General features: G+C 65.6%; 56 protein-coding genes and 2 pseudogenes (2 of these 58 running past the window's edge). 10 read left to right on the top strand and 48 right to left on the bottom strand.

Features of this window, described 5'->3' with window-relative positions:
* The 11 genes from U5768_RS08630 to U5768_RS08680 form a co-directional block, all read right to left on the bottom strand.
* On the bottom strand, positions 1-1,071 hold the 5' portion of the coding sequence (locus U5768_RS08630) for a CoA transferase (RefSeq protein WP_322029947.1). Its footprint begins 126 nt before the window's first position; the window shows 1,071 of its 1,197 coding nt (coding positions 1-1,071); its start codon is at positions 1,069-1,071; the stop codon falls past the left edge of the window.
* 508 nt (positions 1,072-1,579) lie between these two features.
* Positions 1,580-2,566 (bottom strand): D-erythronate dehydrogenase, encoded by a 987-nt coding sequence (gene denD / locus U5768_RS08635; RefSeq protein ID WP_322029948.1) that lies wholly within the window; start codon positions 2,564-2,566, stop codon positions 1,580-1,582.
* 34 nt (positions 2,567-2,600) lie between these two features.
* Positions 2,601-3,389, bottom strand: coding sequence for a 2-oxo-tetronate isomerase (gene otnI, locus U5768_RS08640; protein WP_322029949.1), 789 nt, complete (start codon positions 3,387-3,389; stop codon positions 2,601-2,603).
* Between the two features lie 26 nt (positions 3,390-3,415).
* On the bottom strand, positions 3,416-4,753 hold the full coding sequence (locus U5768_RS08645) for an MFS transporter (protein WP_322029950.1): 1,338 nt from the start codon (positions 4,751-4,753) through the stop codon (positions 3,416-3,418).
* An 86-nt stretch (positions 4,754-4,839) separates the two neighbouring features.
* Positions 4,840-5,505, bottom strand: a complete 666-nt coding sequence (locus tag U5768_RS08650) for an aldolase (RefSeq protein WP_322029951.1) — start codon at positions 5,503-5,505, stop codon at positions 4,840-4,842.
* Positions 5,502-6,818 carry a 3-oxo-tetronate kinase gene (gene otnK / locus U5768_RS08655; RefSeq protein ID WP_322029952.1) on the bottom strand — a complete coding sequence of 439 codons (1,317 nt, stop codon included), beginning with the start codon at positions 6,816-6,818 and terminating at the stop codon, positions 5,502-5,504. The genes U5768_RS08650 and otnK overlap by 4 nt, the downstream gene beginning before the upstream one ends.
* A gap of 18 nt (positions 6,819-6,836) precedes the next feature.
* Entirely contained in the window at positions 6,837-7,727 is an 891-nt protein-coding gene (gene ltnD, locus U5768_RS08660) for an L-threonate dehydrogenase (RefSeq protein ID WP_322029953.1), read from the bottom strand.
* Positions 7,728-7,744: 17 nt separating this feature from the next.
* Positions 7,745-8,449: a FadR/GntR family transcriptional regulator gene (locus U5768_RS08665; protein ID WP_322029954.1), complete on the bottom strand. Its 705-nt coding sequence runs from the start codon at positions 8,447-8,449 to the stop codon at positions 7,745-7,747.
* A 204-nt stretch (positions 8,450-8,653) separates the two neighbouring features.
* The gene (locus U5768_RS08670) at positions 8,654-9,442 is read right to left on the bottom strand and encodes an N-acetylmuramoyl-L-alanine amidase (protein WP_322029955.1); all 789 of its coding nucleotides are present in this window, start codon (positions 9,440-9,442) and stop codon (positions 8,654-8,656) included.
* Entirely contained in the window at positions 9,433-9,822 is a 390-nt protein-coding gene (locus U5768_RS08675) for a lysozyme inhibitor LprI family protein (protein ID WP_322029956.1), read from the bottom strand. Before U5768_RS08675 ends, U5768_RS08670 begins: the two co-directional genes overlap by 10 nt.
* Positions 9,823-10,331: 509 nt before the next feature.
* Positions 10,332-10,556 (bottom strand): hypothetical protein, encoded by a 225-nt coding sequence (locus U5768_RS08680; protein WP_322029957.1) that lies wholly within the window; start codon positions 10,554-10,556, stop codon positions 10,332-10,334.
* Positions 10,557-10,760: 204 nt separating this feature from the next.
* On the opposite strand from U5768_RS08680, the pseudogene U5768_RS08685 reads away from it, so the two are divergent.
* A pseudogene (locus U5768_RS08685) lies at positions 10,761-11,839 on the top strand (MBL fold metallo-hydrolase).
* A gap of 125 nt (positions 11,840-11,964) precedes the next feature.
* Here U5768_RS08685 and U5768_RS08690 read toward each other — a convergent pair.
* The 13 genes from U5768_RS08690 to U5768_RS08750 all read right to left on the bottom strand — a co-directional run bounded on the left by U5768_RS08690 (position 11,965) and on the right by U5768_RS08750 (position 25,927).
* Positions 11,965-12,909: an electron transfer flavoprotein subunit alpha/FixB family protein gene (locus U5768_RS08690; RefSeq protein WP_322029958.1), complete on the bottom strand. Its 945-nt coding sequence runs from the start codon at positions 12,907-12,909 to the stop codon at positions 11,965-11,967.
* 10 nt (positions 12,910-12,919) lie between these two features.
* Positions 12,920-13,669, bottom strand: a complete 750-nt coding sequence (locus U5768_RS08695) for an electron transfer flavoprotein subunit beta/FixA family protein (RefSeq protein WP_322029959.1) — start codon at positions 13,667-13,669, stop codon at positions 12,920-12,922.
* A 51-nt stretch (positions 13,670-13,720) separates the two neighbouring features.
* Positions 13,721-14,875, bottom strand: a complete 1,155-nt coding sequence (locus tag U5768_RS08700; RefSeq protein WP_322029960.1) for a CaiB/BaiF CoA-transferase family protein — start codon at positions 14,873-14,875, stop codon at positions 13,721-13,723.
* A 134-nt stretch (positions 14,876-15,009) separates the two neighbouring features.
* The gene (locus U5768_RS08705) at positions 15,010-16,683 is read right to left on the bottom strand and encodes an electron transfer flavoprotein-ubiquinone oxidoreductase (protein ID WP_322029961.1); all 1,674 of its coding nucleotides are present in this window, start codon (positions 16,681-16,683) and stop codon (positions 15,010-15,012) included.
* 44 nt (positions 16,684-16,727) lie between these two features.
* The gene (locus U5768_RS08710; RefSeq protein ID WP_322029962.1) at positions 16,728-18,518 is read right to left on the bottom strand and encodes an acyl-CoA dehydrogenase; all 1,791 of its coding nucleotides are present in this window, start codon (positions 18,516-18,518) and stop codon (positions 16,728-16,730) included.
* A gap of 240 nt (positions 18,519-18,758) precedes the next feature.
* Entirely contained in the window at positions 18,759-19,763 is a 1,005-nt protein-coding gene (locus U5768_RS08715) for an AraC family transcriptional regulator (protein WP_322029963.1), read from the bottom strand.
* A gap of 96 nt (positions 19,764-19,859) precedes the next feature.
* Positions 19,860-21,854: an acetoacetate--CoA ligase gene (locus U5768_RS08720; RefSeq protein WP_322029964.1), complete on the bottom strand. Its 1,995-nt coding sequence runs from the start codon at positions 21,852-21,854 to the stop codon at positions 19,860-19,862.
* 160 nt (positions 21,855-22,014) lie between these two features.
* Positions 22,015-22,269, bottom strand: a complete 255-nt coding sequence (locus tag U5768_RS08725) for an RNA-binding protein (RefSeq protein WP_322029965.1) — start codon at positions 22,267-22,269, stop codon at positions 22,015-22,017.
* A 112-nt stretch (positions 22,270-22,381) separates the two neighbouring features.
* The gene (gene ppk2, locus U5768_RS08730; protein ID WP_322029966.1) at positions 22,382-23,206 is read right to left on the bottom strand and encodes a polyphosphate kinase 2; all 825 of its coding nucleotides are present in this window, start codon (positions 23,204-23,206) and stop codon (positions 22,382-22,384) included.
* A gap of 135 nt (positions 23,207-23,341) precedes the next feature.
* Positions 23,342-23,935 (bottom strand): PRC-barrel domain-containing protein, encoded by a 594-nt coding sequence (locus U5768_RS08735; protein ID WP_322029967.1) that lies wholly within the window; start codon positions 23,933-23,935, stop codon positions 23,342-23,344.
* Positions 23,932-24,504 carry a cupin domain-containing protein gene (locus U5768_RS08740; RefSeq protein WP_322029968.1) on the bottom strand — a complete coding sequence of 191 codons (573 nt, stop codon included), beginning with the start codon at positions 24,502-24,504 and terminating at the stop codon, positions 23,932-23,934. Before U5768_RS08740 ends, U5768_RS08735 begins: the two co-directional genes overlap by 4 nt.
* A gap of 4 nt (positions 24,505-24,508) precedes the next feature.
* Entirely contained in the window at positions 24,509-24,832 is a 324-nt protein-coding gene (locus U5768_RS08745; RefSeq protein ID WP_322029969.1) for a hypothetical protein, read from the bottom strand.
* Positions 24,833-25,294: 462 nt separating this feature from the next.
* A complete protein-coding gene (locus U5768_RS08750) occupies positions 25,295-25,927 on the bottom strand; it encodes a GNAT family protein (protein WP_322029970.1) in 633 nt (210 codons plus the stop codon).
* A gap of 291 nt (positions 25,928-26,218) precedes the next feature.
* On the opposite strand from U5768_RS08750, the gene U5768_RS08755 reads away from it, so the two are divergent.
* Entirely contained in the window at positions 26,219-26,662 is a 444-nt protein-coding gene (locus U5768_RS08755; protein WP_322029971.1) for a thioesterase family protein, read from the top strand.
* A 12-nt stretch (positions 26,663-26,674) separates the two neighbouring features.
* Here U5768_RS08755 and U5768_RS08760 read toward each other — a convergent pair whose 3' ends face one another.
* The 3 genes from U5768_RS08760 to U5768_RS08770 all read right to left on the bottom strand — a co-directional run bounded on the left by U5768_RS08760 (position 26,675) and on the right by U5768_RS08770 (position 29,107).
* Complete coding sequence (locus U5768_RS08760) at positions 26,675-26,992, bottom strand: YnfA family protein (RefSeq protein ID WP_322029972.1); 318 nt, start codon at positions 26,990-26,992, stop codon at positions 26,675-26,677.
* Between the two features lie 97 nt (positions 26,993-27,089).
* A complete protein-coding gene (gene phnX, locus U5768_RS08765; protein ID WP_322029973.1) occupies positions 27,090-27,893 on the bottom strand; it encodes a phosphonoacetaldehyde hydrolase in 804 nt (267 codons plus the stop codon).
* A 53-nt stretch (positions 27,894-27,946) separates the two neighbouring features.
* Positions 27,947-29,107 (bottom strand): 2-aminoethylphosphonate--pyruvate transaminase, encoded by a 1,161-nt coding sequence (locus U5768_RS08770; RefSeq protein WP_322029974.1) that lies wholly within the window; start codon positions 29,105-29,107, stop codon positions 27,947-27,949.
* A gap of 126 nt (positions 29,108-29,233) precedes the next feature.
* On the opposite strand from U5768_RS08770, the gene U5768_RS08775 reads away from it, so the two are divergent.
* On the top strand, positions 29,234-30,091 hold the full coding sequence (locus U5768_RS08775) for a LysR substrate-binding domain-containing protein (protein WP_322029975.1): 858 nt from the start codon (positions 29,234-29,236) through the stop codon (positions 30,089-30,091).
* Between the two features lie 35 nt (positions 30,092-30,126).
* On the opposite strand, the gene U5768_RS08780 is transcribed toward U5768_RS08775, so the two are convergent.
* Positions 30,127-30,348, bottom strand: coding sequence for a hypothetical protein (locus tag U5768_RS08780; RefSeq protein ID WP_133186069.1), 222 nt, complete (start codon positions 30,346-30,348; stop codon positions 30,127-30,129).
* 228 nt (positions 30,349-30,576) lie between these two features.
* Here U5768_RS08780 and U5768_RS08785 point away from each other — a divergent pair, with 228 nt between their 5' ends.
* A complete protein-coding gene (locus U5768_RS08785; RefSeq protein WP_322029976.1) occupies positions 30,577-31,248 on the top strand; it encodes a phosphoribosyltransferase in 672 nt (223 codons plus the stop codon).
* 38 nt (positions 31,249-31,286) lie between these two features.
* Here U5768_RS08785 and U5768_RS08790 read toward each other — a convergent pair whose 3' ends face one another.
* Positions 31,287-31,583 (bottom strand): YciI-like protein, encoded by a 297-nt coding sequence (locus U5768_RS08790; RefSeq protein WP_322029977.1) that lies wholly within the window; start codon positions 31,581-31,583, stop codon positions 31,287-31,289.
* 206 nt (positions 31,584-31,789) lie between these two features.
* On the opposite strand from U5768_RS08790, the gene U5768_RS08795 reads away from it, so the two are divergent.
* From U5768_RS08795 to U5768_RS08805, 3 genes are all read left to right on the top strand, one after another.
* Complete coding sequence (locus U5768_RS08795; protein WP_322029978.1) at positions 31,790-32,098, top strand: PsiF family protein; 309 nt, start codon at positions 31,790-31,792, stop codon at positions 32,096-32,098.
* Positions 32,099-32,423: 325 nt separating this feature from the next.
* Positions 32,424-32,867, top strand: coding sequence for a hypothetical protein (locus U5768_RS08800; RefSeq protein ID WP_322029979.1), 444 nt, complete (start codon positions 32,424-32,426; stop codon positions 32,865-32,867).
* Between the two features lie 124 nt (positions 32,868-32,991).
* Positions 32,992-33,579, top strand: coding sequence for a YSC84-related protein (locus U5768_RS08805; protein ID WP_322029980.1), 588 nt, complete (start codon positions 32,992-32,994; stop codon positions 33,577-33,579).
* 22 nt (positions 33,580-33,601) lie between these two features.
* Here the strand turns inward: U5768_RS08805 and U5768_RS08810 are convergent, their stop codons facing one another.
* From U5768_RS08810 to mltG, 10 genes are all read right to left on the bottom strand, one after another.
* Positions 33,602-34,669 (bottom strand): glycosyltransferase family 4 protein, encoded by a 1,068-nt coding sequence (locus tag U5768_RS08810; RefSeq protein ID WP_322029981.1) that lies wholly within the window; start codon positions 34,667-34,669, stop codon positions 33,602-33,604.
* Between the two features lie 226 nt (positions 34,670-34,895).
* Complete coding sequence (locus U5768_RS08815; protein ID WP_322029982.1) at positions 34,896-36,062, bottom strand: AAA family ATPase; 1,167 nt, start codon at positions 36,060-36,062, stop codon at positions 34,896-34,898.
* A 54-nt stretch (positions 36,063-36,116) separates the two neighbouring features.
* Positions 36,117-37,523, bottom strand: a complete 1,407-nt coding sequence (gene otsA / locus U5768_RS08820; RefSeq protein ID WP_322029983.1) for an alpha,alpha-trehalose-phosphate synthase (UDP-forming) — start codon at positions 37,521-37,523, stop codon at positions 36,117-36,119.
* Between the two features lie 49 nt (positions 37,524-37,572).
* The gene (locus U5768_RS08825) at positions 37,573-38,895 is read right to left on the bottom strand and encodes a mechanosensitive ion channel family protein (protein ID WP_322029984.1); all 1,323 of its coding nucleotides are present in this window, start codon (positions 38,893-38,895) and stop codon (positions 37,573-37,575) included.
* Between the two features lie 180 nt (positions 38,896-39,075).
* Positions 39,076-39,438, bottom strand: coding sequence for a Rap1a/Tai family immunity protein (locus tag U5768_RS08830; protein ID WP_322029985.1), 363 nt, complete (start codon positions 39,436-39,438; stop codon positions 39,076-39,078).
* A gap of 94 nt (positions 39,439-39,532) precedes the next feature.
* Positions 39,533-40,258, bottom strand: coding sequence for an ankyrin repeat domain-containing protein (locus U5768_RS08835; RefSeq protein ID WP_322029986.1), 726 nt, complete (start codon positions 40,256-40,258; stop codon positions 39,533-39,535).
* A gap of 66 nt (positions 40,259-40,324) precedes the next feature.
* Complete coding sequence (locus tag U5768_RS08840) at positions 40,325-41,110, bottom strand: TatD family hydrolase (RefSeq protein WP_322029987.1); 786 nt, start codon at positions 41,108-41,110, stop codon at positions 40,325-40,327.
* 47 nt (positions 41,111-41,157) lie between these two features.
* The gene (locus U5768_RS08845) at positions 41,158-42,201 is read right to left on the bottom strand and encodes a DNA polymerase III subunit delta' (protein WP_322030072.1); all 1,044 of its coding nucleotides are present in this window, start codon (positions 42,199-42,201) and stop codon (positions 41,158-41,160) included.
* 87 nt (positions 42,202-42,288) lie between these two features.
* Positions 42,289-42,909 carry a dTMP kinase gene (tmk, locus tag U5768_RS08850; protein WP_322029988.1) on the bottom strand — a complete coding sequence of 207 codons (621 nt, stop codon included), beginning with the start codon at positions 42,907-42,909 and terminating at the stop codon, positions 42,289-42,291.
* Positions 42,910-43,920 carry an endolytic transglycosylase MltG gene (gene mltG / locus U5768_RS08855; protein WP_322029989.1) on the bottom strand — a complete coding sequence of 337 codons (1,011 nt, stop codon included), beginning with the start codon at positions 43,918-43,920 and terminating at the stop codon, positions 42,910-42,912.
* Positions 43,921-43,997: 77 nt separating this feature from the next.
* Here mltG and U5768_RS08860 point away from each other — a divergent pair, with 77 nt between their 5' ends.
* Positions 43,998-45,017, top strand: coding sequence for a folate-binding protein (locus tag U5768_RS08860; protein WP_322029990.1), 1,020 nt, complete (start codon positions 43,998-44,000; stop codon positions 45,015-45,017).
* 91 nt (positions 45,018-45,108) lie between these two features.
* A complete protein-coding gene (locus U5768_RS08865; protein ID WP_322029991.1) occupies positions 45,109-45,963 on the top strand; it encodes an NRDE family protein in 855 nt (284 codons plus the stop codon).
* A gap of 146 nt (positions 45,964-46,109) precedes the next feature.
* Here the strand turns inward: U5768_RS08865 and U5768_RS08870 are convergent.
* The 9 genes and pseudogenes from U5768_RS08870 to U5768_RS08910 all read right to left on the bottom strand — a co-directional run.
* Positions 46,110-46,374 (bottom strand): annotated as a pseudogene (locus tag U5768_RS08870) (alpha/beta hydrolase); the annotation flags it as partial.
* Positions 46,375-46,397: 23 nt separating this feature from the next.
* The gene (locus U5768_RS08875) at positions 46,398-47,279 is read right to left on the bottom strand and encodes an SDR family oxidoreductase (protein ID WP_322029992.1); all 882 of its coding nucleotides are present in this window, start codon (positions 47,277-47,279) and stop codon (positions 46,398-46,400) included.
* 100 nt (positions 47,280-47,379) lie between these two features.
* Positions 47,380-48,378: an NADP-dependent oxidoreductase gene (locus U5768_RS08880; RefSeq protein WP_322029993.1), complete on the bottom strand. Its 999-nt coding sequence runs from the start codon at positions 48,376-48,378 to the stop codon at positions 47,380-47,382.
* Between the two features lie 111 nt (positions 48,379-48,489).
* Positions 48,490-49,017, bottom strand: a complete 528-nt coding sequence (locus tag U5768_RS08885) for a PaaI family thioesterase (RefSeq protein WP_322029994.1) — start codon at positions 49,015-49,017, stop codon at positions 48,490-48,492.
* Positions 49,018-49,024: 7 nt separating this feature from the next.
* Positions 49,025-49,327 (bottom strand): Dabb family protein, encoded by a 303-nt coding sequence (locus U5768_RS08890; protein WP_322030073.1) that lies wholly within the window; start codon positions 49,325-49,327, stop codon positions 49,025-49,027.
* 176 nt (positions 49,328-49,503) lie between these two features.
* Positions 49,504-50,682: an acetyl-CoA C-acyltransferase gene (locus U5768_RS08895; protein WP_322029995.1), complete on the bottom strand. Its 1,179-nt coding sequence runs from the start codon at positions 50,680-50,682 to the stop codon at positions 49,504-49,506.
* A gap of 53 nt (positions 50,683-50,735) precedes the next feature.
* Entirely contained in the window at positions 50,736-51,371 is a 636-nt protein-coding gene (gene pncA, locus U5768_RS08900) for a bifunctional nicotinamidase/pyrazinamidase (RefSeq protein WP_322029996.1), read from the bottom strand.
* Between the two features lie 33 nt (positions 51,372-51,404).
* Positions 51,405-53,486: a 3-hydroxyacyl-CoA dehydrogenase NAD-binding domain-containing protein gene (locus tag U5768_RS08905; RefSeq protein ID WP_322030074.1), complete on the bottom strand. Its 2,082-nt coding sequence runs from the start codon at positions 53,484-53,486 to the stop codon at positions 51,405-51,407.
* 246 nt (positions 53,487-53,732) lie between these two features.
* Positions 53,733-55,421, bottom strand: coding sequence for a 3-(methylthio)propionyl-CoA ligase (locus U5768_RS08910; RefSeq protein ID WP_322029997.1), 1,689 nt, complete (start codon positions 55,419-55,421; stop codon positions 53,733-53,735).
* Positions 55,422-55,573: 152 nt separating this feature from the next.
* On the opposite strand from U5768_RS08910, the gene U5768_RS08915 reads away from it, so the two are divergent.
* A protein-coding gene (locus U5768_RS08915) for a protein adenylyltransferase SelO (protein WP_322029998.1) crosses the window boundary here: on the top strand, positions 55,574-55,736 show its beginning. 1,436 nt of this gene lie beyond the right edge of the window; the window shows 163 of its 1,599 coding nt (coding positions 1-163); the start codon lies at positions 55,574-55,576; its stop codon lies beyond the right edge, outside the window.

The following is a 55,736-nucleotide window of genomic DNA, read 5'->3' on the forward strand; positions in this document are numbered from 1 at the left end:
CAGGCGCAGGCCCGCGCGCGTCACGCGTTGCGGCGCTTCGCCTTGAGCCGCCTCGAACTCGCGGACAAAGCGCCGCTCGGCCAGATGCGGATGCGCGAGGATTTCCGGCACCGAGAGCACGCGGCCCACGGGCACGCCGCGCTCGAGCAGACGCGTCTCCCAGTTCGCGGCGCTGTCCGCCGCGAGCGCGGTCTCGATCTCGGCCTTGAGCGCTTCGCGATGCTGTTTGCGGGTGTGGCGCGCGGCAAAGCGCGTGTCGCGCGGCAGGTCGGGGCGCCCGATTACCTCGCACAGACTTTCGAACTGGCGCGTTTCGTTCGCCGCGATGTTGAGGAGGCCGGCGCCGGTGCGGAACGTGCCCGAGGGCGCGGCCGTGAAATTCTCGTTGCCCATGGGGGCCGGCTCGATGCCCGCGTTCAGGTAGTTCGACACGACCCAGCCCATGGTCGCGAGGGTGGCTTCGAGCAACGAAACGTCGAGGCGCCGCCCGCGACCGCTCGCGCGCGCATCGACGAGCGCCGCGCAGATGCCGAACGCAGCGGTGAGGCCGCCCACCGTATCGGAAACGGGATAGCCCACGCGCAGCGGTGCGCTGTGCGCATCCCCCGTCACGCTCATCACGCCGGACATGCCCTGGATGATCTGGTCGTAAGCGGGGCGGCTCGACAGTTCGCCTTCGTTGCCGAAGCCGGAAATCGAGCAGTAGACCAGCGCCGGATTCACTTCGGATAACTGAGCATAGCCGAGTTCCAGGCGATCCATCACGCCGGGCCGGAAGTTTTCGACGAGGACGTCGGCGTTGCGCACGAGATCGAACAGGATGGCCTTGCCGCGCGGGTCTTTCAGGTTCAGCGTGATCGAGCGCTTGCCCGCATTCACGGCCACGAACGACGCGCCCATATTGCGCGCCGCGGCGTCCTTGTCCGCGCCGAGCCGGCGCGCGAGGTCGCCGCCTTCAGGATGCTCGACTTTGGTGACTTCGGCGCCGAGGAGCGCGAGTTGATAGGCGCAGAACGGACCGGCGAGCACATTCGACAGATCCAGGACGCGCACGCCGGCTAGCGGAAGCATGGTTACGACCACCTTTTGTTTGTTCGTTCCGGCTGGTAGAACGACATTCTAGAAGATGTGATCCGATGTTACTGCGGTGCGACAGGTCGACCGACCAGGGATTTTACTGACTGGGACCGCGTATTGAGCAATGGCGAGAAGCGTCAGCGCGGCATAAGTACTGGGCGTGGAAAAGGTCGCACGCGCCGGTGCGGACAGGACGCCTTTTGGCAGCGGCAGCGGATGGGAAAGGACAGCGGCGGCTGGCGTGACGTCCGGTAGTCGGAGACATGATGCGGCCTCGGAGGCCGCGTCATGAGCTGTGGGAGCCGTTCGCGGGCGGCTCTTTATTATTTAACATAAGATAAATTATCGCACTTTTGCGTGTTGCGGCTTTTTTGAAATGTCCGGTTGCGAGGTGCGGCGAACATCTGAAAATAGCTTTGACACTAGATGTAGCAGCCACCCGATAACGTCCGCTTGGGGGGACGCCTTCCCATACCCAAAACGCCCCCAATCACCGCAATCGCTAAACCAAAACCTTCCCGCCAAGCTCATCGTCAACAAACGCACGGATGATATCCCCAAACGACGCATCGCCTTGCAGTCCAAGCCCGGTCGCGCGCGCGATATCCCACTGCGCGGGCCAACTGCCGACAATTTTCTCCACACGCTCGTCCGCCTTCCACTCGACCCGCGCCGCGACCGCATCGCCCGCCACTTCGCGCAGCGCGGCGATCATCTCGTCGACCGTTACCGACACGCCCGGCAGATTCACCGTGCGCCGATTGCCGAGCGCCGCGCCATCGGTCTCGCATCCGGCAACGAGACATTCGATCGCCTTGCGCGGCGACAGCAGCCACAACCGCGTCGAACCGCTCACCGGGCACACGGCGGGCTGGCCGTTCAGCGGCTCGCGAATGATGCCACTCGCAAACGATGATGCCGCCGCATTCGGTTTGCCGGGCCGCACGCTAATGGTCGGCAGGCGCAGCACGCGCCCATCGACGAAACCGCGCCGCGAAAAATCATTGAGCAGCAATTCGGCGATGGCTTTTTGCGCGCCATACGACGACTGCGGATTCAACGCGGTTTCATCGCGCACGGTGTCGGGCAGATCGCCGCCATAGACGGCCACGGAACTCGTGAATACGACGCGCGGCCGATGCCCGCGCTCGCGGCACACGTCGAGCAGCAAGCGCGACGCGTCGAGATTGATCCGCATGCCGAGGTCGAAATCCGCTTCCGCCTGGCCGCTGACGATCGCCGCGAGATGGAATATCGCCGCCGTCTTCTCGTCGATCAAACGTTCGAGCACGCCGCGCTCGGCAATATCGCCGACTTCGATGCGTACGCGCTCATCGTGCGGCCCCGGCGCCGCGACGACGTCGAGCAACACCAGTTCGGTGATCGGCTCGCGCAGTCCATTCGCGCCCTTCAGCTCGCCGCGCGCGAGCAGTTCGCGCGCGAGACGCTGGCCAAGAAATCCCGCGCCGCCCGTGATCAGTACTTTCATGTTTCGGTTTCCTCAGTATGTCTGTTCAATGCGCTCAGGCGCGTGCCTTCACGTACGGCCTGATCCATTCAAGCCCTTCGGACGTGCCCGCGCGCGGCCGGTATTCGCAACCAATCCAGCCGTCGTAGCCGAGCTTGTCGATCAACGAGAACAGATACGGATAATTCACTTCGCCGATATCCGGCTCGTGCCGCTCTGGCACGCCTGCGATCTGAATGTGTCCGATGCCCTTCATGTCGCGCTCGAGCTTGACAGCGAGATCGCCTTCGACGATCTGGCAATGGTAAAGATCGAACTGCACTTTGAGGTTCGGCGCGCCGACTTCCGCGCAGATCGCCTGCGCGTCGTCTTGCCGGTTCAGAAAGAAGCCGGGAATGTCGCGCGTGTTGATCGGCTCGATCACGATGGTGATGCCGTCCGCCTCGGCCGCTTTCGCCGCGTACGCGAGGTTCTTCAGATACACGTCGCGGTGGGCGGCGCGCGATTGCTCCGGCCTGATCAACCCGGCCATTACGTGCAACTTGTCGTTGCCCAGTTCGCGTGCGTATTCGAGCGCCGTCTCCACGCTCCGGCGAAATTCGTCTTCGCGGCCCGGCAACGACGCGATGCCGCGCTCCCCTGCCCCCCAGTCGCCCGGCGGCGCGTTGAACAGCGCTTGCGTGAGGCCGTTTTCAGTCAGCCGCGCCTTGATGTCGGCGCCCGGAAACTCATAGGGGAACAGAAACTCCACGGCCTCGAAACCGTCGCGCGCGGCGGCGGCGAAACGATCTAGAAACGCGTGTTCGTTGTACATCATCGTCAGGTTGGCGGCGAAGCGTGGCATCGAAGCAACTCCTTGAATACAAGTGTTTAGCGGTTCACGAGCCGCGCGGGCGTCAGCCAGACGGCAAGCGCGCCGATCACGAGCATCGCGGCAAGCACGTACATGCCGGACTCCGTGCTGTGCGTGAGATCCTTAAGATAGCCGATCATGTACGGGCTTGCGAAGCCCGCCAGATTGCCCATCGAATTGATGATCGCGATGCCGGCAGCCGCCGTCGCGCCGGACATGAACGCCGTGGGCAACGACCAGAAGAGCGGCGCGCAGGTCAGCACGCCCGCTGCCGCAATCGAGAGAAACGCAATCGACACGGCCGTATTGTTCGCGAACGAAGCCGCGACCGTAAAGCCAACTGCGCCCGCGAGCGCCGGTCCGATCAGATGCCAGCGACGCTCGCGGCGCTTGTCGGCGCTGTGCCCCATTATGTTCATCACGACGATTGCAACGAGAAACGGAATCGCGCTCAGCAGGCCGATTTCGAATGCGCCCGTCACGCCCGTCGACTTCACGAGCGTCGGCATCCAGAACGTCAGTCCGTATTGGCCCGTGACGAATGCGAAATAGATTAGCGACATCCACCACGTGCGCGGATCGCGAAACACGGCGCGCACCGATTGCGACTTCGCGTTTTCCTGCGGTTGCGCGGCGATTTCGTCGGCGAGTAGTTTCTTTTCGCGCGGCGTCAGCCATTTCGCGCTTGCGATGCCGTTGTCGAGATACAGGATCGTCGCGATACCGATAGCGATGGCCGGCACCGCTTCGATCACGAACATCCATTGCCAGCCTGCGAAGCCGTGATGCGAGTCGAACGTCTGCATGATCCAGCCCGACAGCGGGTTGCCGAACATGCCCGAAACCGGAATCGCCGACATGAACACCGCAATGATCTTCGCGCGACGATGCGAAGGGAACCAGTACGTGAGGTACAGAATGACGCCCGGATAGAACCCGGCTTCGGCGAGGCCGAGCAGAAAGCGCAACGCATAGAACTGCATCGGAGTCCGTACGAATACGAACACGGCGGAAAGCAGACCCCACGTGATCATGATCCGCGCAATCCAGATGCGCGCGCCGAGCCGGTGCATCAGGATGTTGCTGGGCAGTTCGAAGAGAAAGTAGCCGACGAAGAACACACCCGCGCCGAGACCGAATACGGTTTCGCTGAACGCGAGATCCTGCGACATCTGGAGCTTTGCAAAGCCCACGTTGACGCGATCCAGATACGCGACCACATAGCACAGCATGAGAAACGGCACGATGCGCCAGAACACTTTCCCGTAAGTGCGTTCGATCTCGGCCGCGCCGGGTTGCCCGGCCGCGGCGGCGGTGGATGCCGGGCGAACGGATGCCGCCTGAAAGCTTGTCATGCGTTGTCTCCTTCTGGCTTCTGTCTAATGTTAGTGATACTAATAATTTGCGTTGGCGAACGAAATGCCCACTTCGCTCGAACGCGTTACCAGCGTGCGCCGAACACCGTGCGCAACTCCTCTACCGCGGCGGCGCCGAGCGGCGCGGGACGCGGGTTCGTCATCAGCCACAAGCGTGCCGTCTCCTCCAGTTCTTCGATTACGTACGAAGCCTGCGAAACGGAACGCTCCCATACGACCGGGCCGAGCCGTTCGAGCAGCACGCCGCGCACGCTGTCCGCGAGCGTTGCGATCTCCTGCGCGACTTGCGGATCGCCGGGACGCCGGTAGCGAATCAGCGGAATGTGACCGACCTTCATCACGTAGTACGGCGTGATGGGCGGCAGCACGTCGGCGTCGCTCCAGACACCTGCGAGCGTGAGCGCAACGAGATGAGTCGAATGCGTGTGGACAATGCCGCGCGTTTCGCGATTGCGCTCGTACACGCCGCGATGCAGCGCCAGTGTTTTCGAAGGTTTGCCGCCCGAAACCGCGTTGCCATCGAGATCGACCTTCGCGATCTGCGCGGGATCGAGACGGCCCAGGCACGCATCGGTTGGCGTGATGAGCCAGCCGTCGTCAAGTCGCGCGCTGATGTTTCCCGCGCTGCCAACGGTGTATCCGCGCGCGTAAAGGCTAGCGCCCGTCACGCAGATTTCTTCGCGGATTTTCGCTTCGCCGCTCGTGCTGCTCGTATGAATCGCGGCGGTCATTGCGCATCCCCGTCGAGCCGGCGCAGCGCCTTCGCGAAGAAGTCGACCGCGCCGAAGTTGCCGGACTTGAGCGCGAGCGCGAGCGGCTGGGCGCCCATAGTGGCGGTGGCGGGCACGCCCGGATCGATCTGCTTGCCGATGCGCAGCATGTTCACGCCAAGCGCCTGCACGACGGCGCCCGAGGTCTCGCCGCCCGCGACGACGAACTTGCGCACGCCGAGATCGCACAGACCGCGCGCGAGCGTTGCGAGCGTGCGTTCGACCAGTTCGCCCGCTTGCGTCACGCCAAGTTCGCGCTGTGCCGCCTTCACTTCGTCGGGCGATGCCGTCGCGTAGATCAGCACCGGCTGCGGCTCGGCGGCGTTCATGTGCTCGCGCGCGAAGGTCAACGCGCGCTCCACGACAGGCTCGCCTCGCGCCGCCGCGAGCGGATCGATGCGAAACGCCGGACGTGTTTCGCGCCACGCGGCAACCTGGGCATTCGTGGCTTTCGACGCGCTACCCGCAAGCACCGCCGATGCGCCGTCGATACGCGGCAACTCCCCCGCATCGGCGGCATCGGTGAGCAAACCGGCGCGGCGGAAGTTAGCGGGCAGGCCGAGCGCGACACCCGAGCCGCCCGTGATCAGCGGCAAGTCGGCGCACGCTTCGCCGAGCGTGTAGAGATCGGCGTCCGAAACGGCATCGGCAATCGCCATGCGCGTGCCGTCGGCCCGCAACGCGTCGATCGTTGCGCGCACGGCTTGCGCGCCTTGCGCCACGGCGTCGTAGCGCACGAGGCCGACTTTCGAGCGCGTCTGCTGTTGCAGCACGCGCACGAGGTTCGCGTCCGTCATCGGCGTGAGCGGATGATGTTCCATGCCCGATTCGTTCAGCAGCACGTCGCCGACGAAAAGATGCCCGCGATAAATCGTGCGGCCGTTCTCCGGAAACGCGGGACATGCGATCGTAAACGGCGTGTCGCCGCCGTTGGACGACAGCGCGTCGAGCAACGCGTCGGCAACGGGGCCGATGTTGCCTCGATCGGTCGAATCGAAGGTCGAGCAGTACTTGAAGAAGAACTGGCGGCACCCTTGCGCGCGCAACCATTCGAGTGCGGCAAGCGACTGCGCCACCGCGTCGGCGGCGTCGATCGTGCGCGACTTCAGCGCGACCACGAGCGCGTCGGCTTCGATACGCATCTCGGCGCCCGGCACGCCGATCGTCTGAACGGTGCGCATGCCGCCGCGCACCAGCATGTTCGCGAGATCAGTCGCGCCCGTGAAGTCGTCGGCGATGCAGCCGAGCAGCGGCTTGCTGAAAGAGATCGTCATGTCGTGCGCCCTTCCCGCTTAGCGCTTCGCGGGCACGTCGATGCCCGGGAAAATCTTGATGACGGCGGAATCGTCTTCGCCGCCGTGGCCTGCCGTCGAAGCCATCATGAACATCTGATGCGCAGCCGCCGACAACGGCAGCGGAAACTTCGAGCGTCGCGCGGTATCGAGCACCAGGCCGAGATCCTTGACGAAGATATCGACTGCCGATAGCGGGGTGTAGTCGCCGTTGAGGATGTGCGGCACGCGGTTCTCAAACATCCACGAGTTGCCGGCGCTGTGCGTGATCACGTCGTAGAGCGCGTCGGGATCGACGCCTTCGCGAAGGCCGAGCGCCATGGCCTCGGCGGCGGCCGCGATGTGTACGCCCGCGAGCAACTGGTTGATGATCTTCACCTTCGAGCCCGCGCCGTGCTGCTCGCCCATGCGGTACACCTTGCCCGCCATAGCGGCAAGCACGTCTTCGCACGCGGCATAGGCGGCGGCGGGCCCGGACGTCATCATGGTCATTTCGCCCGCTGCCGCGCGCGCCGCGCCGCCCGACACGGGTGCGTCGAGCATGTGCAGGCCAGCCGCTTCCACGCGACGGCCCAGATCGATCGCAAAGTCGGGCGCGACCGTTGCGCACGCAACCACGACGCTGCCGGGCTTCATCGACTTGACTGCGCCCTGCTCGCCGAACAGCACCGTTTCCGTTTGCGCTGCGTTAACGACGAGCGTGACGACTACCTCGCACCGCGCGCCAAGCTCGGCGGGATTCGCGCAGGCGGTGCCCCCATCGGCTACGAACTGGTCGAGCACGTCGCGGCGCACGTCGCATGCGTGTACGTTGAAACCGCCGCGCAGCAGCGAACGCGCGACACCCATGCCCATCGCGCCCAGACCGATCACTCCGACATTCCTCGACATACCCTTTCCTCTACGAATCAGCAGATACCGGCTTCGGCCAGACGGCGCGCCGCGTTGTACATGTGCGTTTGCGCGGCGTTGCGCGCGGCCATCGGGTCGCCCGCACGAATCGCCGCGGCAATCGCTGCGTGCTCGTCGCGCACCTGACGCGAGAAGTCTTCGCGCAGCGCCTCGTTGCGGCGCGTGACGACCGTGCCCGCTTCGAGGTATTGATTGAGAAACGTGAGCGTCTTCAGAAAGTATGGGTTGCCCGTCACAGCGGCAATCGCGCGATGAAACGCGACGTCTTCGGCAACGCCGTCGCGGCCTTCGGCCACCGCTTCGTCGATCTTTCCGAGCGCGGCGTCGATGGTCATCATGTCGGCGTCGGTACGGCGCATGGCGGCTTCCGCCGCGACTTCGGCTTCGATCGCACGGCGCACCGCGAGTATCTGGAGCACCGAGCCGCCTTCCATCGCTTCCGCATAGTCGATGCGCAGCGGCCGGATCGCGCCATGCGCCGCCACATACACGCCGCTGCCCTGGCGCGGTTCGACCACGCCTTCGTTCTTCAAACGCGAAATGGCTTCGCGAATCACCGTGCGGCTCACGCCGAACTCCTGCGCGAGCACGGCTTCGGTCGGCAGCTTGCCGCCGCGCGCGAAGGTGCCCTTGTCGATCTGCGCGAGGAGTTGCTGAGCGACGGTGTCGCTTAACGCCTTCGCGGGAATTTTCTCGAACATATCAGCCGATTTGCCATGTCATCGGGTCATCATACAAATTTACGCGTGGAGATGAGCATTGGGGTGAACCCTGGGCGTAGGCGTGGGAGACCGCGGCGAGCCACGGCCTCTTCCCTGTTCGGGCTTCCCTATGATGAGACGTCTGGCGGCGGATCGTCGATGTTGTCGACTATCTCTTTCCCGTTGAACCGGTATGCCGGCTCCTCAGGGTCGGGAATATTCATCGGCATAACGCCGCACTGCCGACACGATTCCCGCAACGATACGCGTCTGGTTTGCTTCCTGGCTGACATACGCTTCATCGGCCGGATCCGTTATCACGCCGACCTCGAGAAGAACGGCAGGCACATCGTTCTTTTTCAGCACAACGAGGTCGTCAAAACGATAGATGCCTAGAGTCTCGTCCAGCAATTCACGATTCTCGCCGGCAATCGGTTCCGCATGATGCAGGGACGGGGTACGGCCAATCTGTCGCATCTCATTGCCCAGCAACGTGGCAAACCGGAAACTCTTCGAAAACTGCGGATTAACCTGGGATACGAATAACGAGTAGCCTTGCAGGGGCTTTATCGTTCGATACGCATCGTGGCCATTCACCGAAATTTTTTCGAGGTAGCGTAGCTGAGCCGAGTCGTGATGAAGGGATAGAAATAGATCTGCGTGCTGGTCCGCTGCGAGCCGGGCACGCTCTTCGAGCGTCATCTCTTTGCCGGGTGCGCGAGTGAGGATGGGCGTAAAACCAGCCGACCTTAGCGCTTCACAGACTTTTTCCGCCAATGCGTCGTTGTACTGGACCTCGTAAATTCCGCGCACGCCGAGGGCCCCTCCTCGCGAAGGGGTATGTCCCGGATCAATCACAATCCGCAGTGGCCGCGATACCGCCGGTTCGCTGCCCTGCCGATTGTTCGCCCGCGCAGCCGGCAGCCAAATCACGCACAGCGCTTTCAGTACAGCGCGCCGGCCCACGCCGGCGCTGCGACGGATCACTTCCACGATGGCTTCACAATTTCGCCATTGCGGCAGGTGCCGGTCTTGCATTCCCTCAGGCGGTCGCGAAGATATTCCGTGCGCTCGCGATTCACCCGATAGTTACAGTCCACGTCGATCGTGCCACCCGACGAGCACGAGCCGTCGCGGTATTGAATCCATGACGCTTCCGTCTCCTTCAGTTCCTGTTTCACAGCGGGCTTGATGAGTTTGTTCAGGTCATCGTAAACCTGATTCAATTCTGCGTCTGACTGAAGAAACAGTTTTGAAAAGCAATAGGTTTTGTCGTATTCCGAGCGGTAGCGATCGCACTCTCCGGCCGCATGTGCGGAAAATGCTGCAAGACCAAGCATCGAGAAAAGCAGTGCAGAAATGGTGGTTTTCATTATCTGGATTTTCAAAATAAGAAATATCTAAAAATCGTTGACTGGAGGTATCGAATGCGTGCAAATATTTAATTTGCTAAAGCCTGAATTCGACGCCAGGATCATAGCATCGGATTAATTTGAGACTCAGTCGCCACTGATTTGCAGTGAGTATTAGTTTCGATATTATTGTTAATGGTCGTAAAATATGAGAAGTCACCTTGCGTACGTGCGCGGCATATGCTGATATTTCAGACCGGCGCGAAGTTCCCGCCTATGCGGTCTACAAGATTTGTCTCACGCTGAATCCGGCCGCGGAACCTGTCGCCATCCGCCTTTTTTTTCGCGATCAACGCTATTGCGATAACTATTCTTATCACAACACACGCATATCAATAAAAAACTCGCCACTGCGAAAACGAGCTTGGCCCGTAATCGGGCAGGATGAGACATCACGCGAATTGAACGGCCCGTACAGGCTCAGGAAAACCGGGAAGCGTATGTGGGTGTGGGAGCGCCGTGCGGCGCGCTCAGGGTGCGAACGCGAGCACGGCGTCTTCTGGAAGATTTTCAAGCGCGCGGCTGCCGTCGCGCAGCGCTTCGCTCTCGCCGTTGAAGGTCGTTTCGCTGTACGCGATGAGCTTGAAGCCGCTCCCCGCGCTGCGAGGAATGGTAATGCCCCAATGCCACCCGCCTTCCTGTTCGAAGACGTGCAGCTTCGGAGAGGCATGCAATGTAGTAGATCGATTCGTCATGTCACGCCCTCCTTGTGAAAGCGTCATGCAGCCGGCAGACCAGTTCAGTGTAGGCATCATTTTGTTGCGGCGCAATAAATATCGACCGGGAGGGCGTCCCCCGCTCTGCCGCCAGGCGGACATAGGCGGCGCCACTTCGTTCGCGGTATCCTGCCCGCGATTGCGCGAAATTTGCGCGCCCCATTTCCCTATGTGCCACGACGCATGACTGAACGCATCGACGATATCCCTCCGAGCACGCCCTCCGCGCTGCGCTACCCTTTCACGGCACCGCCTGCGCCCGGTTCGACTCTTGAGATCGCGCCCGGCGTGCGCTGGCTGCGCATGCCGCTGCCCTGGGCGCTCGATCACATCAACGTGTGGCTCATCGACGAGGCCGAAGGCTGCGCCGTTGTCGATACGGGCGCCCGCACGGATGCCGCCACGGCCGTGTGGCGCGCGACTTTCGCGCCAGGAGGCGAGGCGCAAACGCCGCCCCGCGTGACGCGCGTACTGGTCACGCACATGCATCCCGATCATGTGGGCATGGCCGGCTGGCTCACGCGCGCGTTCGACTGCCGGCTGTGGATGACGCGCGCCGAGTACTTCAATTGCCGCGTGGCCGCTGCCGACACGGGCCGCGAAGCGCCGCCGACGCGCTCGACTTCTATCGCCGCGCCGGCTGGAGCGAGTCGGCCATCGACGTCTATCGCGCGCGTTTCGGCCGCTTTGGCCAGCATATCCACGCGCTGCCGGAAAGCTTCCGGCGTCTGGAGGATGGCGAAGTCGTGCGCATTGGCGCGCATGACTGGCGCGTGATCGTCGGCATGGGGCATTCGCCGGAACACGCCTGTCTCTACTGCCCGGCGCTGAAACTGTTCATTTCCGGCGACCAGGTGCTGCCCCGCATTTCCTCGAACGTGTCGGTTTATCCGATCGAACCCGACGCGGATCCGATGGCGCAGTGGTACGCCTCATTCGACAAACTGCAACGCGAAGTGCCTGATGACGTACTCGTACTGCCCTCGCACAACGACTGCTTTTACGGGCTGCATGCGCGCATCGAGCGTCTGCGCCAGGGACAGGACAAGAGCTTCGCGCGCCTGCGGGCCACGCTCGCCGAACCGCGCCGCGCCGTCGATGTATTCGGCGCACTGTTCGCGCGGCGCATCGGCGAAGACGATCTCGGACAGATGAGCCTCGCAACCGGCGAGAGCCTGGCGTGCCTGAACTACCTGATGTACCGCGGCGAAGTGAAACGCGAGCTGCGCGACGACGGCATGTACTGGTATTCGCGCGCGTAAAAATCGCGGACGTAAAAAATGGCAGGCAAGGCGCATCGCACCCTGCCTGCCACAAGCCGCATCGACGGCACGCACCGGAAACTCGGAGTGCGGCCAGTACGCTTGCGCTGGCCGCGCAGCGTCGCCTACAGCGCCGCGACCAGCTCGGGCACGGCGTCGAACAGGTCCGCTTCGAGGCCGAAGTCGGCCACGCTGAAGATCGGTGCTTCGGCATCCTTATTGATCGCCACGATCACCTTCGAGTCCTTCATACCCGCGAGATGCTGGATCGCGCCGGAGATGCCGCACGCGAAATACACCTGGGGCGCGACGATCTTGCCGGTCTGCCCGACTTGCCAGTCGTTTGGCGCGAAGCCCGCATCCACGGCGGCGCGGCTCGCGCCAAGCGCCGCGCCGAGCTTGTCGGCGAGCGGCGTGAGCACGGCATTGAACTTTTCGCTGCTGCCAAGCGCCCGGCCGCCACTCACGACGATGCGCGCATCGGCAAGTTCCGGCCGCTCGCTCTTCGTCACGACGCGCTCGACGAACGCGCTCAGCCCGCTATCCGCCACGGCATCGATACTTTCGACCCGCGCCGCGCCGCCTTGCGCCGCCGCCGCATCGAAGCCCGTCATGCGCACCGTGAGGACCTTCACTGCTTCGGCGCTTTGCACCGTCTGAATCGCGTTGCCCGCGTAGACCGGGCGCTCGAACGTGTCCGCGCTCACTACGCGCGTGATCTCCGAGATCTGCGCCACGTCCAGCATCGCCGCCACGCGGGGCGCCACGTTCTTGCCGGCGCTCGTGGCCGCAAAGAGGATGTGCCCGTAATCCGCCGCCACGGCCAGCACCTGCGCCGCGAGGTTTTCGGCCAGCGCGTCGGCGAGCGCCGCGCCATCGGCGTGCAGCACCTTCGCTACGCCCGCGATGTGCGCCGCAGCCTGGGCCGCGCCCGCCGCGTTGTGACCGGCCACCATCACGTGCACGTCGGGGCCGCATTGGAGGGCGGCCGTTACCGTGCTGAGGGTAGCCGACTTGATCGAGACATGATCGTGCTCGGCGACGACCAGAACAGGTTTACCAGCAGTCATTTGCATTCCCTCAGATAACTTTCGCTTCGTTCTTCAGCTTCGCGACCAGCGTCGCGACGTCGGGCACCTTGACGCCTGCCGCGCGGCCCGCGGGCTCCGCGGTCTTGAGCGTCGTGAGGCGCGGCGCGACGTCCACGCCGAGTTGCGCGGGCGTGGTGGTGTCGAGCGGCTTTTTCTTGGCCTTCATGATGTTGGGGAGCGTCGCGTAGCGCGGCTCGTTCAGGCGCAGGTCGGTCGTCACGATGGCCGGCAGCGTGAGCTGCACGGTTTCGAGGCCGCCGTCGATCTCGCGTGTCACGCGCGCCTTGCCGTCTGCGATTTCGACCTTGCTCGCGAACGTCGCCTGCGCTCGCGCGGTGAGCGCGGCCAGCATCTGGCCAGTCTGGTTGCAATCGTCGTCGATAGCCTGCTTGCCGAGTATCACGAGCTGCGGCGCTTCCTTGTCGATCAGCGACTTGAGCAGCTTGGCGACGGCGAGCGGCTCGAGTGCGACGTCCGTCTCGATCAGCACGCCGCGATCCGCGCCGATCGCCATCGCGGTGCGCAGCGTCTCCTGGCAGGCGGCGGGACCGCACGACACGGCGACCACTTCGCTCGCCACGCCCTGCTCCTTCAGGCGCACGGCCTCCTCCACGGCGATCTCGTCGAACGGATTGATGCTCATCTTGACGTTCGCGAGATCCACACCCGAGCCGTCGGCCTTGACGCGAACTTTCACGTTCGCGTCCACCACGCGTTTGATTGCTACCAACACCTTCATGTCTTCCTCCAGATTGATGCTTTCAATGCCGCCACGCTGCACAGCGGGCACTTACTCCTGATAACCGAGCCCATGCTCGCGCATGCGCGCGATGGTCCCTTCGTCGAAGCCCCAGTCGAGCAGCGCGGCCTGGCCGTGCTCGCCTCTCGCGGGCGCCTTGCGGCCGATGGCCGAAGGCGTGGCCGAGAAGCGCGGCGCGGGCGCCGGCTGCACGACGCCGTGCGCCTCGACGAAGCTTGCGCGCGCAACGTTATGCGGATGCCTGGGCGCTTCGGAAAAGCCCAGCACAGGCGCGACGCAGGCATCGCTGCCTTCGAACACGGCGCACCATTCGTCGCGGGTACGTGCGAGGAACGCCGCCTCGAAACGCTGGCGCAGCACGGGCCAGCCCTTGCGGTCGTGCTGCTTCGGCAGGTCGGCATCGGCGAGCCCGAGTTTGTCGAGCAATTGCGCATAGAAACGCGATTCCACCGCGCCCACCGCCATGTAATGGCCGTCTTTCGTGAGGTAGCTGTCGTACCAGGGCGTGCCGCCGTCGAGCAGATTGCTCTCGCGCGTTTCGCGCCAGTGGCCCGACGCCATCAGCCCCCACACGACCGAGCCGAGCTGCGCCGCGCCCTCGACCATCGCGGCGTCCACCACCTGTCCCGCGCCGCCACGCTGCACGTTGCACAGCGCCGCCACGACGCCGAGCGCGAGCAGCATGCCGCCGCCGCCATAGTCGCCCACGAGGTTCAGCGGCGGAACCGGCGCCTCTCCGGCGCGGCCGATGCCGGAAAGCACGCCCGAGAGGGCGATGTAGTTGAGGTCGTGCCCGGCGCGCTGCGCGAGCGGCCCGTTCTGCCCCCAGCCGGTCATGCGGCCGTAGACGAGCTTCGGGTTGCGCGCGAGCGCCGTTTCGGGCCCGAGGCCCAGCCGCTCCATCGCGCCGGGGCGAAAGCCTTCGATGAGGACGTCGGCCTCGGCGATCAGATCCAGCGCGACCTGCGCCGCTTCGGGGCGCTTGAGGTCGAGCGTGATCGAGCGGCGTCCGCGGCCCGTGACATCGAACAGCGCGCCCTCGCGCTTCGGCCCGAGATCCTCGGGCGCGACAGGCCGGTTCACGCGGATGATGTCCGCTCCCATGTCGGCCAGCAGCATCGTGCCGAAGGGAGCCGGACCGATTGCCTCGAACTCCAGTACGCGGAAACCGCTCAATACGCCCATCTCTTATGTCTCCGTTTCGTTATCGCAGTAACGATGAACATACCGGAAACCGTCGCGATTGAACCCACCCGGTAGCGGTGGGTCTGGGCAGTAAGCGAAAGGGCTCGAAGAGGGACGCGAACGCGGCCCCGTGCTTACATGTTCGGATAATTCGGACCGCCGCCGCCTTCGGGCGTGACCCACACGATGTTCTGCGTCGGGTCCTTGATGTCGCAGGTCTTGCAGTGCACGCAGTTCTGCGCGTTGATCTGCAGGCGGTCGTCTTCTTGCTCGTCCTTCACGAACTCATAGACGCCCGCGGGGCAAAAGCGTGCCTCCGGACCGGCGTAAGTCGTCAGATTGATGCCCACGGGCACGCTCGCGTCCTTCAGCGTAAGGTGCGCCGGCTGATTCTCCTCATGGTTCGTGTTCGAGATGAACACCGAGGAGAGCCGGTCGAACGTGAGCTTGCCGTCAGGTTTCGGATACTCGATCGGTTTGCACTGCGAAGCCAGCTTGAGCATCTCGTGGTCGCGATGCTGGTGATGCAGCGTCCACGGCACGTTGCCGCCCAGCAGCTTCTGCTCGATGCCCACCATCAGCGTGCCCAGATACAGGCCCTTGCTCATCCACTGCTTGAAGTTGCGCGCCTTGTACAGCTCCGTGTAAAGCCACGACCGCCTGAACGCTTCGGGGTACGCAGCAAGTTCGTCGCCCGTGCGCCCGGCCTGCACGGCTTCGAACGCCGCATCGGCCGCGAGCATGCCGGTCTTGATCGCCGCGTGGCTGCCCTTGATGCGCGAGGCGTTCAGAAAGCCCGCATCGTCGCCCACGAGCGCGCCGCCCGGGAACACGAGTTTGGGCAGCGACATCAGGCCGCCCGCCGTGATCGCACGCGCGCCGTACGACACGCGCTTGCCGCCTTCGAGGTACTTGCGGATTTCCGGATGCGTCTTGTAGCGCTGGAATTCCTCGAACGGCGAGAGATACGGGTTCTGGTACGCAAGGCCGACGACAAAACCCACCATCACCTGGTTGTTGTCGATGTGGTACAGGAACGAGCCGCCGTAGGTGTCCGATTCGAGCGGCCAGCCGGCCGTGTGGATCACGAGGCCCGGCTGGTGCTTCGCCGGATCGATCTCCCACAGTTCCTTGATGCCGATGCCGTAGACCTGCGGGTCCGCGTCCTTGCCGAGCTTGAACTTCTCGTTCAGTTGACGGCCCAGATGCCCGCGGCAGCCCTCGCAGAACAGCGTGTACTTCGCGTGCAGCTCCATGCCGAGCTGGAAGTTTTCGGTGGGCTCGCCGTCCTTGCCCACGCCCATGTTGCCGGTGGCGACGCCCTTCACGGAACCATCGTCGTTGTAGAGCACTTCGGCAGCCGGGAAGCCGGGGAAGATTTCGACGCCCAGCGCCTCGGCCTGCTGGCCCAGCCAGCGGGTGACATTGGCGAGGCTGATGACGTAGTTGCCGTGGTTCTTGAAGTTGTCGGGCAGTGCCCAGTTCGGCACGGATTTAGCCCCCGTTTCGGAAAGAAAAAGGAACTTGTCCTCGGTCACGGGCACGTTCAGCGGTGCGCCTTGCTCTTTCCAGTCCGGCATCAGCTCGTTCAGGGCACGCGGATCCATGACCGCGCCCGAGAGGATATGCGCCCCGATTTCCGAGCCTTTCTCCAGCACGCAGACGCCGATTTCAGCGCCCTTTTCCGCGGCCAGCTGCTTCAGGCGGATCGCGGCGGACAGCCCGGCGGGGCCGCCGCCGACGATCACCACGTCGTATTCCATCGACTCGCGTGGGCCGTATTGCGCAATCAGATCACTCGACGACATATCCTCTTTCCTTGCTTGCTAACCGGGCGGCCCGCGCCGCCCTATCAAAACTGCACTTCGTTCAGCGCGAGCACGCCCGAGTCGCCCTTCGCGGCCAGGATCGACGTTTCGAGGCCGCCTGCCTGCGCGAGAATGTGCTCGGCGTAGAACTGCGCGATGGCGATCTTCGCGCCGTGGAACCCGACGTCGTTTGCGAGTTCGCGTTGCGAGACGAGCAGCGCGCGCGCCATTTGCCAGCCGCACAGCACGATGCCCGCGAGCTTGAGATACGGCACGCTCCCCGCGAACACCGCATTCGGGTCGCGCTTGACGTTCGCAATCACGAAGTCGACGACATTGGCCAGCGCGCTCGCGCCCTTTTCCAGTTGCGCGCGCATCGAAGCCGCCGCAGCGCCTTCTGCGCCGCCGAGTTCCTCAGCAGTCCGAGCGATTTCGCCAAGCAGCGCCTTCGCAACCGCGCCGCCGTCGCGCACCGTCTTGCGGCCGACCAGGTCGTTTGCCTGGATTGCCGTCGTGCCTTCGTAGATGGCGAGAATGCGCGCGTCGCGGTAGTACTGGGCCGCGCCCGTTTCCTCGATGAAGCCCATGCCGCCATGCACCTGGACGCCAAGGCTCGTCACCTCGTTGACCATTTCGGTGCTCCATCCCTTCACGATCGGCACGAGGAATTCGTAGACCGCGAGATTGCGCGCGCGCACTTCCGGGTCGGCGTGATAGTGCGCATTGTCGCTATAGGCGGCGGCCACGTAAGCGAGTGCGCGGGCGCCCTCGGTCATTGCGCGCATCGTGCCGAGCATGCGGCGCACGTCCGGGTGATGGATGATGGTGGCCGACTGCTTGAGCGAGCCGTCCACGGGGCGGCTCTGCACACGCTCCTTCGCGTACGCCACGGCCTTCTGGTATGCACGCTCCGCCACGCCCACGCCCTGCATGCCCACGCCGAAGCGGGCCGCGTTCATCATGATGAACATGTATTCGAGGCCGCGATTCTCCTCGCCCACGAGGTAGCCGGTCGCGCCGCCGTTGTCGCCGTATTGCAGCACCGCCGTCGGGCTCGCCTTGATGCCGAGCTTGTGTTCGATCGACACGCAATGCACGTCGTTGCGCGCGCCGAGCGAGCCGTCGCCGTTCACGAGGAACTTCGGCACGACGAAGAGCGAGATGCCCTTCACGCCTTCGGGCGCGTTCGGCGTGCGCGCGAGCACGAGGTGAACGATGTTCTCCGCCATGTCGTGCTCGCCCCACGTGATGAAGATCTTCGTGCCGAAGACCTTGTACGCGCCGTCGCCCTGCGGTTCGGCGCGCGAGCGCACGAGCGCGAGATCGGAGCCGGCCTGCGGCTCCGTGAGGTTCATCGTGCCGGTCCACTCGCCCGAGATGAGCTTCGGCACGTAGCGCGCCTTCAGCTCGTTGCTGCCCGCGGTGAGAAGGGCTTCGATGGCGCCGTCGGTCAGCAGCGGGCACAGCGCGAACGAGAGGTTCGCCGCGTTGAGCATTTCGATGCACGGCGTGGCGATCAGCTTGGGCAGCGCCTGGCCGCCGAATTCGGACGGATGCTGCAGACCCTGCCAGCCGCCCTCGACATACTGGCGGAACGCGCCAGCGAAGCCCGGCGTCGCCGCGACTTCGCCGTCGCGCCAGGTGCTGGGCGCGCGGTCGCCCTCCACGTTCAACGGCGCGATGACTTCGCCGGAAAGCTTTGCGCATTCGTCGAGCACGGCCTGCGCCGTGTCGAAACCGGCGTCCTCGAAACCCGGCAGGGTTGCGACGGCGTCGATGCCGGCCAGCTCTTTCAGCACGAACAGCATGTCCTTGACGGGGGCGTTGTAGCTCATGATCGGTCCTTCCAGTCACTCAGGGTCAAATGGATGCGCCGCCCGGCCACGAGATATCGGAGATGCCAGCGTGGCCGCTTCGCGGCAGTACAGGACGGATCGTAGCGTCAACGGGTCGCCATGCCACTGTCCAAACCGGACCACATGGTGACAATTCTGGCCACGCTGTCGGCTGCTGGGCCCACCCATCATGGGTGGGCGACCTCTTTTTGTGCGGGGCTGCCCAAAGCCGGGCGACGCTCAGCCGCGGCGGCGGTAGGTGCCGGGCGTGCTGCCCGTCCAATGGCGAAAGGCGCGGTGGAAGGCGCTCGGATCATCGAAACCCAGATCGCCGCCAATGGCCGCGATCGTGTCCTGGGTGTCGGTGAGGCGCTGGATCGCCACGTCGCGGCGCAATTCGTCCTTGAGCGCCTGGAACGTGGTCTCCTCGGTGGCGAGGCGCCGGCAGAGCGTACGCACCGAGCAGTGCAGATGGCCGGCCGCCTCTTCGATGGTCGGCAGATCGGGCAGTTGCGCGGCCAGATACTGACGCACGTGATGGCTCACGAGCTGTTCGCTGAAGGTCTCGAAGATCCAGTCGCCGGGCGAGCGCGCGAGAAACGCGCGCAGATTGCGCTTGCTCTGGCGGATCGGCATGTCGAGATAGGCCGCGCTAAAGCGCATGAGCGTGGCCTCGCAGCCAAAGCGCACGGGTCCATGGAAGAAGTAGCGGTGATCGAGTGCGTGCGGCGGCTGCGCACAGGCGAAATCGACCTCCAAAAGCGGAATGCGCTGGCCGATCAGCCAGGACGATACGCCGTGCGCGAGCTTGAGCGTCAGTTCCTGGCCGAGCGGGCCGATGTCGCCGCACGCCGGATTGGCGCGTAACGTCACCTGCGCCACGAGCCCCTGGCGGCGCGATTCGAGCCGGAAATCGTCGAGCACGATATGGAAGAACTGGTCGAAGCGATGCAGCGCCGTTTCGAGGTTGCGCGCATCGAGCAGGCTCAGGCAGAGAAACTTGAGCGTGCCGCTGCGCAGCGGCCGGGTGAAGATGCCGGGCATCTCGTCGTCGAGTTCGATGGCGAGCGTCTGGTAAAGCGTGGAAAACTGCTCTTCCGTTACGCGCCCGCCCGGCTTGGCGAGCAGTTCGAGCGCGATGCCCGCCTCGTTGAGATAGCGGCGGATCACGGCGGGCTCGGCGCCGGCGCCGGCGAGAAAGCCGTTGACGAGCGAGATGGGAACGGTGGCGCTAGGCGATGGCATGCGTTGACGATGGGAGGCCGCAAAAACGGGCAGAACCGGGTCTGCCCGCGCGCCATTCTAAATCGGCGCGGCTAAATCGGCGCTGGGAAGCCCCGCCTACCGCGCACAGCTCCTCGCTCGCGCAAACGCCGCAAACCACGCGAGACTTTCCGGGTTGGCCATGGTGTCCGGATTGGCCACTTTCTCCAGCGGCTGCCCGAGCAGGAGCCGCTTGATCGGCACCTCCATCTTCTTGCCCGAGAGCGTGCGCGGAACGGCCTGGACCTGATGGATCTCGTCGGGCACGTGGCGCGCCGAGAGCGATTCGCGCACGCGTGCACGAATGCGCTGCGCGAGCGCCTCGTCCAGCTCGACGCCCGGGCGCAGCACGACGAAGAGCGGCATCGACGAAGCGCGCCCCAGGTACTCCAGATCGACCACGAGGCTGTCCAGCACCTCGGGCACCGACTCCACCGCGCGATACAGCTCGCTCGTGCCCATGCGAATGCCGTGGCGGTTGATGGTCGCGTCCGAGCGGCCGTAGATGATCGCGCCGCCTCTACGCGTGATGCGCAGCCAGTCGCCGTGGCGCCAGATGCCCGGAAACATGTCGAAGTAGCTTTCGCGATAGCGCCGGTTCGCTTCGTCGCGCCAGAAGTAAAGCGGCATCGAAGGCATGGGCGCCGTGCAGACCAGTTCGCCGACTTCGTCGATGCGCGCCTGCCCGGCTTCATCGAATGCCTCGACTCGCGCGCCCAGGCATCGGCACTGCATCTCGCCGGAGTAGACCGGCATGGTCGGCACGCCGGCGAGGAAACAGCCCGCGAAGTCGGTGCCGCCCGAAATCGCGTCGATCCACACCGGGCCGACGTGCTCAAGTATCCACGCGTACGCTTCGGGCGGAAGCGGCGAGCCGGTCGAGCCGACTGCGCGCAGGCGCGAGAGGTCCGCCGCGGCACGCGGCTCGACGCCGGACTTCAGGCATCCCTGGAAATATGCGGCTCCCGCGCCGAAGAACGTGACGCCCGTCTCGCCCACGAAGCGCCACAGCGCCTGCGCATCGGGGTACGTGGGGTTGCCGTCGAAGAGGCAAAGTGTTGCGCCAGCGAGCAGGCCGCTCACCTGGCAGTTCCACATGATCCAGTTGGTGCTCGCGTACCAGTGGAAGCGGTCGCCAGGGCTCAGGTCGAGATGCAGCGCGGTGAGCTTCACGTGCTCCACCACGATGCCGCCGTGCGAATGCACGATGGCCTTCGGCATGCCTGTCGTGCCCGACGAATAGACGATCCACAGCGGATGGTCGAACGGCACGCTCTCGATTTGCAGCGGCACGTTTCCAGCGATTGCATCGCGCCACGCCGTGGCCTGCGGATATTCCTTCGCGCTCGCTTCCGGGTCGAGATGCGGGACGAACACGAAGTGCGTCACGCCCGGCAATTCGCGCAGCAGATGGTGAATCAGCTCGCGCCGGTCGTGCGGCTTGCCGCCGTAGCGATAGCCGTCCACCGCGAACAGCACCTTGGGCGCGATCTGGCGGAAGCGGTCGAGTACCACGAGCGGCCCCATGTCGGGCGAGCACACCGACCAGATCGCGCCGACGCTCGCCGTGGCGAGAAATGCCACGATGGTCTCGGGCGTGTTCGGCATGAAAGCCGCCACCCGGTCGCCGCGTGCGACGCCCATGCGCCGCAGCGTGGCCGCGCAAGCCGCGACCTGGCGGCGCAATTCCTCCCAGCTTAGTTCGCGCGTGCGCCCGGCCATGGGGCCGCTCTCGCTGCGCGCCACGATCGCGGGCATTGCGTCGCTCGCTAGCTGAAACGCCCGCTCGACGTAGTTCAGTTCGACGCCCGGAAACCAGCGTGCGCCCGGCATCGCGGCGTCGGCGAGCGCCGCGCCGCGCGGCTCGCGCGAGGGAATCTGCGCCCAGTCCCACAGCGCGCACCAGAAGGCATCGACGTCGTCGACGGACCAGCGCCATAGCGCGTCGTAGTCGTCGAACGCAAGGCCGCGCGTTTCGCCGAGCCAATTCATGAACTCGGTCATGCGGGCCGATTCGACTTGCTGCGGCGTGGGCGTCCAGGCGGGAACGGAAGCGGGAACAGTTTCACTCATTTCGTTGCAGGGGCCCTTGCAGGTTCGTGTGACCTGATGGTGCCGGAGCCGATGCGCATCGAACAATTCAGGGAAACCAGTGTGAGTGGCGAACCCGGCGCCGCATGGACCTCGAACCGGCGCCTGAAAAATGCAGCGCGCACACCGCGCCTGCGTGCGCCTATTCCTCGCGAGCCGGCGGCATGACCTGGGCGCTGATGGTGTGTTCGCGCCAGAACAGGTTGTTAATGCGGCTCTGCAAGCGGCGCAATCCCTCTTCGCTCGCGGCGTGGAAAGTGAGCAGCGCGCCGGGGCGCCCCGCCCCTTCGATGCGCTGGATCGCGTCGTATGGCGGGAAACCGTAGCGCTCCAGAAACTCGTTGATTTCGGCGTCGGTGACGTGTTCGTCGATATTTCCCAGCAACAGATCGGCCATGGCTTAACCCTCGTGAGCGTGCAATCGTGATGATAGTGCGGTTCCAGCCGGCGCGACGACAAGGCGCGCCGGTGCGTGCATCGGTGCGTGGGGTGATGGTGCGCGCCGCCGCTCAGTACTTTTCTTCGACGTACTGGTAGGAGTAGTCCGGGTCGCGGTAGCCTTGCGGTTTCTGGCGCTCGGGCAGCGTGACCTTCTCGCGCGGCAGCGCCTTGTAGGGAATGGTGTTCAGGATATGGTTGATGACGTTCAGACGCGCGCGCTTCTTGTCATCGGATCGGACAACGAACCATGGAGATTCTCGCGTATCCGTCATGTCGAACATCTCGTCGCGCGCGCGTGAATAGTCGTACCAGCGGCTATACGAGAGGAGGTCCATGGGCGAAAGCTTCCAGACCTTGCGCGGATCGTTGATGCGGCCTTCGAGCCGCCGGGTTTGTTCTTTCGGGCTCACTTCGAGCCAGAACTTGATGAGGATCGTGCCCGACTCGATGATGGCGCGCTCGATGAGCGGCACGCCGCGCAAAAATTCCGTCGCCTGTTCATGGGTGCAAAAGCCCATCACGCGCTCGACGCCCGCGCGGTTGTACCAGCTACGGTCGAACACCACGATCTCGCCCGCGGCGGGAAGCAGCGGCAGATAACGCTGGAAATACATTTGCGACTTCTCGCGCTCCGTGGGCGCGGGCAGCGCGAAGACGCGAAACACGCGCGGGCTCACGCGCTCGGTGAGCGCCTTGATCGTGCCGCCCTTGCCGGCGCCGTCGCGGCCCTCGAACAGGATGCACACGCGCAGCCGCTTCTGGACCACCCACTCCTGCAAGCGAACGAGTTCGCCATGCAAGTGCTTCAGTTCCTTCTGATAAGCTTTTTCGCTGAGTTTTTCCAGCGGCTGCGCCCCGCGCGCGGCGGCGTTGACTGCCTCTTTCTTCGCCATTGAATCGCTCCCCGTGAGATGCCTCCCGCGAGGCATCTGTCCACTATGGTGTGCGGACGGGGGGCGCGCAATAGGACTTTCGGCTAAGGCGCCGGGCGGCTTGACTTCAGGCAAGGACGCTTGCGCACGCGAGCGTCAATCGTGCGCGTAATTGAACTCGGGCAAAGCCTTCAGTTGCGCCTTGTCTGTCTGCAGTACGATCTGTTTTCTGTCGATGCGCAGATCGTTGAACGGCACGGCTACGAGATGTTTGCCCATGCCGAGAAAGCCGCCCACCGAGAGAATCGCGAAGGCGCCTTCGTTGGGCGATTCGAGCACGATGTCGTCGATGGCGCCGATCTTGTTGCCGCTATTGTCGTAGACATCGGAGCCCACGAGCTTCGACGCGCGAAAGCCCGTGCCGGACTGTACCGTCGCCATGCGCTGAACGGCGATCGATTGCGGAGCGCCCTGGGCCATCGCCGCCGACGGCAGGCCCAGCGCGCCACCGAAAGCGCATCCAAGCGCGACAACAAGCGCAGATGCCCCGCGGCGAGCCGGGCGACGCGAATTCAGCGGGCGATTCGATTGTGTCGTCATGGTATCCCCTCCCTTGTGTGAATAGACGGTGAATACCGCGCCGCTGCAAGCGCTGTGCCCGACCCTCCCCGCGTTCATCCCCGCGTTCATCCCCGCGTTCATCCCCGCGTTCATCCCCGCTTTTAACCCCGCTTTTAACCCCGCTTTCAAGCCTGTGCTAGCCAGTGCTCGATCAGCGGTCCTTGTTTGCCATAAAGAGGATCGCTCGCGGGATACGGCAGCGACTGCATGGCGCGCAACTCGGCCGGCGTCAGCGCGGCGCGGCGAATGTCCCACTGCTGCCCACGCGGATAGCCGCCCGCCACCCGAAAGCCGCCGGCGAGCGAAAGCAGACAATGCCCGGTGCCGGCGGGCAGCAGTAGCGCGTCCCCCGCATGCACGCGCACCACGCGTCCGCCCGGACCACCGAGAATCAATTCGGCCGTGCCGGCGAAGACGCCCAGCACCTCGTGCGCCGTGGAGTGGAAATGGTGGTAATCGAACACGCCGTCGTGCCATTGCACGGGCCAGCCGTTGGCCTCGAAACGATCGTTGAACGCCTGTGCGAGGTCCTGGGCGCCCGGCGTAAGCACGCGTCGATAGACGATGACCGGAAGCCGGGCGTTGTTCGGCACCCATCCGTGCTCGGGCAAAAGGAATGTTTCGACGCCGCTTTCGCGTTGAGCCGGACGGCTTTCGCGCAAATTGCGCGGAAAATGAAAGGCGCGATTTTCGTGCATCGTTTTACTCCTTCGCATCGCCGCCGCTTGCCGCGGCCGGCGCGTTAGCCGCGCCGGCCACCGGCTTGCTTGCGCGATGCGGTTTAGGGTTCGAGGAATGCGTCGTTCGCGTGGTCTGCGCGGCCTGGCTGGCGGCCGCGCCTCGTTCGACGCCCTGGGCCGGCGGCGGATAAACGCCGTTGGCCTTCGCTCCGCTCGACTCGGTCGTGGGCGCTGTGGTCGGGCGGTCCGCGCCGGTGTTGTCCTGCGCGCGTGCCGCGGCCCCTTCCAGAACGAGCGAGAGAGCAAGCGCGCCGCCCGCGATAGCCTTCGTCGGCGGGGTGTGCATGGCTGATGATCCTCCCCCAGTAAGAAAGGGACTGCGCAGGCCTCTGGTTAGGAGGCGCGCCACGGTCCGATATCAGGTTGATGGCTAAGCTCCTGCCTTGCAGGACAGCAACCCGCGTACCGGCGCATGGGCGTGCGGCGCACTCGCAGCACGGCACGGCGTTTGCGACCCCGCCAGTTACATGAATTCACAGGGATTTGCGCCACCGGGGCCCGCAATGGCCGCGCCGGGCGCGCGTCCCCAATCCTGGAGAGCCTATGCGTTCGAACAACCTTCTCGCCGCTCAATGCCAAAGCGCGCTGGAGGCTCATCTGCCAACCGAGGAGCCTGACAACCCCCGTCGTCCGCCCGCGCCCACCGTGCCGGACCCCGAACCGCCGCCGATTCCCCAAGGCGACCCGCCGCCCGAAGCGCCCCCTGAACGGCTGCGCTAGCGCGCCCGGGCGGTCGGCGCTCAGGCGCTCAACCGGCCGGGTGCAGACGGCGCCAAAGGGCCGCCTTCACGTCGGGCCACTCGTCCTCGATGATGCTAAAGCGTACGGAGTCGCGCTTGCGACCATCCGGCATGATGCGCTCGCGGCGCACCACGCCCTCTTCTTTCGCGCCGAGGCGCTGGATCGCGGCGCGCGACTTCTCATTGAGCACATCGGTCGTGAATTGCACGCGCACGCAGCCGAGCGTTTCGAAGGCATAGCGCAACATCAGGAATTTCGCCTCCGTATTGACGAGGGTGCGCTGCGCCGAGGCCGCGAGCCATGTCGAGCCGATTTCCAGCTTGCGGTTCTCGCGGTCGACCTTCCAGAAACGCGTGCTCCCCACTACGCGATCGCTTTCGCGCTGCCGGATCGTGAACGGAATGACGGTGCCCGCGCGCACGCCATCGAGCGCCCGGGCGATCCACGCATCGACGGTGGCGGGACCGGGCACTACGGTCACCTTGAGGTTCCAGAGTTCGCCGTCCGCTGCCGCGGCGAGAAGGCGCGGCGCATCCTGCTCCTCAAGCGGGTGCAGTGCGACCGTATGGCCGCTCAGGATGGGAAGGCCGTTCGGCGCAGCGGCGGGGTCGGCGACGATTTGCGATGCAGGGTCGGGCATATGGGTGAAGGCGGGAATCGATGGGATATGGCGAGAAGCGGCGGAAGCGGCGGCCAATTGCCGGAAAGCTTCTGCGGCAGGCTCACGCATTCTAGCGCCGGGCTGGCGCGGCAGGCGGCGCGCCAGCCGTTACAATCGCGCCTGCTATCGGGGCTGAAACCACGGGGCTGAAACCACGGTGCTGAAACCAGGGGCCTGCACCCGAGGTCCGGCAATCGCAGCCAGCACGCCCCTCGCCCACGCCGCTCAACCCCGGCGACGCCGCCCATCCACCACCTTTCGCATCGCATCATGGCCCGCATCGAGCTTCATTTTCCCGAAGATCAGTTCTATTACTCGACGCACCTCACGGTGCGCGTGACCGACATCAACTCGGCCAATCACCTCGCCAACGATTCGATGATCTCGATGATTTCCGAGGCGCGCGCGCGTTTTCTGTTCGACGCGGGCATCGAGGGCATGAAGGACGCGCACACGAGCATCATCGTGACCGATCTGGCCACGACGTATCGCGCCGAAGCCTACGCGCGCGACGCGCTGTGCTTCGAGGTGGGCATCATGGATTTCAACAAGTACGGCGGCGACATCATTTTCCGAATCACGCGGGCCGCCGATGGCGCGCTCATCGCCATGGCGAAATCCGGCTTCGTGTTCTTCGACTACGAGGCGAAAAAGGTCGTGCCGATGCCGCTGGCCTTCCGCGACAAGTTTCCGCAAGTCAATACGCTCGGCTGAACGGGAGTTCGCTCAACGCGGCTGGAACATGATGAGCGCCATGCCGGCCAGCGTGAAGGCAATGCCGACCCAGTCCCACGGGCTTGGCCGGATCGCCTCGACGATCCAGAGCCACAGAATCGCCACGCAGACATACACGCCGCCGTAGGCCGCATAGGTGCGTCCGGCGGCCGTGGGATGCAGCGTGAGCAGCCACGCGAACAGCGCGAGCGAGGCGGCGGCTGGCACGAGCAGCCACGCGCTCGCGCCCTCGCGCAACCAGCGGTAAGGCAGATAGCAGCCGACGATCTCGGCAAGCGCGGTCACGACGAAAAGCGCAAACGTCTTCATGGGCGGCGGTCAGGCGGCAGGGGCGCCCATGGTAACGCAAGCGGCCACGCCGCTCGCAGGAGCCGCGCGAATTATGCCTACGCCGGCGCACGCTGGCTTACGGCCGCTCGCCGCGCGCAAGCCGCGATTCGATCTCGCTTACCACGGGCAGCAGGTCCGCGACGCTGTCGATCACATAGTGCGCTCCCGCCGCGCGCAGGCGCTCCACAGCCCCGACTCGGCGGCGCGCGAATTCGTCGGGCGCGAGCGCGTGGACTTCGTCCTCCGTCAGCCCGAAGGCGTTGCCGCTCACCGCCACGCCCACGGCCCACGTCCCGCCGTTGATGCCCTCCTCGATGCCGACTTCGGTGTCGTCCACCTTGATGGCGTCTCGCGCGAGCCACACGCCGAGTTGCGGCAGCGTGCGATAGATCATGTACGGCGACGGCCGGCCCTCGGGCGTGTCGCCCGTGCAAACGATGCTGTCCGGCGCGAAGCCCTGCGCCTTTGCGCCCGGCACGATCCGGTCGATGATCTCGCGCGTGTAGCCCGTGGTCGAGCCGATGCGCACGCCGTCGGCGCGCAGCGCGGCGGTGACGGCGGCGACGCCCGGAATCACGTCGCTGTACTGCGCGGCCACGGCGACGTTCTTCGGCACGAAGACGTCGTACACGGCGTCGATGTCGGCCTCGCCCGGCGCGTGGCCGTAGCGCGCTTCCCATGCCGCCGCAACGCGCGGCAGCGCCATCAGCGCCGCGATGTGCGGGCGCTTGGCCATGCCCATCGGCCCGCGCGCCTCGTCGATCGTGACCGGCACGCCGAATTGCTCGAAGGTCTCGACAAAGGCGCCCATGGGCGCGCGCGAGCCGTAATCGACCACGGTGCCGGCCCAGTCGAAAATCACTGCCTTGACGTGTTTCATTGCATGCGTCCTGGTGAACATCGATGGTTTGGAGTCTTGAAGATATGCGCGCATCAGGCTGCGAGCGCTTCGCGGGTGACGGGATCGACCGGCGCGGGCGCGGCGCTCGCCACGCCGAGCACGCGCAGCGCTTCGCCGCATGCGACCACGACGCGGCGCATGACGGTTTCGTCGAGCGCGCCGATACAGCCGATGCGAAAGCTCTCCACGCTCGTCAGCTTGCCCGGGTAGATGATGAAACCGCGCGCCTTCATCAGTTCGTAAAAGCGCGTGAAATCGAATGCGGGATCGGCCGGCGAAAAGAACGTGACGATGATGGGCGAACGCCAGGCCTCGGTCAGCAGCGGCTCGAAACCGAGCCCGCACATGCCTTCGACGAGCACGTCGCGGTTGCGCGTGTAGCGCGCGAGCCGCCCGGGCTGACCGCCTTCCAGCACGTGCAGACGCAACGCTTCGATGAATGCGGCCACCGCGTGCGTGGGCGGCGTGAAGCGCCATTGACCGGTGCGGTTCATCACGTCCCACTGATCGTGGACGTCCAGCGCGAGCGAGTGGCTCTCGCCCACGGCATTGTTCAGGATTACTTTCTTTGCGATCACGAAGCCGAAGCCCGGCACACCCTCGATGCACTTGTTCGCCGACGAAACGAATGCGTCGCAAGGCAGCGTGCGCACGTCGAGCGGCAGCGCGCCGAATGCGCTCATCGAGTCGATCAGGAGACGCCGCCCCTGGCGCGCCGTCACAGCCGCGATCTCCTCGATCGGATTCAGGATGCCCGAGCTGGTCTCGCAATGCACGACGACGACATGCGTGATGTCCGGGTTCGCGATCAGCAGAAGCTCGACGTCCCCAGCGAGCGGCGGCAGGTAGTCGCCGGTGTCGTGCACGGTGTAACGGCGCCCCAGATAGCGCAGCGTCGTGGCGATGCGCTTGCCGTACGCGCCGTTGGCGAGCACGAGCGCGTGACCGTCGCGCGGCACGAAGCTGCCGAGCATCGCCTCGACGCAATAGCTGCCGCTGCCCTGCAGCGGCACACAGTCGTATTCGCCGTGCACATCGCCCGCGATCTGGAGCAGCGCGGCGCGCAACTGCGCGGTCATCGCGCGAAAGTCAGCGTCCCACGAGCCCCAGTCGCGCTGCATCGCGGCCTTGGTCGAAGCCGCCGTGGTAAGCGGTCCGGGCGTAAGAAGATAGGGGGCGGCGGGGGCGGTCATGCGGGCTCCAGGGGGCATCGGGACAGTCGATGGCGCCACCTTAGCGCAGCGTTTCCCATCGGTAAAATCGATATAATCGATGCCGATATAAACTGAACTTATCTCACCTCGAGGGAGCGCCTGGACATGCAATACGCGCAGTTGCGGGCTTTTCACGCGGTCGCCGAGCACGGCGGGTTTTCTCGCGCGGCGCAGGCGCTCTCGCTCACGCAGCCGGCCGTCTCCGACCATGTGAGGCGGCTGGAACAGGATTTCGGGGTCAAACTTTTCGAGCGCGGGCCGCGCGGCGTGGAACTCACCGAACTCGGGCGGCGGCTCTTTACGGTCACGCGTCAAATGGTGGGCTGCGAGCGCGACGCGCGGCGGTTGCTGGAAGCGGCAGGCGCGCTCGAATCGGGCGAGCTTGCCCTCGTCGCCGACGCGCCCGATCTCGCCATCAAGCTGATCGGCGCATTCAGGCGGCGCTACCCTGGCGTCGTGATCAAGCTTTCGATTGCGAATGCGACCGAATGCATGCGCCGCGTCCTTGCGAGCGAAGCCGACGCCGCGATCACGGCCGCGCGCCAGGTGCATAGCCGCCTGCACGCGCGCGTGCTGCGCGAGGAACCGCTAGTCGCGGTGGTGCCCGCCGAAAGCCACGCCGCGAAAAAGCGCCGCATGACTTACGAGGACCTCGTACGCGAGCCGATGGTGTTTCGTGAACCGCATTCGGTCACGCAGCAATTGCTCGAAGCCGAGCTGGTGCGCAAAGGCTTGCAGGTCCAGCCGGTGCTCTACGTGGATGGCCGCGAGGCGCTGCAAACGGCCATCGCGCAGGGCGTAGGCGCAGGCGTGATCGCGCACGCGGAATTCGGCGAATCGCGGCGCATTCGCATGCTGCCGCTCGTGGATTGCCAGGTGCGCATGATCGAATCGCTTACGCGCCTCGCCGACACGTCGTCGTCGAACCTGCTCGACGCGCTCTTTGCCACGCCGCTCGATTGAGCGCTGCAACAGGATCAGCAGGACCGACAGGGCCGTCAGGAAACCACGATGGCCGTGCCGACCGCATGGAGCAGATCGCGCAGCGTCTCGGCCTGCTCCATGCGCGCGCCGTGACGCAGATGAATGCGCAGCGCCCTGCCCGCGATGCCGTCTACCGGGCGCGCGAGCCATAATTCGACGGCGAGCCCGAGGCCGTCAGGTGCATCGGGCACAACCGGTTCGACGACGCGCGGATTGAAGGAGGCGGATTCGGACATGGCAAGACCTCGACGGTGGCGGGATCGACTTCATCGTAGCGAGGCGCCGCGCGCGCGCCAAACGAGAAATCCGCGTATGCAAATGAGCGCCGCCCGGCTTTGGATCGCGCTGGCGGTGGCATGCATGCCGCGGCCGCCTCTTTTGCCAGCAGCGTGTGGCCGCGAGTGGCAAACTGAACGCATCGTTGCGCGGCAGGCCGCCATGCAACGAGACGGGAGGACCTTCTCATGGAACGCCCCTTTACCGATCGCCGCGACGCGGGCCGTTTGCTCGCCGGTCCGCTATCGCCCTACGCGGCCCGACGCGACGTGATCGTGCTTGCGCTTCCGCGCGGCGGCGTGCCGGTCGGCTACGAGGTCGCGAAGGCGCTGCGCGTGCCGCTCGATGTCTTGCCCGTGTGCAAGCTCGGCCTGCCCTGGCAGGCTGAACTCGCCATGGGCGCGCTGTCTTCGAACGGCGCGCAGTATGTGGACAGCTCGCTCGTGCGCAGCGCCGGCGTGAGCGAAGCGCAGTTGCAGAGCGCCATGGCGCTCGCACGTATCGAGCTTGGCCGCCGCGAGGCGCGCTATCGCGGCGAGCGCGCCCCGCTTGCGGTGGCGGGCCGTGTGGCGATTGTCGTCGACGACGGCATGGCCACGGGCGCGTCGCTGAAGGCCGCGGCGCTAGCGCTCGCCACGCTCGGCCCCGCGCGCATCGTCGCGGCGCTTCCGGTCGCGCCCGCGGGCTCGCAGGAGAGGCTCGGCGGCGCGGTGGACGAATTCGTTTGCGCGCGCATGCCCGAGGCGTTTTACAGCGTCGGCCAGTTCTATCTCGACTTCGATCAGGTCAGCGACGACACCGTGCGCGACCTGCTGACCCAGGCGGCGGCCGACAACGCCAATGGCGAGGCGCCGCTCTGAGCCTCGCCCGCCGTGCCGCCGTCGATTGCCCTGGCGCCTTATCGCACTGGATTCGAAGCCGCTTCGCCCACCACCGTTTGCCAGGGCCGCACGCGCCAGCGCTTCACGAGCCCCGCGCGCACGTAAGGGTCGGCGCGTGCGAACGCTTCGGCGGCGGCCGGGCTGTCGCCCTGGAAAAGCAGCAGCGCGCTGTCCACCGGGTCGGCAACCGCCCCGGCGAGCAGCAACTCGCCGCGTTCGGCGGCGGCCCACGCGAGCGTCAGATGCTCGCTGCGGTGTTCGGGGCGGCGATCGAGGTAATCGTCGGCGAGTTCGTACATCAGGAGGTAATGCATGCGCGTTCTCCGTGCTGTTGAGGCCGCGTCGGACTGGGCTGGCGGCCGATAGTGGACATTGTGCAGCAGTGCGCGCGTCAACCGAATACGCTGCCGCGTCGTTTTAATGGCGGCTTTGCCATAATGGCGGCGCGCGCAAGGCGCACCGGCCATGCACGGCCTGGCCGCACGGCGACTCAGAACGTCCAAATTCAAGGGAGTGAACGATGAAGATGCAATCCGTCATTGCTGCAATCGTGCTGGGCGGCGTGCTGGCCGCGCCGGCGTTCGCACAAACCGCCGCGCCCGCGGCAAACAGCCAGCAGAACAAGATGAATGTCTGTAACACCCAGGCCGGCGACAAGAAAGGCGACGACCGCAAGGCGTTCATGAAGCAATGCCTCTCCGCCGCGGGCGCCCCGGCTCCGACGATGACCCAGCAGGAGCGCATGAAGGCGTGCAACGCCCAGGCCGGCGACAAAAAGGGCGACGACCGCAAGGCATTCATGAAGACGTGCCTCTCGACGAAGAGCTAAGCGAAGCGCGTTCGGGCCACCGCCGCCCGCATGCGTCTGCAACGAGACGATCCGCGCGCCGCAGCGTTTGCTGCGGCGCGCTTTTTTATGCGCCGGTTTTGTGCGTTGCAGCGTTTCCTCGATGCGAGCGTGCGCATGTGTTCGGTTGTGCGAATCATCGTCGAAGGCGCGCGCGAAACCGTGTGGATTCGCCGATCGTCCCCATTCGGCCGCGCCGTTTTTCTCCTATGATGGCTGGAGCGGCGGCCCTCCCTGCAAAATCACCCAATCAGCCGTCGGACTGCCGCGTTGACGTTGATGCCAAAGGCATCGAACGGAGGCGCAGATGGCATGGAGACACAAGAACCGCTGGTTTCGCCGCTGGCTCATGGTGATCACTTTCTGGCTCGTGCCGGTGATGATCGTCGCGGTGCGCGAGGCTCAGGACGAGATGGCGTACAACCGCGCGGACTTGCAACGCGCGCTGACCACCTGGACCTTCACCGACGCCGAGCGTGACGCCGGCGTCGCGCTGCGCTGCCACGGCACGCCCGATACGGCGCGTGCGGCCGGTTGCCCCGCCACTGTGCTCGCGGCGAACGCGCAGCGTCAGCAGGAAGCACGCAACGAATACGCCGTGCGACGCATGACCCTCGCCGGCTACCTGTGGCACGCGTTCGTCGGTTACTGGGTGGTTCCCGCCATGGTGCTGCTGGCGACCGGCTTGCTGATCGGCGGGGTGAAGCGCGCCCTGCGGCGGCCTGCCGGCAAGCCAGTGCCGGAACATTAGTTTTTTGAGCATAGGCGGCGACACAGCATGTGTGCTGCGCAGCATCAAAGTGCGGACCAAACCGTTCGGGTATAACAGATGGGCGCCATGACATTACGGCGCGCAAACCAGAACGGAGAACAAGATGACCGCATCTCGCATCTTTTTGAAGGCTTCTGTCGCGATCGCGCTCGGCGTCGCGGCGCTCTCGGGCTGCACCACCACCGGCAGCCAGGCACCCAGCGCGGCAAGCAACGCGTCGCGCGCCCAGGCGATCAACTCCGATGTCGACGCGACGCTCTCGCGCCTCTATCAGTCCGTGCCGGGTTCGCGCGAACTGGTCGGCAAGGCTCGCGGCATTCTCGTGTTTCCGCGCGTGATCCAGGCCGGCATCGGCGTGGGCGGCGAGCACGGCGACGGCGCGCTGCGCGTGGGCGGCAGCACGGTTGGCTTCTACAGCACGTCGTCGGCTTCGGTCGGCGCAACGCTTGGCGTGCAGTCGAAATCCGTCATTTATCTCTTCATGACGGGAGACTCGCTCGCGAAATTCCGCAATTCGAGCGGCTGGTCGGCGGGCGGCGACGCCTCGGTCGCGCTCGTGAAAGTCGGCGCGAACGGCTCGATCGACACCACCACGGCCACCCGGCCCGTGCAGGTCTTCGTGCTCACCAACAGCGGGCTGATCGGCGACCTCTCGCTCGGCGGCACGAAGATCACGAGACTCAACCTCTAACGCCGCCCAGGCGTTGGCGGGCTCAGCTAGCGGACGTATCGATCACCTTGAAGCGCGAGCGCTTGTTCGCGCGTATCACCGCCTCATAAGCCTGCACGTATTCCTGCGCCATGCGGTGCGAGGTGAAACGCTCTTCGAAGCGGCGCCGCACGCCCGCACGCGAAACGCGCGGGAGGCGATTCACGGCCGCCACGGCACCGATCTCGTCCTCGACGATAAAGCCCGTCACGCCCTCTTCCACCACCTCCGGCACCGCGCCGCGGTTGAACGCGACCACCGGCGTACCGCATGCCATCGCCTCGATCATCACGAGGCCGAACGGCTCCGGCCAGTCGATCGGGAACAGCAGCGCATGCGCGCCGGAGAGGAATTCGGCCTTCTGGCTATCGTTGATTTCGCCCACATACTCGACGTGCGGCAGCGCGAGCAACGGCCTGATGTCGCGCTCGAAATACTCGCGGTCGGCTTCGTCGACCTTCGCGGCGATGCGGATGGGCAGTCCGCAGCGCCCCGCAATGCGTATTGCCGTGTCGACACGCTTTTCCGGTGAAATGCGGCCGAGAAACGCCAGATAGCGCTGCTCCACGGGCTGCGGCGTGTAAAGCATCTCGGGCAGGCCGTGATAGACCGTACGCAGCCAGCGCGCCTGCGGCATCGGCTGGCGCTGCGCGTTCGAGATCGAAATGACGGGCGCGGTATTGAACGTGTCGAACACCGGCTGCTGCTCGGGCAGATCGAGCCTGCCGTGCAGCGTGGTCACAAACGGCGTTTCCTGGCGCTTGAACACCGAAAACGAGTAGTAGTCCATATGGAAATGCAGCACGTCGAACTGGTCGGCCTGGCGGCGCACCATTTCCATGAGCAACATGTGCGGCGCGATGCGGTCGCGAATGCCGGGGTCGAGCCGCAGCGCGCGCGGCCATACCGGTTCGAGCTTCGCGCTCGTGAGCGAGTCGCCGCTCGCGAACAGCGTGACGTCGTGCCCGAGGTCGACCAGCGCTTCGGTGATGTACGACACGACGCGCTCGGTGCCGCCATAAAGCTTCGGCGGAACCGATTCGGTCAGCGGGGCGATCTGCGCAATTCTCATCGAGTATCTCCAGGAAGCCAGGAAGTGGAGCCGCGTTGCCCATTCTTGCGGTGCTGGTCATTCTAAGCGAGCCGGAAGGCGATTCCGGTGGATCGGGTGGCCTCCGGTGCCATTTCGTACCGCCATTATTCGGCAAGCCGGGCGCGCACGCTCCCGGTCTTTCAATTGCTATACGGTTTTACACGCCGAAACAACCCTGCATTTGCCCAGGCACACGGCGGGGAAACTAGCGGGCGGGCCACTTCCAGGCCGGCACATCGAGCGCGTCCGGATCGGCGAATCCGGTTGCGCCGAGGCGCCGTTCCAGCACGACCGACTGGCTGCCCGCCTCGCGCTCCAGCGCCGCCACGAGCCGAGCCGCGTGCGAGACCACGATGACCTGCGAGTGCCGCGACGCCCGCGCGATGAGCCGGGCGAGCGACGGCAGCAGGTCCGGGTGCAGGCTCGTCTCGGGCTCGTCGAGCACCAGCAAGCCGGGCGGCCGCGGGCTCAGGAGCGCCGCCGCGAGCAGCAGGTAGCGCAATGTCCCGTCCGAGAGCTCCGCACCGCGCAGCGGCCGCAAGAGCCCTTCCTGGCGCAAAGCCACCTCGAAGCGGCCTTCGTGATTCACGATCTCCACGCGCGCGCCGGGAAAAGCGTCGCCGATAGCGGTGTCGAGCGCCTCGCCGTCGCCGATCTCGCGAATCGTCTGCAGCGCGGCGGCGAGATTGGCGCCGTCGTCGGCGAGCACCGGCGAATGCGTGCCGATCTGCACCTGGCGCGCGCTCGCGCGCTCATCGGTGCGGAAGTGGTCATAGAAGCGCCACGAGCGGATCTGCTCGCGAACAGCGATCATTTCGGGCGCGCTGCGCGGGTCGGCGTACTCGGTCATCATGCTGTCGAAGCTCGCCACGGGCTGCGCAAGCGTCGTCCAGTCGGCCGCCGTATCGCGGATGCGGATCATCGGCCCCTGGCGGTCCACGAGCAACGCCGAAGGCCGCAGGATCGGCCCGCTCCAGATGCATTCGCGCTTGATCACCGGGTCGAGCGAAAACTGCGAGGTGGACGAAGGCAGCGGCAACCCCAGGTCGATCGCGTAGCCGAAGGCATCGCCCGCGAAACCGAGGCGCAGGCTCACGGCGTCCTTGCGCACCGTGCCCTGCACGGCGTATTCGCCGGCCGCGACCGCGCGCGAGAAACGCTCGGGGCCCGCCCAAAGCGTGGATTGCAGGCCGCCCTCGCGCGCGAGCGACGAAATCACGCCGCCGCGCGCCGTGAGCGCGAGCAGGCGCAGCGCGCGATAGAGATTCGACTTGCCGCTGCCGTTCGGGCCGGTCACGACATTGAGCGCGCCCAGCGGCACGACAAGTTCGCGCAGCGAGCGGTAATTGGCGATGGCGAGCGTGGTCAGCATCGAGTATGCGAGAGTACCGGGATCAGCCACGCATCATACGCAATCGCGCGATCGTCAGCGCGGCTGGGGCACCGCCGCGAGATCGCTCAGGAACGTATCTCGCCACACGCCCAGATCGTTGCGCCTGAGCGCCTCCATGTTGGTCTGATAACGCGCCTGACGCTCTTCGAGCGGCATCGAGAGCGCGCGCTCGAGCGCCTCCGACATGCCGGCCGCATCGTGAGGATTCACGAGCAATGCGCCGCTGAGTTCGGCCGCCGCGCCCGCGAAAATCGAAAGCACGAGCACGCCCGGATCGTTGGGATTCTGCGCGGCCACATACTCCTTGGCGACGAGATTCATGCCGTCGTGCAGCGGCGTCACATAGCCGACCTGCGACTCGCGAAAGAGCGACATCAGTTTCCAGCGGTCGTACTGCTGGCTCAAATAGCGGATCGGCGTGTAATCGAGGCCCGAGTAGCGGCCGTTAATGCGTCCGGCCTCCCGCTCCAGTTCCTCGCGTATCACCTTGTAACTCGCGACGTCCGAGCGCGTGGGCGGCGCGATCTGCACGAGCGTGACCTTGCCGCGCCATTCGGGCGACGTTTCCAGCAACTGCTCGAACGCGTGGAAACGCTCGACGAGCCCTTTCGAATAGTCGAGCCGGTCCACACTCATGATGAGCTTGCGCCCTTCCAGGCTCTGCTTGAGATCGAGCACGTGCTGGCGGCTTTCGTAACGCGCCGCCTGCTCGGCGATTTCGTCGGGAAACACGCCGATGCGATAGACCCCCGTGCGCAGCTTGCGGCCATACGCCTCGATCTCGCCATGCTCGGGATTCTCCGTGCTCTCGACTACCGTGCCGTGCGCCTCGCGTGCGACGTAGTCGTGGAACGCCTGCTGGTCGTTCTGCGTCTGGAAGCCGAGGAGGTCGTAACAGCACAGCGACCTGACGAGTTCGTCGTGCGGCGGAATGGTCTGCAGCACCTGCGGCGAAGGAAACGGAATATGCAGAAAGAAGCCGATGCGATTGCGCACGCCTTCCGCGCGCAGCGCCTCGGCGAACGGGATCAGGTGATAGTCGTGGACCCAGATGTTGTCGTCCGGGTGAATCAGCTTCATGAGCTTGTGCGCGAGCCACGCGTTCACGCGGCGGTAGCCCGCGTATTCGTCGCGCTCGTAACGCGCAAGGTCGTTGCGGTAATGAAAGACCGGCCAGAGCGTCGCGTTCGAGAATCCGCGGTAGTACTGATCGTAGTCCTTGCGCGTGAGGCCGACGGTCGCGAAGGTAACGTGGCCTTCTTCGACGAGCGTCGGTCCCGCGTTCGCCACCGTCTCGCTCACCACGTCGCCGCTCCAGCCGAACCACACGCCGCCCGCGTCCTTCAGCGCGCCGAATACGCCGACCGCGAGCCCCCCCGCCGAGCCTTTGGTTTCCGTCGGCGTCGCCACGCGGTTCGAGACGACTATCAATCTGCCCATCTTGCTGTTCCTCTTTCTGCAGTTGTCCTTCGGTATCGTTCGCTGCCGTTCAACCTCCGTCGCGGCGACTCTCGGTCGCCGGCTCACGGACACGGCTGGATCCGGCCGCTTTCACGTCCGCTTTCACGTCCGCTTTGGCGTTCACCGCTGGGCCCGGCCGCACCGGTTGCGTCTCCAGCTCCTCGCCGTTTCCTGGCACGCGCGTCCCCGTCACCGGATCGGCCTCGGTATGGGCCGCCGTGCTCGCCGCTGCCTGACGCGCCGGGCGCCGCACGAAAGACGGCACTTCGCCGGTGCTGCTTTCGAGTTCCGCCGACACCTCGGCGCGCGCTCGCGGCAGGAACTGCGGATAGTGCTCGTTGACGAAATCGAGCAGCCCTTCGCGCACGCGGCAGCGCAAATCGAAGTTCAGGCCGGAGTCGCGAGAACTCACCAGCACGCGCACCTGCATGGCGCGCTCGTTGGCGTCGGTGACCTGTAAAACCTGCACGCGACGGTCCCATTCGGGCGCGCTGTCCACGATGCGCGCGAGCGCCTCGCGCAGCGGCGCGAGCGGCATGCGGTAGTCGAGCCACAGAAACACCGTGCCGATGATCTGCGAGCTGCTGCGCGTCCAGTTCGCGAACGGATTCTCGATGAACCATTGCAGCGGCACGATGAGCCGCCGCTGGTCCCAGATCCGCACCGAAACGTAGGTGCCCGTGATTTCCTCGATACGCCCCCACTCGCCCTGAATCACGACCACGTCGTCGAGCCGGATCGGCTGCGAGAGCGCGATCTGCAAACCGGCGATCAGATTCCCTAGCACGGGGCGTGCCGCGATACCGGCGACGAGACCGGCCACGCCCGCGGAAGCCAGCAGACTCGCGCCGATCTGCCGCACATTCGGGAAGGTCATGAGCGCCGCGCCCACGCCGACGATGATGATGAGCACCATCACCGTACGGGCGAGCACGCGCGCCTGGGTGTGGATGCGGCGGGCCTGGAGGTTGTCTGCGATATCGAGCGGATGGGCGGCGACGATGGCCTCGCCGATGGCCGCCGCGCAGCGCACCGAAAGCCAGGTGATCGCGGCGATCAGCGCAAACGCGCACATCTCGCGCAGGCCGCCGATGTGCCTGAGCGTATCGGGCGCCTGCCACCAGACGAATTCAATCGCGAGAATGGCGAGCACCGCGAGCGCGGGCTTGCGGATGTAGCGCAAGAACAGGCTGATACGCGGATACGGGCGCGCGAGGCGCAGCAGGACGCGCCCGCCGACCCAGTGCAAGGCAAACGCGAAGACGAGCGCGAGCGCGCTCACGAGCAACGTGCCGATCCAGTCCTGCATCGGCGCGTCGGTAAAACGGGAGAGGTCGTCGAGTGTCGGCATCTGCGGCCAGTTCCTCCTGAGCATCCTGAGCAATAAAGGCGACTCTTGGAAACGGCACGGGCGCCAGGCCCGCGGACGGCCACAGCGATGATCAAGCTGGCCTCGCAGCGGCCTCGGTGATGCGTGGCGCGGCGACCGGTGGCGCCGCGCCGTGCTACCTGCTACTCGTTACGTCTCGCATCAACTGCCGTTGCCGGTCTTGCAGGGAAACGCCTTGCCGAGCCCGAGCGACACGGCGGTGCTGGCGTTGTAGCCGGCCACGTTCGGGTTGTCGGCGATGTACTTGCGCACCGCGTCGGTGAGTTGCGCCGAGCGCGCGTCGGGCGGCAGGCAGAAGTATTGACCCACACGCGGCCCGGTAGTGCCGCCGATGGCGTCGATGGTGTTGAAGATGCCGTCCGCGGCACCTTCGATATAGGCCGCGCACGCGCTGCGCGAAGATACGTCGGTCTTCGCGCAGAGGTGGTTGAGGTCGCTCGCCGTGAATGCGAAAGCAGAGAGCGGCAACGCCATCGCGCCCGCACAGATCAGAACCCGCAGCATGGTTCTCCTTGAGTTGTCGTGGGGAGCGGCGCTTCGAGAATATCGAGCGCCGCCGGTCGGCCGCGTTGGTCCAGTACGGCCGCCTTCATCCCCATTATTTTGCACTGTTTTGCGGCGCTGCCGGGCTCGCCGTCGAGAGACCGGCTTGCGTCATGCGCGCCGTGAGGTCCTTGATCGCGTCCGGCGCCTTGTACTGGCGCGCGAAATCGAGCGCCGTCATGCCGATCTGGTTCTTCGCGCCAAGCGTCGCGCCCTTGTCGAGCAGCATCTGGATCGTGGTGAGATGGTCGCCGCGCGCGGCCATCATCAGCGGCGTCGTGCCGTTGGGCGACAGCGCGTTGACGTCGGCCGAATAGCCGATCAGGAGCTTGGCGACGTCGTCGTTGCCGTTCGCGGCGGCGTAGTGCAGCGGCGTCCAGCCCTTCTTGTTGACTTCGGCGCCCTTGGTGATGAGCAGCTTCACGAAGTCCACGTCGCCGTTGAGCGAGGCGAGCATCAGCGCGTTTTCGCCCGCGCGGTCTTCGGCGCCGATGTTCGTTTTGGGGTTGTCGAGCAGCACCGCCCCAACCTTGTCGGACTTCTCGCGCGCGGCAATGACGAGAAGCGGCATGCCCTGGTCGTCGGTCGCGTTCGGGTCCATGCCGTCCGCGAGCGCTTTTTGCACGCTCTTGTCGTCGTCGAACTTGACGCTCTTGATGAGCGAGTCGATCGGGGCAGCGTGCGCCGCTGCGCCGAACAGGGTGGCGGCCACGCCGAGCACGAGCGCGGCGGCGGTGCGGCGGACGGGATGGGCGGCGTGCGAAAGCGGTTTAGAGTTCATGTCAAGCCTTAATGTTATCTGCTATCTCGTTGATATTGAAAACAATGACAGCACGCGGTTCGCGATTCAAGCCTGAGGCTGGATCTTGAAGAGCCGGAAAAAGTTCTGCGTGGTGACAGCGCCGAGTTCGGCGTCCGGCAATCCGCGTTGCTGCGCAATGAATCTTCCGACATGGCTTACGTACGCAGGTTCATTGGGTTTGCCGCGAAATGGCACTGGCGCAAGGTACGGCGAATCGGTTTCGATCAAAAGGCGCTCGATCGGCACGCGGCGCGCGACCTCCTGAACGTCCGTCGCGCTCTTGAACGTCACGATGCCCGACAGCGAGATGTAAAAATTCTGCGCGAGCGCGCGCTCGGCAATCGCCCATGGTTCGGTGAAGCAATGCATCACGCCGCCGGGCTCGCCCGCGCGCTCCTCTTCCATGATGCGCAGCGTGTCGTCCGACGCCGCGCGCGTATGGACGATGAGCGGCTTGCCCGTCGCGTGCGCCGCGCGAATGTGCGTGCGAAAGCGCTCGCGCTGCCATTCCATGTCGGCAATCGTGCGCTCGCCCAGGCGATAGTAATCGAGCCCCGTTTCGCCGATGGCGACGACTTTCGGATGCGCGGCCAGTTCGACCAGTTCGGCCACGCTCGGCTCGCGCATGTGCTCGTGGTCGGGATGCACGCCCACCGACGCATACACGTTCTCGTAGCGGCTCGCGATGTCGAGCACCGAGGGCAGCGTTTCGAGATCCACCGAAACGCACAGCGCGTGCGTGACGGCGTTCTCGCGCATGTTCTCGAGCACTTGCGGGAGGCGGTCGCCAAGGCCCTCGAAGTTGATGTGGCAATGCGAATCGACAAACATGAGTGGTCCTGCGATGAAAGATTCAGGCTACGTACTGAACGCGCCCGTCAGGCGAACAGTTCACGATAGCCGAGAAAAAGTTCCTCGAACACGAGGCGCGCATTCAGCGGATGATTCTCCACGGCCCGCTGGCGCGTGACCGTTTTCAGGTAGCGCGCGAGCGCGGCGGCGTCGAGCTTCGCGGCGCAGCGCGCGAGGCCGCTCGCGGCCTGCGGGAAGTAGCGCGGGCGGCCCGCTGTGCGTTCTGCGAGCAGATCGTAGGCCCAGCGCTGCAGCCAGCCGAGCACGAGCGGCACCGGCAGCTTTTGCAGCGTCTCGCCACAGGCAAAGGCGTCGCAGGCGGGTCCCGCGGCGAGTTGCGCCAGGGTCCAGTCGCGCAGCGTGCGGTTTTCGTCGTGCGCGAGCGCGAGCGCCGCGAGGGGCGCGCCGCCGGCTTCGGCAAGGAGCGCCGGCGCGTCGTCCACGCCCTGCTGTGCGAGCCACGCCTCTGCGGCTTCGGGCGCGGGCGTGCCCATGGGCCATTGGCGGCAACGGCTGATGATGGTCGGCAGCAGGCGGTCGACGCGCGCCGACACCACGAGGAACACCACGCCGGCCGGCGGCTCTTCGAGCGTCTTCAGGAGCGCGTTCGCGGCGGCGACGTTGAGCGCCTCGGCCGGATACAGCACGACCACCCGCAGCCCGCCGCGGTGCGAGCCGACGCCAGTGAAGTCGAGCAGCGCGCGCACCTGCTCGATGCGGATTTCCTTGCTCGGCGCGCGGCCTTTCTTGCCCTCTTCGCCGTCGCCTTTCTCCGCCTTCCCGGCCTTGCTGTCATCGTCGCCGGGCTGGCCGGCCTCTCCGGCCAGCGCCTCGGGCACGACGATCCGGTAATCCGGATGATTGCCCTGGACAAACCAGTTGCAAGCCACACAGGCGCCACACGGCTCGCCGTTCGCCTGCGGCGCTTCGCAAAGCAGCCCCTTCGCCAGGTGCTGCGCGAACTGGAGCTTGCCGATGCCCGCCTGGCCATGCAGCAGGAGTGCATGCGGCCAGTGGCTGCGCAGTTGCTGCAGCCGTTGCCAGTCGTCGGTTTGCCACGGATAGATCATCTTGGGAATCAATCGGTTATGCGCGTTTCATGAGAATTGACATGAAGCCGACGCAGGCATATAAGAGCACCAAATATCGCCGCGAAATCAAAGCGTTGCAATCACTTGCTCGAGTTTTTCGCGAATCGTGTCGATGCCCTGCGACGAATCGACGATCGCGAAACGGTACGGCGCCTCTTCGGCGCGGCGCAGGTATTCGGTGCGCGTGCGCTTGAAGAACGCATCGGATTCGCTTTCGAAGCGGTCGGGCTCGCGCGCCGCGCCGCGCCGCTCGCTCGCGGTGTCGGGCGGCAGATCGAACAGCACCGTCAGGTCCGGCTGGAAACCGCCCTGCACCCAGCGCTCCAGCGTTTCGAGCTTGTCGCGCGGCAGGCCGCGGCCGCCGCCCTGATAGGCGAAGGTGGCGTCGCTGAAACGGTCCGACAGCACCCAGTCGCCGCGCGCGAGCGCAGGCTCGATCACCTTGGCGAGGTGCTCGCGGCGCGCCGCGAACATCATGAGCGCCTCGGTTTCGAGGTCCATCGGCTGGTGCAGCACGAGGTCCCGGATCGACTCGCCCAGCGGCGTGCCGCCCGGTTCGCGCGTCATGACGACCGTGCGGCCCGTGGGCGCGAGCTTTTCGGCGAGTTGATCGCGAAACCAGGCGAGATGCGTGGTCTTGCCCGCGCCGTCGATGCCCTCGAACGTGATGAATCGGCCCCGCGCCATTTAATTACCCCGGATGTATTTGTCGACGGCCTTGTTGTGGTCGACAAGAGTGTCAGAAAAAACGCTGCTGCCGTCGCCGCGCGCCACGAAATACAGCGCAGCCGTCGATGCCGGATTGAGCGCCGCCTGGAGCGCCGCGGCGCCCGGCAGCGCGATGGGCGTAGGCGGCAATCCGAGGCGCATGTAGGTATTGTAAAGAGTGTCCGACTGCAAATCGCGCTTGCGCAAATGGCCGCCGTAGTTGTCGCCGAGGCCGTAAATCACGGCCGGATCGGTTTGCAGCGGCATGCCCACTTTCAGGCGGTTCGAAAACACGGCGGCCACGAGCGCGCGGTCGGCGGCGCGGCCCGTTTCCTTTTCGACCAGCGATGCGAGCGTCAGCGCCTCGTAGGGCGACTTGAGCGGCAAGCCGGGCGCGCGCGCGGTCCACGCTTCGTTCAGACGCGTCTGCATCAGATGGTAGGCGCGACGATAGACGTCGAGGTCGCTCGAACCCTTGTCGAACAGATAGGTGTCGGGGAAAAACAGCCCCTCGCCGCTGCCGTTCGGCGCGGGCGGCGCGCCGATCGCGGCGAGCAGTTCGGCGTCGCTCATGCCGGCCGTGTCGTGGCGCAGCGCGGGGTTCGCGTCGAGTTCGGCGCGCATGTGCTTGAAGGTCCAGCCTTCGATGATGGTGGCCACGGATTCGTTCACGTCGCCGAGCGCCATCTTTTGCAGCACCTCATACGGCGTGACACCCGCCTTGAACTCGTAGTTGCCCGACTTGAGCTGGCTCTGCAGGCCGAGCGCGCGGGTCATGAGCACGAAAAGTTGCGTCTGGACGGGCACGCCGCCGCGCCGCAACTGCAGCGTGACGCCGCGCACGGTGCTGTGCGGCTTGATGGTGACGTCGAGCTGTGGAACGGCAAGTTGGAGCGGCGTGGTGGCCCAGCGCCACACACCGCCCGCCGCGGCGGCGCCAATCACGACTAGCGCAGCGCCGGCAACAAGGCATTTCTTCAGGAGGGACATGGAAACACGACTCAGGGGGACCTCATATAATAACTGCTTGCCTTCGCTAAAGTCAGGATTGACTGTTCCCCGAATCCATGAACTCACCGCTCGATCCCGCTTCCCCGCTTTCCGTTCCCGAATCCGCAGCCGGCTTCGACGCCGTTCTGACAGGCGGCGCCTACGCAATCCTGCCGCAGTTCGGCCTGATCGACGCCAATGGCGACGACGCCGCAACTTTCCTGCACAGCCAGCTCACCAACGACGTCCAGCATCTCGACGCGGCCGGCGCTCGTCTCGCGGGCTACTGCTCGCCCAAGGGCCGTCTGCTCGCCTCGTTCCTCACGTGGAAGACGGGCGACACGATCCGCCTGCTGATCGCGAAGGACGTGCAGGCGGCGGTGCAAAAACGCCTGTCGATGTTCGTGCTGCGCGCCAAGGCCAAACTCACCGACGACAGCGACAAGCTGCTCGTGGTCGGCCTTGCCGGCGACGTGCGCGGCGCGCTCGCGAGCGTGTTCGACGCGCTGCCCGACGGCGTGCACGTGAAGGTGGACGACCCCGCCGGCACGCTGATCCGCGTGCCCGACGCGGCCGGTGTGCTGCGTTATCTGTGGGTCGGCCCGAAGGAGGCCGTGCAGGAGCGCCTCGCGAAGCTCGACGGCGTGCTCGAGCGCGTGTCGCCCGCGGTGTGGGACTGGCTCGACATTCGCGCGGGCGAGCCGCGCATCACGCAGGCCGTAAGCGAGCAATTCGTGCCGCAGATGGTGAACTACGACGTGCTCGGCGGCGTGAACTTCCGCAAGGGCTGCTACCCGGGCCAGGAGATCGTCGCGCGCAGCCAGTATCGCGGCACCATCAAGCGCCGGACCGCGCTCGCCAACGTGGCCGCGAGTCTCGACGCCGCGCATCCGGGCGTCGAACTCTTCCATTCGGACGACCCGAGCCAGCCGTGCGGCATGGTCGTGAATGCGGCGCCCGCGCCCGAGGGCGGCATCGACCTGCTCGCCGAAATCAAGCTTGCCGCGCTCGAAACGGGCAGCGTGCACCTGGGCGCGGCGGACGGCCCCGCGCTGCGCGTGTTGCCGCTGCCGTACGCGTTGCCGGCCGAAGTTTGACGCCGCACGCCGCGCACATCGCGAGCGAGGCGCCTGGCGCCTCGCCGGGCTTGCGCGCGGTCCGACTCCCGACCCTCCTGGGGCCCAGCCCATGTGCCTGATCGTTTTCGACTGGCGTCCGCGCGCGAGCACCGGCGCGCTTTTCACGCTCGCGGCCAACCGCGACGAATTCCTGCGCCGCACCGCCGATCCGCTGCACTGGTGGAACGCCTCGGATGACGCTGGATCGTCCGGCAGTTTGGCCAGGGGCGTGCTGGCGGGCCGCGATCTCGTGGGCGGCGGCACGTGGCTCGGCATGACGCGCGGCGGCCGCTTCGCGGCGCTCACGAACTATCGCGCGCCGAAAGACATGCGTCCCGACGCGCCCACGCGCGGCACGCTCGTCTCGCGCTGGCTGACCGGCGCGCAAGGTCTGCCCGATACGCCGCTCGGCTATCTCGACGAGATTGCGCGCTCGGGTGACATCTACAACGGCTTTAACCTGATCGTCGGCGACTGGGCGCGGCGCGAGCTTGCGTGGTACTGCAATCGCGCGGACCGCGCGCCTGCCCCGCTGCCCGAAGGCACGCACGGCATTTCGAACGCCGTGCTCGACACGCCGTGGCCCAAGCTCGTGCGCAAGCGCGCGGAACTCGCGCAACTCGCGGCTGGGGACGCGCAAGTGCCGCTCGCGCGTTTGGTGGAGATGATGCGCGACCCGCACGTCGCGCCCGACCGCGACCTGCCCGCCACGGGTATTTCGCTGGAACGCGAACGCGCGCTTTCCGCGGCCTTCATCGAAACGCCCGATTACGGTACGCGCGGGACCACGGCGTTGCGCGTCACGCTGCGCGGCGCGCTGCTCGACGTGGAAGCGCTGGAACGCAGCGACGACGACGGCTCGCACCGCGTCGCGCGCCCGGGCGCCTTCGAGCGCCGCGAGACCTACACGGTCGAACGAGGCTAGGCGCGCGTCAATCTCCCGTGCCGAGCGCCGCGCGCAGCGCGTGAGCGGCATCGTGCTGTGCGCGGCGCGCCTCGTCGATGAACGATCCCATCTTGATGAACTCGTGAATCACGCCGTCGTAACGTATGAGCGCGACCTCGTTGCCGGCCGCCGTGGTAGTACACGAGCACGGGCAGCGGTTCCGCCCAGTGCGGCTCGACCGGCAGATAAAGACGCGCGCGGATCGTCGCGCCGTCGCGCACTGGCACCCGCCTCGTCCACGCTGTGCATCGGCGCAGACGCAATTTCGAGTACCGACGCGCTCTTTTCATACTCGGCGCGCGCCTCCTGCGCCGTTTGCTCGTGATAAGGCGCGCGGCCCATGCGCGCCACCATGTCGAGCACGAGCGCGGTTTTCGCGGTGAGTGGCATGGCACGGACCCCGTGCGCCGCTTTTATTGCGGCGCTTTTTTGACTTCAGGTTTGAGCGAAAGCGGATCGGTCGGATTGCGCAATGTTTCGATGTCCTCATGACGCAGCTTCACCGAAGGGAGAATCTGCGGATGCGTGAGGATATAGAAGCGCCCTTCCCGCACGGCGTCGAACGTCGCTTTCGCGATATCGTCGGGCGTGAGCTTGCCCGAGCGCACCGCGCGCTGCAACTGCAGATCGGCGGCTTGCTGCGAGCGCGTGAGCGGCGCGTCGTTGCGCAATTCGTCAGGGCGGCTGCGCCCGGCGTTCGCAATACCGGTCGAGACGAACGCGGGACACAGCAGCGAGCAACTCACCTTGTCCGTCACGTTCTTCAGGTCGTGATAAAGCGTTTCGGTGAGCGAGACCACGGCATGCTTCGACGCGTTGTACACGCCCATGGCGGGCGGCGAAAGCAGCCCCGCCACCGATGCCGTATTGACGATATGCGCGCGCTCGCCGTGCGCGAGCATCGCCGGCGTGAAGCTGCGCAGACCGTTGGCCACGCCCATCACGTTCACGCCGAACACCCAGTCCCAGTCCTTCGCGCTGCTCTCCCACACGAAGCCGCCGGTGCCGACACCCGCATTGTTGAAGAGCAGATGGACCTTGCCGTAGGCGTCGAGCGCCGCTTTCGCGAGCGCATCGACCTGCGCGGCGTCGCGTACGTCGGTGCGCACGCCGATGACCTGAGCGCCGCCTTCGCGCAACACGTTGACGGTTTCGTCGAGCAGCGACTGATCGACATCGGCAAGCACGAGCTTCATGCCGAGCGCTGCGGCCTGCTGCGCGAACGCGCGGCCAAAGCCGCTTGCCGCGCCCGTGATGACGGCCACGCGGCCATCGAACTCAAACGGTTCGGACATTGCGAATCCTGCGGTGAAGGTTGCGGTGAATATAGCTGACGGAAAAGCGAAGCGCCCGTTGCGGGCGCTTGCGCCGGCATTCACGCCGGCGTCGAGACAGTTAGATCAGCTTGACGAGTTGCTTGCCGAAATTCTGGCCTTTGAGCATGCCGAGGAATGCGCCCGGTGCATTTTCGAGCCCTTCGGCCACGCTCTCGCGATACGCGAGTTGCTGCTTCGCGACCAGCGTACCCAGTTCCGTTAGTGCCTGCGGCCACACTTCCATGTGCTCGCTCACGATGAAGCCCTGCACGAGCAGGCGCTGCGTGAGCATCAGTTGCGGATGCTTGAGCGGCATCGGTTCGCCGTCGTAGCCCGCGATCATCCCGCACAGCGCGATGCGCCCGAATGCGTTCATGCGCGCGAGCGTGGCGTCGAGCACCGCGCCGCCCACGTTCTCGAAGTAGCCGTCCACGCCGTCTGGCGTCGCCGCCTTGAGGTCCTGATAGAGATTGCCAGCCTTGTAATCGACGCACGCGTCGAAGCCGAGCGTCTCGACGACATAGCGGCATTTTTCCGCGCCGCCCGCGATTCCCACCGCGCGGCAGCCCGCGCGTTTCGCAAGCTGGCCGACCACGCTGCCCACCGCGCCGCTCGCCGCGCTCACGACGACGGTTTGCCCCGCCTTCGGCTCGATGATGCGATTCAGGCCGTACCACGCGGTAACGCCCGGCATGCCCACGGGCCCGAGGTACGCGGAAAGCGGCACATGCGCCGTATCGACGACACGCAGATCGTGGCCGTCCGAGGTGCCGAACTCCTGCCAGCCGAACATGCCCACGACCTTGTCGCCGGCCTTGAACTTCGCGTTGCGCGACTCGACCACCTCGCCCACCGTGCCGCCGATCATCACCGAGTCGAGCGGCTGCGGCGCCGCATACGACTTGCTGTCGTTCATCCTCCCGCGCATGTACGGGTCGAGCGAGAGGTAATGGTTGCGCACGCGCACCTGGCCCTCTTCGAGGGAGCCAAGCGGCGTTTTGACGAGGCTGAAGTTATCGACGCTCGCGGCGCCTTCCGGGCGCGAAGCGAGCAGAATCTGGCGATTGGTCTGGGTCATGGCGTCCGTGTTGCCTGGTTGGGCGCGGCGAGGCGTTGCACGCTTCGCCGCGCAGGAAAACCGCGATCGGGTGCGCACGAGCAGAGCCCGGCACGCGCCCGATCGTGCGTATCAGCCGTCGCTTGGGCCCGGCCGCGCGCTGGGGTCGCTGCGCAGACGCTGACGCGTCACGTCGCGGCCCACCGCGAGCCGGCGCATGTACTTGAAGGTGCCGAGCGCCTTGGCGACGAAATGGCCCTCGCTGTCGCGAATCTCGCCCTCGCAATAGGCCATCGTGGTGGAACGGTGCAGCACGCGGCCGGTGGCGCGCAACTCGCCGCGCCCCGGCTGCATGAAGTTCACTTTCATTTCGACGGTGACGACGCCTACTCCGTCGGCGGCGACGCTACGCGCGGCCATCGCGAGCGCGACGTCGGCAAGCGTCATCGTCACGCCGCCGTGCGCGACGTCCCACGTATTCAGATGCCGCTCGGCGAGCGGCAGCACGACTTCGCTCGCGCCGTCGCGCGCGCTCACGAGCTGCGCGCCGAGATGCTCGACGAACGGACTCTCGATGATCGTGAGCGACGTTTGCGGGTGTTGTGCGTCTTCGCCTTTTGGCGCGCCGCCGCCCTGGGATTGATCTGCAGTACCAATCATGATGCGATCAAACCACGTAATCGACGCACTGGCGCGACTCGACCACGAGCTTCGCGAACTGCTTCACGACGAGATGATCGGGGTGGTCCTGATAACCGTCGAGCGCGGCCTGATCGGCGAAATCGGAAACGAGCACGAGGTCGAACGTGGAAGCAGGTCCCGGCGCGGCCACGCCGACTTCGAGGTGCAGCGTGCCCGGCACGAGGTCGCGGCAGCCTTCGAGCAATGCCTTGAACTTCACGACGTTCTCCGCACGCGTCGCGCCTTCGGCCGACTCCTTGAGCTTCCACATCACGATATGACGAATCACGAACTCACCTCTTTCAGTCTGCATGGAAACGGGCGCCGCACCGTGCGCGCGCCGACAGCCGTCATGATACCCGCAGCGGCGCGAGCGCGAGAGCGGCCCGGCGAGCGCCAAAGCGCGGGAAAGCGGTGGTCTCGCCGGGAGCGCGGCGGACCCTTGCGAATCCGCCGCGCCTTGCGTCAAACGACTTCGAACAGGCCGGCCGCGCCCTGGCCGCCGCCAATGCACATCGTCACCACGACATACTTCGCGCCGCGGCGCTTGCCTTCGATAAGCGCGTGGCCCGTGAGGCGAGCGCCCGACACGCCATACGGGTGACCGACAGCAATCGCGCCGCCGTTCACGTTCAGGCGGTCGGCGGGAATGCCGAGCTTGTCGCGGCAATACAGCACCTGCACCGCGAACGCTTCATTCAGCTCCCACAGGCCGATGTCCTCGACCTTCAGGCCCGTCTGCCTGAGCAGCTTCGGCACCGCGAACACGGGGCCGATGCCCATCTCGTCCGGCTCGCAACCCGCCACGGCGAAGCCGCGGAAAATGCCGAGCGGCTGCAGACCTTCGCGTTCGGCGACCTTCGCGTTCATCACGACGCAGGCGCTCGCGCCGTCCGAGAACTGGCTCGCGTTGCCGGCGGTGACTACACCGCCCGGCATCGCCGTGCGAATCTTCGACACGCCTTCGAGCGTGGTGTCGGCGCGAATGCCCTCGTCGGCGGCAATCGTCACTTCCTTCGTGACGAGCTGGCCCGTGGCCTTGTCGGCAACGCCAGCGAGCACCGTCATGGGCACGATTTCGTCGTTGAAGAGGCCCGCGGCCTGCGCCGCCGCCGCGCGCAACTGCGACTGCACGCCGTACTCGTCCTGACGGTCCCTCGAGATTTCATAGCGCTTCGCGACGTTCTCGGCCGTTTGCAGCATGCTCCAGTAGATTTCGGGCTTGTGCTGGTTGAGCCAGCCTTCGGCCATCATGTGACGGTTCATCTCGTTCTGCACGCACGAGATCGATTCCACGCCGCCCGCCACGAACACATCGCCTTCGCCCGCGATCACGCGTTGCGCGGCAAGCGCGATCGTCTGGAGTCCAGACGAACAGAAACGGTTCACCGTCATGCCCGGCACGCTCACGGGCAGGCCCGCGCGCAGTGCGATCTGGCGCGCGATGTTCGCGCCCGTTGCGCCTTCGGGGTTCGCGCAGCCCATGATCACGTCTTCCACGCGCGCGGGGTCGATCTTCGCGCGCTCGACGGCGGCTTGCGTCACGTGCCCGCCGAGCGTGGCGCCGTGCGTCATGTTGAAGGCGCCCTTCCAGGACTTGGCGAGGCCCGTGCGGGCGGTCGATACGATTACGGCGTCAGTCATGCGATGTCTCCCACTACGAATATTGAATCCAGAGGATGTTCCTGATTGAACGTTCAAGCGGACAATGCCAGCACCTCGGCCGACTGCGCGCGCCTCACGCCAGCGGCAAGCAGTTGCTCCCACGCTGCGGCGAGCGAGCCGTTCAGGTCGATGGCGCGCGAAGCGTCTTCGATCAACACGGTCTCGAAGCCCGCGGCGCGCGCATCGAGCGCGGACCACGCAACGCAATAGTCGGTCGCGAGCCCGCAGCAGTACACGCGTTTCGCGCCCACGTCGCGCAGATAGCCCGCGAGGCCGGTGGGTGTCTTGCGGTCGGCTTCGAGAAACGCGGAGTAGCTGTCCACGTCGGCGTGATGGCCCTTGCGGATCACCGCGCGCGCATGCGGCACGTTCAGGTCGCGATGCAACGCCGCGCCTTCGGTGCCCTGCACGCAATGCACGGGCCATAACACCTGCTCGCCGTAGGGCAGCGCCGTCGTCTCGAACGGCGCGCGCCCCGCGTGATTCGCCGCAAACGAAACGTGCTGCGCCGGGTGCCAGTCCTGCGTGAGCACCACGTGGCCGAAGCCCTGCGCGAGCCGGTTCGCGACCGGCACGACTTCATCGCCCTGCGCGACGGCAAGCGCGCCGCCCGGCATGAAGTCGTATTGCAGGTCGATCAGCAGGAGCACGTCGTCTGCGCTTCTCATGATGTTCGTCCGCCTGATCGTTCTCGATAAAACTTAGTTGAACGTACCGCCTTTGGCAGCCAGCTCCGCGATCGAAGGCGCGACTTCCCACGCCTCGCCGTTGGGCTGCTGCGCATAGCGGCGAATGGCGCGCTCGACGTTGTAGAGGCCGAGCGTGTCGGCGTACAGCATCGGGCCGCCGCGCCACAGCGGGAAGCCGTAGCCAGTGAGATAGACCATGTCGATGTCGGACGCCTTCGAGGCGATGCCTTCTTCGAGAATCTTCGCGCCTTCGTTCACGAGCGAGAACACGAGACGCTCGACGATCTCTTCGTCGCCGATCTTGCGGCGCTCGACGCCGGCCTCCTTCGAATACGCGACGATCATGTCGTCCACGAGCTTCGAAGGCAGCGCGTTGCGCTCGCCCGCCTTGTAGTCGTACCAGCCCGCGCCGGTCTTCTGCCCGAAGCGGCCGGTCTCGCACAGGCGGTCGGCGATCTTCGAGTACTTCATGTCCGGATGTTCCTGATAGCGACGCTTGCGAATGGCCCAGCCGATATCGTTGCCCGCCAGATCGCTCATGCGGAACGGGCCCATCGCGAAGCCGAACTTCTCGATCGCGCGGTCCACCTGCGCGGGCAGCGCGCCTTCTTCAAGCATGTAGAGCGCCTGGCGCACGTACTGCTCGATCATGCGGTTGCCGATGAAGCCGTCGCACACGCCCGACACCACGGCCGTCTTGCGGATCTTCTTCGCGACCTGCATGACGGTGGCCAGCACGTCCTTCGCCGTTTCCTTGCCGCGCACGACTTCGAGCAGCTTCATGACGTTGGCAGGACTAAAGAAGTGCAGGCCCACCACGTCTTGCGGACGCTTCGTGAACGCCGCGATCTTGTCGACGTCGAGCGTCGAGGTGTTCGAGGCGAGGATCGCGCCAGCCTTCGCGACTTCGTCGAGCCGCTTGAACACCTGCTCTTTCACGCCGAGTTCTTCGAACACCGCTTCGATGATGAGATCGGCCTGCTTGAGATCGTCGTAGGAGAGCGTCGGGCTGATGAGCGCCATGCGCGCTTCCACCTTCTCCTGCGTGAGCTTGCCCTTCTTGACCTGCGCTTCGTAGTTCTTGCGGATCGTGGCGAGGCCGCGATCGAGCGCTTCCTGCTTCGTTTCGAGCAGCGTGACGGGCAGGCCCGCGTTGAGGAAGTTCATCGTGATGCCGCCGCCCATCGTGCCCGCGCCGATCACGGCGACCTGCTGGATATTGCGCGCGGGCGTGCTCGACGGCACATCGAGAATCTTGCTGGCAGCCCGCTCGCCGAAGAACGCGTGGCGCAGCGCGCGGCTTTCCGGCGTCTGCACGAGTTCGAGGAAGCATTCGCGCTCGAACGCGAGTCCCTTGTCGAAGCCCTGCTTCACGCCTGCCGCGATAGCGTCGACGCACTTCACCGGCGCGGGATAGTTCTTCGCCATCGCGCCAACGGTGTTGCGTGAGAACTGCAGGAAACCTTCGGCGTTGGGATGCTCGATCTTGCGGTTGCGCACGAGCGGATGCGGGCCTGGCTTGTCGGCGGCCTTGCGCGCGAACGCGACCGCTTCTTCGAGCAGGTCGCCTTGCGCCATGGCGTCGAACAGCCCCGAATTCGCGAGCTTTTCGCTCATTACCGGCGCGCCCGTGACGATCATGTTGAGCGCGGCTTCGAGGCCGATTGCGCGCGGCAGGCGTTGCGTGCCGCCCGCGCCCGGCAGAATGCCGAGCTTCACTTCCGGCAGCGCGATCTGCGCGCCGGGCGCGGCGATGCGGTAATGCGCGCCGAGCGCGAGTTCGAGACCGCCGCCCATGGCCACACTGTGGATCGCGGCCACGACCGGCTTCGCGCTCTTCTCGACTTCCTTGATGACGGTGTGGAGCGTGGGCTCCTGCATCGCCTTGGGCGTGTTGAATTCGGTGATGTCCGCGCCGCCCGAGAACGCCTTGCCGGCGCCCGTGATCACGATGGCCGAAACAGCCGGATCGCTCGCGGCGCGTGCGAGGCCCTCGACAATGCCTGCGCGGGTCGAATGCCCGAGGCCGTTCACGGGCGGGTTATTGAGCGTGATGACGGCGACGCCGTCGCGAGTCGTGTAGTCCACTACCATTTGCCTGCCTCCATGCTTGCGGGCCGCGATGTGCGTCGTCGGCTTCATTGTCCGACATTCCCGGTCAGCAGGCAGAATACCGAAAAAAGAACGTCCGTTCAATTTTTTGCTGCACTGCGGACGCCAGGGTTTGTACTGAACGCTTGAGGCGAGCGCATCGGCCCGCAAAGATCAGAAGAAAAAACGCAGCCACAGGGCTGCGCCGGAGAAGCTTAGGCGTGATGCGTTTGGGGTGAGACGTGGGATTTAGTCCTGCTTCGCAGCGTCTTGCGCCGGATCGAACGGACAGCCCTGAACCGCGAGCGCGGTCGGCAGCACGTACGCGCGGAATTGCTCGCGCAGCTTGAGCTTTTGCAGCTTGCCCGTGGCCGTGTGCGGTAATTCGTCGACGAACACGGCGTCGTCGGGCAGCCACCATTTCGCGACCTTGCCTTCGAAGTACGCAAGCAGTTCTTCGCGCGTGACCTCGGCGCCGGGCTTCTTCACCGCGACGATGAGCGGCCGCTCGGTCCAGCGCGGATGCGCGCAGGCAATGCACGCCGCCTCCGCGATGGCCGGATGCGCCACCGCGATGTTTTCCAGGTCGATCGAGCTGATCCATTCGCCGCCCGACTTGATCACGTCCTTGCTGCGGTCGGTGATGTGCAGGAAGCCGTCGGGGTCGATCGTGGCGACGTCGCCGGTGGGGAACCAGCCTTCCACGAGCGGCGTGCCGCTGTCCTGCCGGAAATAACGGTCGATCACCCACGGCCCGCGCACGTGCAGGTCGCCGAACGTCACACCATCCCAAGGCAGTTCCCGTCCGTCCTCGCCGACGATCTTCATGTCCACGCCGAATATCACGCGCCCCTGCTTTTCGAGCAGCGCGTGCCGGGCCTCGCGGGGCCGCTTCGACTGCTCCCAGTTGAGCCTCGAAAGCGTGCCGAGCGGCGACATTTCCGTCATGCCCCACGCGTGAATCACCTGCACGCCGTAGTCGTCCTCGAAGGTGCGCAACATCGCCGGCGGGCACGCCGAGCCGCCTATTACCGTGCGATTGAGCGTGGAAAAGCGCACGCCCGCGCCGCGCATGTACGCGAGCAAGCCGAGCCAGACAGTCGGCACGCCGGCCGACGCGGTCACGCCTTCGGCCTCCATGAGTTCGTAGAGCGACTTGCCGTCCAGATCCTTGCCGGGCAGCACGAGCTTCGTGCCCGCGAGCGGCGCCGCATGCGGAATGCCCCACGCATTCACATGGAACATCGGCACGACGGGCAAAATCGCGTCGAGCGCGGAAAAGCTCATCGCATCGGGCAGCGCGGCGGCGTAGGCGTGCAGCACCGAAGAGCGGTGCGTGTAGAGGGCGCCCTTCGGGTTGCCCGTAGTGCCGGACGTATAGCAAAGGTTCGAGGCGCTGCGCTCGTCGAGTTCGGGCCACGCGTAGTCGCCGTCCTGCGCGGCGAGCAACGTTTCGTAGCAGAGCACTTCCGTGCGCATGGGGGGGCGATGCGACTCGTCGCACATCGCGATCCAGCCGCGCACGTTCGGGCATTGCGGTGCGAGCGTGTCGACGAGCGCCGCGAACGTGATGTCGAACAGCACGTAGCGGTCGTCGGCGTGATTGACGATCCAGGCGATCTGCTCGGGAAAGAGCCGCGGATTGATGGTGTGGCACACGGCGCCGAAACCGGTCACGCCGAAATACGCTTCGAGATGCCGATAGCCGTTCCATGCCAGCGTGCCGACGCGCTCGCCCGGCGCCACGCCGAGCGCGATCAACGCCTGCGCGAGCTGCTTCGAGCGCGCCTCGCATTCGCGGTACGTGTAGCGATGAATATCGCCCTCGATGCGGCGCGAGACGATCTGCGCGCTGCCATGATGGCGCGCCGCATGCGCGATCAACGAAGAGAGCGTGAGCGGCACATCCATCATCTGACCCAGCAGCGGCGCACTCATCGGTAGCGTTCTCCTCGCGTTGATCGGCGTTGTGCCGTAGTGTTTCGCGTCCAGCTTTCGCGTATCTGGCGTTGCGCCGGCTGGCTTTGAACGTGCTCCAGCACGCCGGCGGGTGCGCAATTACAATATCGAGTATTCAACAGGCCCTCAATATGTCGTTTTCACCAGGCACTCCCGAATCCCACGGCGGTTCGTCCGCTACCCGCTCGCCCGCCACTGGCCCGCTCGCCGACTTCGAGCGCGCGTTGATCGCACCGCGCGAGAATGCCTTCGCCGCGCTCGGCGCGCGCTTTTACACGCGGCTACCCGGCGCGC

Origin of the sequence: Paraburkholderia sp. J76, assembly GCF_905220295.1 — a bacterium.
In the GTDB taxonomy this organism is placed as follows: Bacteria; Pseudomonadota; Gammaproteobacteria; order Burkholderiales; family Burkholderiaceae; genus Paraburkholderia.

Coding starts and splice junctions, on each gene's coding strand:
- otnI (WP_322029949.1), bottom strand. CDS start 3,389: ATGCCACGCTTCGCCGCCAACCTGACGATGATGTACAACGAACACGCG.
- U5768_RS08825 (WP_322029984.1), bottom strand. CDS start 38,895: ATGCCGACACTCGACGACCTCTCCCGTTTTACCGACGCGCCGATGCAG.
- U5768_RS08665 (WP_322029954.1), bottom strand. CDS start 8,449: ATGTTCGAGAAAATTCCCGCGAAGGCGTTAAGCGACACCGTCGCTCAG.
- phnX (WP_322029973.1), bottom strand. CDS start 27,893: ATGAAACACGTCAAGGCAGTGATTTTCGACTGGGCCGGCACCGTGGTC.
- U5768_RS08785 (WP_322029976.1), top strand. CDS start 30,577: ATGGAACGCCCCTTTACCGATCGCCGCGACGCGGGCCGTTTGCTCGCC.
- U5768_RS08720 (WP_322029964.1), bottom strand. CDS start 21,854: ATGAGTGAAACTGTTCCCGCTTCCGTTCCCGCCTGGACGCCCACGCCG.
- pncA (WP_322029996.1), bottom strand. CDS start 51,371: ATGAGAAGCGCAGACGACGTGCTCCTGCTGATCGACCTGCAATACGAC.
- U5768_RS08715 (WP_322029963.1), bottom strand. CDS start 19,763: ATGCCATCGCCTAGCGCCACCGTTCCCATCTCGCTCGTCAACGGCTTT.
- U5768_RS08710 (WP_322029962.1), bottom strand. CDS start 18,518: ATGAGCTACAACGCCCCCGTCAAGGACATGCTGTTCGTGCTGAAAGAG.
- U5768_RS08740 (WP_322029968.1), bottom strand. CDS start 24,504: ATGCACGAAAATCGCGCCTTTCATTTTCCGCGCAATTTGCGCGAAAGC.
- U5768_RS08810 (WP_322029981.1), bottom strand. CDS start 34,669: ATGAGAATTGCGCAGATCGCCCCGCTGACCGAATCGGTTCCGCCGAAG.
- U5768_RS08645 (WP_322029950.1), bottom strand. CDS start 4,753: ATGACAAGCTTTCAGGCGGCATCCGTTCGCCCGGCATCCACCGCCGCC.
- U5768_RS08800 (WP_322029979.1), top strand. CDS start 32,424: ATGGCATGGAGACACAAGAACCGCTGGTTTCGCCGCTGGCTCATGGTG.
- U5768_RS08905 (WP_322030074.1), bottom strand. CDS start 53,486: ATGGTAGTGGACTACACGACTCGCGACGGCGTCGCCGTCATCACGCTC.
- ppk2 (WP_322029966.1), bottom strand. CDS start 23,206: ATGGCGAAGAAAGAGGCAGTCAACGCCGCCGCGCGCGGGGCGCAGCCG.
- tmk (WP_322029988.1), bottom strand. CDS start 42,909: ATGGCGCGGGGCCGATTCATCACGTTCGAGGGCATCGACGGCGCGGGC.
- U5768_RS08745 (WP_322029969.1), bottom strand. CDS start 24,832: ATGCACACCCCGCCGACGAAGGCTATCGCGGGCGGCGCGCTTGCTCTC.
- U5768_RS08650 (WP_322029951.1), bottom strand. CDS start 5,505: ATGACCGCCGCGATTCATACGAGCAGCACGAGCGGCGAAGCGAAAATC.
- otsA (WP_322029983.1), bottom strand. CDS start 37,523: ATGGGCAGATTGATAGTCGTCTCGAACCGCGTGGCGACGCCGACGGAA.
- U5768_RS08760 (WP_322029972.1), bottom strand. CDS start 26,992: ATGAAGACGTTTGCGCTTTTCGTCGTGACCGCGCTTGCCGAGATCGTC.
- U5768_RS08705 (WP_322029961.1), bottom strand. CDS start 16,683: ATGTCGTCGAGTGATCTGATTGCGCAATACGGCCCACGCGAGTCGATG.
- U5768_RS08910 (WP_322029997.1), bottom strand. CDS start 55,421: ATGAGTGCGCCGCTGCTGGGTCAGATGATGGATGTGCCGCTCACGCTC.
- ltnD (WP_322029953.1), bottom strand. CDS start 7,727: ATGTCGAGGAATGTCGGAGTGATCGGTCTGGGCGCGATGGGCATGGGT.
- U5768_RS08680 (WP_322029957.1), bottom strand. CDS start 10,556: ATGACGAATCGATCTACTACATTGCATGCCTCTCCGAAGCTGCACGTC.
- denD (WP_322029948.1), bottom strand. CDS start 2,566: ATGAAAGTACTGATCACGGGCGGCGCGGGATTTCTTGGCCAGCGTCTC.
- U5768_RS08830 (WP_322029985.1), bottom strand. CDS start 39,438: ATGCTGCGGGTTCTGATCTGTGCGGGCGCGATGGCGTTGCCGCTCTCT.
- U5768_RS08775 (WP_322029975.1), top strand. CDS start 29,234: ATGCAATACGCGCAGTTGCGGGCTTTTCACGCGGTCGCCGAGCACGGC.
- U5768_RS08695 (WP_322029959.1), bottom strand. CDS start 13,669: ATGAAGGTGTTGGTAGCAATCAAACGCGTGGTGGACGCGAACGTGAAA.
- U5768_RS08750 (WP_322029970.1), bottom strand. CDS start 25,927: ATGCCCGACCCTGCATCGCAAATCGTCGCCGACCCCGCCGCTGCGCCG.
- U5768_RS08795 (WP_322029978.1), top strand. CDS start 31,790: ATGAAGATGCAATCCGTCATTGCTGCAATCGTGCTGGGCGGCGTGCTG.
- U5768_RS08675 (WP_322029956.1), bottom strand. CDS start 9,822: ATGAAAACCACCATTTCTGCACTGCTTTTCTCGATGCTTGGTCTTGCA.
- U5768_RS08880 (WP_322029993.1), bottom strand. CDS start 48,378: ATGACCCAGACCAATCGCCAGATTCTGCTCGCTTCGCGCCCGGAAGGC.
- U5768_RS08725 (WP_322029965.1), bottom strand. CDS start 22,269: ATGGCCGATCTGTTGCTGGGAAATATCGACGAACACGTCACCGACGCC.
- U5768_RS08805 (WP_322029980.1), top strand. CDS start 32,992: ATGACCGCATCTCGCATCTTTTTGAAGGCTTCTGTCGCGATCGCGCTC.
- otnK (WP_322029952.1), bottom strand. CDS start 6,818: ATGACGATCTCTTTCAGCAAGCCGCTGCTCGGCTGCATCGCCGACGAC.
- U5768_RS08835 (WP_322029986.1), bottom strand. CDS start 40,258: ATGAACTCTAAACCGCTTTCGCACGCCGCCCATCCCGTCCGCCGCACC.
- U5768_RS08690 (WP_322029958.1), bottom strand. CDS start 12,909: ATGACTGCTGGTAAACCTGTTCTGGTCGTCGCCGAGCACGATCATGTC.
- U5768_RS08875 (WP_322029992.1), bottom strand. CDS start 47,279: ATGTCCGAACCGTTTGAGTTCGATGGCCGCGTGGCCGTCATCACGGGC.
- U5768_RS08895 (WP_322029995.1), bottom strand. CDS start 50,682: ATGACTGACGCCGTAATCGTATCGACCGCCCGCACGGGCCTCGCCAAG.
- U5768_RS08755 (WP_322029971.1), top strand. CDS start 26,219: ATGGCCCGCATCGAGCTTCATTTTCCCGAAGATCAGTTCTATTACTCG.
- U5768_RS08845 (WP_322030072.1), bottom strand. CDS start 42,201: ATGATCTATCCGTGGCAAACCGACGACTGGCAACGGCTGCAGCAACTG.
- U5768_RS08865 (WP_322029991.1), top strand. CDS start 45,109: ATGTGCCTGATCGTTTTCGACTGGCGTCCGCGCGCGAGCACCGGCGCG.
- mltG (WP_322029989.1), bottom strand. CDS start 43,920: ATGTCCCTCCTGAAGAAATGCCTTGTTGCCGGCGCTGCGCTAGTCGTG.
- U5768_RS08815 (WP_322029982.1), bottom strand. CDS start 36,062: ATGCTGACCACGCTCGCCATCGCCAATTACCGCTCGCTGCGCGAACTT.
- U5768_RS08790 (WP_322029977.1), bottom strand. CDS start 31,583: ATGCATTACCTCCTGATGTACGAACTCGCCGACGATTACCTCGATCGC.
- U5768_RS08885 (WP_322029994.1), bottom strand. CDS start 49,017: ATGATTGGTACTGCAGATCAATCCCAGGGCGGCGGCGCGCCAAAAGGC.
- U5768_RS08840 (WP_322029987.1), bottom strand. CDS start 41,110: ATGTTTGTCGATTCGCATTGCCACATCAACTTCGAGGGCCTTGGCGAC.
- U5768_RS08770 (WP_322029974.1), bottom strand. CDS start 29,107: ATGACCGCCCCCGCCGCCCCCTATCTTCTTACGCCCGGACCGCTTACC.
- U5768_RS08860 (WP_322029990.1), top strand. CDS start 43,998: ATGAACTCACCGCTCGATCCCGCTTCCCCGCTTTCCGTTCCCGAATCC.
- U5768_RS08780 (WP_133186069.1), bottom strand. CDS start 30,348: ATGTCCGAATCCGCCTCCTTCAATCCGCGCGTCGTCGAACCGGTTGTG.
- U5768_RS08700 (WP_322029960.1), bottom strand. CDS start 14,875: ATGGGCGTATTGAGCGGTTTCCGCGTACTGGAGTTCGAGGCAATCGGT.